This window comes from Paractinoplanes polyasparticus, from assembly GCF_019710575.1.
GTDB classification, from domain to species: Bacteria; Actinomycetota; Actinomycetes; order Mycobacteriales; family Micromonosporaceae; genus Actinoplanes; species Actinoplanes polyasparticus.
In genome coordinates, this window is sequence record NZ_JAHWFK010000009.1 from 1 (window position 1) to 56,376 (window position 56,376).

51 protein-coding genes, 1 tRNA gene, 1 other RNA gene and 3 pseudogenes (1 of these 56 only partly in view) are annotated in these 56,376 nt (G+C 70.0%); 25 read left to right on the forward strand and 31 right to left on the reverse strand.

The window, feature by feature from the left end:
- On the forward strand, nucleotides 1-667 hold a 667-nt coding region (locus tag KXC43_RS13115; RefSeq protein WP_221376316.1), incomplete at its 5' end, for a uridine kinase family protein.
- On the opposite strand, the gene KXC43_RS13120 is transcribed toward KXC43_RS13115, so the two are convergent.
- A complete protein-coding gene (locus tag KXC43_RS13120) occupies nucleotides 633-941 on the reverse strand; it encodes a hypothetical protein (RefSeq protein WP_221376317.1) in 309 nt (102 codons plus the stop codon). The genes KXC43_RS13115 and KXC43_RS13120 overlap by 35 nt on opposite strands.
- 47 nt (nucleotides 942-988) lie before the next feature.
- Complete coding sequence (locus KXC43_RS13125; protein ID WP_308129066.1) at nucleotides 989-1,360, reverse strand: contact-dependent growth inhibition system immunity protein; 372 nt, start codon at nucleotides 1,358-1,360, stop codon at nucleotides 989-991.
- Between the two features lie 62 nt (nucleotides 1,361-1,422).
- On the opposite strand from KXC43_RS13125, the gene KXC43_RS13130 reads away from it, so the two are divergent.
- Together KXC43_RS13130 and KXC43_RS50740 are read left to right on the forward strand one after the other, a co-directional pair.
- Nucleotides 1,423-1,875 (forward strand): GNAT family N-acetyltransferase, encoded by a 453-nt coding sequence (locus KXC43_RS13130; RefSeq protein ID WP_221376318.1) that lies wholly within the window; start codon nucleotides 1,423-1,425, stop codon nucleotides 1,873-1,875.
- Nucleotides 1,868-2,797 carry an NUDIX hydrolase gene (locus KXC43_RS50740; RefSeq protein WP_255644018.1) on the forward strand — a complete coding sequence of 310 codons (930 nt, stop codon included), beginning with the start codon at nucleotides 1,868-1,870 and terminating at the stop codon, nucleotides 2,795-2,797. Before KXC43_RS13130 ends, KXC43_RS50740 begins: the two co-directional genes overlap by 8 nt.
- Here KXC43_RS50740 and KXC43_RS13140 read toward each other — a convergent pair.
- Nucleotides 2,769-3,341, reverse strand: a complete 573-nt coding sequence (locus KXC43_RS13140) for a DEAD/DEAH box helicase family protein (RefSeq protein WP_221376319.1) — start codon at nucleotides 3,339-3,341, stop codon at nucleotides 2,769-2,771. The two genes, KXC43_RS50740 and KXC43_RS13140, sit on opposite strands and share 29 nt — an antisense overlap.
- Before the next feature lie 23 nt (nucleotides 3,342-3,364).
- The gene (locus KXC43_RS13145) at nucleotides 3,365-4,129 is read right to left on the reverse strand and encodes a sulfite exporter TauE/SafE family protein (RefSeq protein WP_221376320.1); all 765 of its coding nucleotides are present in this window, start codon (nucleotides 4,127-4,129) and stop codon (nucleotides 3,365-3,367) included.
- A 44-nt stretch (nucleotides 4,130-4,173) separates the two neighbouring features.
- Between KXC43_RS13145 and rnpB the strand changes: the two genes are divergently transcribed.
- An RNA gene (gene rnpB, locus KXC43_RS13150) (RNase P RNA component class A) lies at nucleotides 4,174-4,577 on the forward strand.
- A 26-nt stretch (nucleotides 4,578-4,603) separates the two neighbouring features.
- Nucleotides 4,604-5,479: pseudogene (locus KXC43_RS50745) on the forward strand (sulfotransferase family protein).
- A 542-nt stretch (nucleotides 5,480-6,021) separates the two neighbouring features.
- Here KXC43_RS50745 and KXC43_RS13165 read toward each other — a convergent pair.
- From KXC43_RS13165 to KXC43_RS52680, 6 genes are read right to left on the reverse strand one after another with little or no spacing between them, the layout of a single operon-like run.
- Nucleotides 6,022-6,459, reverse strand: coding sequence for an Atg14 domain-containing protein (locus KXC43_RS13165; RefSeq protein WP_221376323.1), 438 nt, complete (start codon nucleotides 6,457-6,459; stop codon nucleotides 6,022-6,024).
- A 32-nt stretch (nucleotides 6,460-6,491) separates the two neighbouring features.
- Nucleotides 6,492-7,316, reverse strand: a complete 825-nt coding sequence (locus KXC43_RS13170; RefSeq protein WP_221376324.1) for a carbohydrate ABC transporter permease — start codon at nucleotides 7,314-7,316, stop codon at nucleotides 6,492-6,494.
- A complete protein-coding gene (locus tag KXC43_RS13175) occupies nucleotides 7,306-8,238 on the reverse strand; it encodes a carbohydrate ABC transporter permease (protein ID WP_221376325.1) in 933 nt (310 codons plus the stop codon). Before KXC43_RS13175 ends, KXC43_RS13170 begins: the two co-directional genes overlap by 11 nt.
- Nucleotides 8,235-9,476 carry an ABC transporter substrate-binding protein gene (locus tag KXC43_RS13180; RefSeq protein WP_221376326.1) on the reverse strand — a complete coding sequence of 414 codons (1,242 nt, stop codon included), beginning with the start codon at nucleotides 9,474-9,476 and terminating at the stop codon, nucleotides 8,235-8,237. Before KXC43_RS13180 ends, KXC43_RS13175 begins: the two co-directional genes overlap by 4 nt.
- Nucleotides 9,477-9,492: 16 nt before the next feature.
- On the reverse strand, nucleotides 9,493-11,091 hold the full coding sequence (locus KXC43_RS13185; protein WP_221376327.1) for an FAD-dependent oxidoreductase: 1,599 nt from the start codon (nucleotides 11,089-11,091) through the stop codon (nucleotides 9,493-9,495).
- Nucleotides 11,084-12,103 carry a LacI family DNA-binding transcriptional regulator gene (locus tag KXC43_RS52680; RefSeq protein WP_308129067.1) on the reverse strand — a complete coding sequence of 340 codons (1,020 nt, stop codon included), beginning with the start codon at nucleotides 12,101-12,103 and terminating at the stop codon, nucleotides 11,084-11,086. Before KXC43_RS52680 ends, KXC43_RS13185 begins: the two co-directional genes overlap by 8 nt.
- A gap of 227 nt (nucleotides 12,104-12,330) precedes the next feature.
- On the opposite strand from KXC43_RS52680, the gene KXC43_RS13195 reads away from it, so the two are divergent.
- The 3 genes from KXC43_RS13195 to KXC43_RS13205 all read left to right on the forward strand — a co-directional run bounded on the left by KXC43_RS13195 (nucleotide 12,331) and on the right by KXC43_RS13205 (nucleotide 14,934).
- The gene (locus tag KXC43_RS13195) at nucleotides 12,331-13,284 is read left to right on the forward strand and encodes a twin-arginine translocation signal domain-containing protein (RefSeq protein WP_221376328.1); all 954 of its coding nucleotides are present in this window, start codon (nucleotides 12,331-12,333) and stop codon (nucleotides 13,282-13,284) included.
- A 554-nt stretch (nucleotides 13,285-13,838) separates the two neighbouring features.
- Entirely contained in the window at nucleotides 13,839-14,276 is a 438-nt protein-coding gene (locus KXC43_RS13200) for a cytidine deaminase (protein ID WP_221376329.1), read from the forward strand.
- 109 nt (nucleotides 14,277-14,385) lie between these two features.
- Complete coding sequence (locus tag KXC43_RS13205) at nucleotides 14,386-14,934, forward strand: hypothetical protein (RefSeq protein ID WP_221376330.1); 549 nt, start codon at nucleotides 14,386-14,388, stop codon at nucleotides 14,932-14,934.
- Nucleotides 14,935-14,957: 23 nt separating this feature from the next.
- On the opposite strand, the gene KXC43_RS13210 is transcribed toward KXC43_RS13205, so the two are convergent.
- Complete coding sequence (locus KXC43_RS13210) at nucleotides 14,958-16,103, reverse strand: MFS transporter (protein ID WP_221376331.1); 1,146 nt, start codon at nucleotides 16,101-16,103, stop codon at nucleotides 14,958-14,960.
- Nucleotides 16,104-16,188: 85 nt separating this feature from the next.
- Here KXC43_RS13210 and KXC43_RS13215 point away from each other — a divergent pair, with 85 nt between their 5' ends.
- Genes KXC43_RS13215 through KXC43_RS13225 form a run of 3 tightly spaced genes read left to right on the forward strand, consistent with a single transcriptional unit; the run spans nucleotide 16,189 to nucleotide 18,236 of the window.
- Nucleotides 16,189-17,115, forward strand: coding sequence for a GlxA family transcriptional regulator (locus tag KXC43_RS13215; protein ID WP_308129068.1), 927 nt, complete (start codon nucleotides 16,189-16,191; stop codon nucleotides 17,113-17,115).
- A gap of 19 nt (nucleotides 17,116-17,134) precedes the next feature.
- Nucleotides 17,135-17,776, forward strand: a complete 642-nt coding sequence (locus tag KXC43_RS13220) for a DJ-1/PfpI family protein (RefSeq protein ID WP_221376332.1) — start codon at nucleotides 17,135-17,137, stop codon at nucleotides 17,774-17,776.
- A gap of 37 nt (nucleotides 17,777-17,813) precedes the next feature.
- On the forward strand, nucleotides 17,814-18,236 hold the full coding sequence (locus KXC43_RS13225) for a VOC family protein (RefSeq protein ID WP_221376333.1): 423 nt from the start codon (nucleotides 17,814-17,816) through the stop codon (nucleotides 18,234-18,236).
- Here KXC43_RS13225 and KXC43_RS13230 read toward each other — a convergent pair.
- The 10 genes from KXC43_RS13230 to KXC43_RS13275 all read right to left on the reverse strand — a co-directional run bounded on the left by KXC43_RS13230 (nucleotide 18,219) and on the right by KXC43_RS13275 (nucleotide 27,869).
- The gene (locus KXC43_RS13230; RefSeq protein WP_221376334.1) at nucleotides 18,219-18,800 is read right to left on the reverse strand and encodes a class I SAM-dependent methyltransferase; all 582 of its coding nucleotides are present in this window, start codon (nucleotides 18,798-18,800) and stop codon (nucleotides 18,219-18,221) included. The genes KXC43_RS13225 and KXC43_RS13230 overlap by 18 nt on opposite strands.
- 78 nt (nucleotides 18,801-18,878) lie before the next feature.
- Entirely contained in the window at nucleotides 18,879-20,525 is a 1,647-nt protein-coding gene (gene mctP / locus KXC43_RS13235) for a monocarboxylate uptake permease MctP (RefSeq protein WP_221376335.1), read from the reverse strand.
- Between the two features lie 4 nt (nucleotides 20,526-20,529).
- Nucleotides 20,530-20,754, reverse strand: a complete 225-nt coding sequence (locus tag KXC43_RS13240) for a DUF3311 domain-containing protein (protein WP_221376336.1) — start codon at nucleotides 20,752-20,754, stop codon at nucleotides 20,530-20,532.
- Nucleotides 20,755-20,976: 222 nt separating this feature from the next.
- Complete coding sequence (locus KXC43_RS13245; RefSeq protein WP_221376337.1) at nucleotides 20,977-22,257, reverse strand: glycoside hydrolase family 18 protein; 1,281 nt, start codon at nucleotides 22,255-22,257, stop codon at nucleotides 20,977-20,979.
- 77 nt (nucleotides 22,258-22,334) lie between these two features.
- Nucleotides 22,335-23,432 (reverse strand): bifunctional RNase H/acid phosphatase, encoded by a 1,098-nt coding sequence (locus KXC43_RS13250; RefSeq protein WP_221376338.1) that lies wholly within the window; start codon nucleotides 23,430-23,432, stop codon nucleotides 22,335-22,337.
- The gene (locus tag KXC43_RS13255) at nucleotides 23,429-24,163 is read right to left on the reverse strand and encodes a zinc ribbon domain-containing protein (protein ID WP_221376339.1); all 735 of its coding nucleotides are present in this window, start codon (nucleotides 24,161-24,163) and stop codon (nucleotides 23,429-23,431) included. Before KXC43_RS13255 ends, KXC43_RS13250 begins: the two co-directional genes overlap by 4 nt.
- On the reverse strand, nucleotides 24,160-25,017 hold the full coding sequence (locus KXC43_RS13260) for a Nif3-like dinuclear metal center hexameric protein (RefSeq protein ID WP_221376340.1): 858 nt from the start codon (nucleotides 25,015-25,017) through the stop codon (nucleotides 24,160-24,162). The genes KXC43_RS13255 and KXC43_RS13260 overlap by 4 nt, the downstream gene beginning before the upstream one ends.
- A 47-nt stretch (nucleotides 25,018-25,064) precedes the next feature.
- Nucleotides 25,065-25,592 (reverse strand): flavoprotein, encoded by a 528-nt coding sequence (locus KXC43_RS13265; protein ID WP_498370562.1) that lies wholly within the window; start codon nucleotides 25,590-25,592, stop codon nucleotides 25,065-25,067.
- 69 nt (nucleotides 25,593-25,661) lie between these two features.
- Nucleotides 25,662-26,891, reverse strand: coding sequence for a helix-turn-helix domain-containing protein (locus tag KXC43_RS13270; protein WP_221376342.1), 1,230 nt, complete (start codon nucleotides 26,889-26,891; stop codon nucleotides 25,662-25,664).
- Nucleotides 26,892-27,278: 387 nt separating this feature from the next.
- Entirely contained in the window at nucleotides 27,279-27,869 is a 591-nt protein-coding gene (locus KXC43_RS13275) for a helix-turn-helix domain-containing protein (protein WP_221376343.1), read from the reverse strand.
- Between the two features lie 47 nt (nucleotides 27,870-27,916).
- On the opposite strand from KXC43_RS13275, the gene KXC43_RS13280 reads away from it, so the two are divergent.
- Nucleotides 27,917-28,753, forward strand: a complete 837-nt coding sequence (locus KXC43_RS13280) for an NAD(P)/FAD-dependent oxidoreductase (RefSeq protein ID WP_221376344.1) — start codon at nucleotides 27,917-27,919, stop codon at nucleotides 28,751-28,753.
- Here the strand turns inward: KXC43_RS13280 and KXC43_RS13285 are convergent.
- The gene (locus tag KXC43_RS13285; protein WP_221376345.1) at nucleotides 28,713-29,573 is read right to left on the reverse strand and encodes a hypothetical protein; all 861 of its coding nucleotides are present in this window, start codon (nucleotides 29,571-29,573) and stop codon (nucleotides 28,713-28,715) included. The genes KXC43_RS13280 and KXC43_RS13285 overlap by 41 nt on opposite strands.
- 223 nt (nucleotides 29,574-29,796) lie before the next feature.
- Between KXC43_RS13285 and KXC43_RS13290 the strand changes: the two genes are divergently transcribed.
- Genes KXC43_RS13290 through KXC43_RS13300 form a run of 3 tightly spaced genes read left to right on the forward strand, consistent with a single transcriptional unit; the run spans nucleotide 29,797 to nucleotide 31,534 of the window.
- Nucleotides 29,797-30,306: a ribonuclease FAU-1 family protein gene (locus KXC43_RS13290; protein ID WP_221376346.1), complete on the forward strand. Its 510-nt coding sequence runs from the start codon at nucleotides 29,797-29,799 to the stop codon at nucleotides 30,304-30,306.
- Nucleotides 30,303-30,935: a maleylpyruvate isomerase family mycothiol-dependent enzyme gene (locus KXC43_RS13295; protein ID WP_221376347.1), complete on the forward strand. Its 633-nt coding sequence runs from the start codon at nucleotides 30,303-30,305 to the stop codon at nucleotides 30,933-30,935. Before KXC43_RS13290 ends, KXC43_RS13295 begins: the two co-directional genes overlap by 4 nt.
- A gap of 56 nt (nucleotides 30,936-30,991) precedes the next feature.
- Nucleotides 30,992-31,534 carry a hypothetical protein gene (locus KXC43_RS13300; RefSeq protein ID WP_221376348.1) on the forward strand — a complete coding sequence of 181 codons (543 nt, stop codon included), beginning with the start codon at nucleotides 30,992-30,994 and terminating at the stop codon, nucleotides 31,532-31,534.
- Between the two features lie 163 nt (nucleotides 31,535-31,697).
- Here KXC43_RS13300 and KXC43_RS13305 read toward each other — a convergent pair whose 3' ends face one another.
- Nucleotides 31,698-32,666, reverse strand: a complete 969-nt coding sequence (locus KXC43_RS13305) for a zinc metalloprotease (protein ID WP_221376349.1) — start codon at nucleotides 32,664-32,666, stop codon at nucleotides 31,698-31,700.
- 19 nt (nucleotides 32,667-32,685) lie between these two features.
- The gene (locus KXC43_RS13310) at nucleotides 32,686-32,994 is read right to left on the reverse strand and encodes a hypothetical protein (protein WP_221376350.1); all 309 of its coding nucleotides are present in this window, start codon (nucleotides 32,992-32,994) and stop codon (nucleotides 32,686-32,688) included.
- Nucleotides 32,995-33,138: 144 nt separating this feature from the next.
- On the opposite strand from KXC43_RS13310, the gene KXC43_RS13315 reads away from it, so the two are divergent.
- Genes KXC43_RS13315 through KXC43_RS13330 form a run of 4 tightly spaced genes read left to right on the forward strand, consistent with a single transcriptional unit; the run spans nucleotide 33,139 to nucleotide 35,624 of the window.
- A complete protein-coding gene (locus KXC43_RS13315; RefSeq protein ID WP_221376351.1) occupies nucleotides 33,139-33,798 on the forward strand; it encodes a UCP032817 domain-containing protein in 660 nt (219 codons plus the stop codon).
- A gap of 41 nt (nucleotides 33,799-33,839) precedes the next feature.
- The gene (locus KXC43_RS13320; protein ID WP_221376352.1) at nucleotides 33,840-34,613 is read left to right on the forward strand and encodes a class I SAM-dependent methyltransferase; all 774 of its coding nucleotides are present in this window, start codon (nucleotides 33,840-33,842) and stop codon (nucleotides 34,611-34,613) included.
- Nucleotides 34,614-34,635: 22 nt separating this feature from the next.
- Complete coding sequence (locus tag KXC43_RS13325) at nucleotides 34,636-35,211, forward strand: RNA ligase 1 family protein (protein ID WP_221376353.1); 576 nt, start codon at nucleotides 34,636-34,638, stop codon at nucleotides 35,209-35,211.
- Entirely contained in the window at nucleotides 35,208-35,624 is a 417-nt protein-coding gene (locus KXC43_RS13330; protein WP_221376354.1) for a hypothetical protein, read from the forward strand. Before KXC43_RS13325 ends, KXC43_RS13330 begins: the two co-directional genes overlap by 4 nt.
- Before the next feature lie 192 nt (nucleotides 35,625-35,816).
- Here KXC43_RS13330 and KXC43_RS13335 read toward each other — a convergent pair whose 3' ends face one another.
- Nucleotides 35,817-36,560, reverse strand: coding sequence for a hypothetical protein (locus KXC43_RS13335; protein ID WP_221376355.1), 744 nt, complete (start codon nucleotides 36,558-36,560; stop codon nucleotides 35,817-35,819).
- A gap of 324 nt (nucleotides 36,561-36,884) precedes the next feature.
- Here KXC43_RS13335 and KXC43_RS13340 point away from each other — a divergent pair.
- Nucleotides 36,885-37,152 (forward strand): annotated as a pseudogene (locus KXC43_RS13340) (IS1380 family transposase); the annotation flags it as partial.
- A gap of 61 nt (nucleotides 37,153-37,213) precedes the next feature.
- Here KXC43_RS13340 and KXC43_RS13345 read toward each other — a convergent pair.
- Nucleotides 37,214-38,620, reverse strand: coding sequence for a pyridoxal phosphate-dependent decarboxylase family protein (locus KXC43_RS13345; RefSeq protein WP_221376356.1), 1,407 nt, complete (start codon nucleotides 38,618-38,620; stop codon nucleotides 37,214-37,216).
- 161 nt (nucleotides 38,621-38,781) lie between these two features.
- Here KXC43_RS13345 and KXC43_RS13350 point away from each other — a divergent pair.
- Nucleotides 38,782-40,183 (forward strand): annotated as a pseudogene (locus KXC43_RS13350) (IS1380 family transposase).
- Nucleotides 40,184-41,041: 858 nt separating this feature from the next.
- Here KXC43_RS13350 and KXC43_RS13355 read toward each other — a convergent pair.
- The 5 genes from KXC43_RS13355 to KXC43_RS13375 form a co-directional block, all read right to left on the reverse strand.
- Nucleotides 41,042-41,113 (reverse strand) — tRNA-Val (locus KXC43_RS13355).
- Between the two features lie 38 nt (nucleotides 41,114-41,151).
- Nucleotides 41,152-41,616, reverse strand: a complete 465-nt coding sequence (locus KXC43_RS13360; protein WP_221376357.1) for a peroxiredoxin — start codon at nucleotides 41,614-41,616, stop codon at nucleotides 41,152-41,154.
- A gap of 63 nt (nucleotides 41,617-41,679) precedes the next feature.
- Nucleotides 41,680-42,111 (reverse strand): DUF3052 domain-containing protein, encoded by a 432-nt coding sequence (locus KXC43_RS13365; protein ID WP_221376358.1) that lies wholly within the window; start codon nucleotides 42,109-42,111, stop codon nucleotides 41,680-41,682.
- Nucleotides 42,112-42,207: 96 nt separating this feature from the next.
- Complete coding sequence (locus tag KXC43_RS13370; protein WP_221376359.1) at nucleotides 42,208-44,478, reverse strand: thiamine pyrophosphate-dependent enzyme; 2,271 nt, start codon at nucleotides 44,476-44,478, stop codon at nucleotides 42,208-42,210.
- A 78-nt stretch (nucleotides 44,479-44,556) separates the two neighbouring features.
- Entirely contained in the window at nucleotides 44,557-50,700 is a 6,144-nt protein-coding gene (locus KXC43_RS13375; protein WP_221376360.1) for a fibronectin type III domain-containing protein, read from the reverse strand.
- Between the two features lie 254 nt (nucleotides 50,701-50,954).
- Here KXC43_RS13375 and KXC43_RS13380 point away from each other — a divergent pair, with 254 nt between their 5' ends.
- The 4 genes from KXC43_RS13380 to KXC43_RS50765 all read left to right on the forward strand — a co-directional run.
- Nucleotides 50,955-51,359, forward strand: coding sequence for a YjbQ family protein (locus tag KXC43_RS13380; RefSeq protein WP_221376361.1), 405 nt, complete (start codon nucleotides 50,955-50,957; stop codon nucleotides 51,357-51,359).
- 158 nt (nucleotides 51,360-51,517) lie between these two features.
- The gene (gene aceE / locus KXC43_RS13385) at nucleotides 51,518-54,256 is read left to right on the forward strand and encodes a pyruvate dehydrogenase (acetyl-transferring), homodimeric type (RefSeq protein ID WP_221376362.1); all 2,739 of its coding nucleotides are present in this window, start codon (nucleotides 51,518-51,520) and stop codon (nucleotides 54,254-54,256) included.
- A 92-nt stretch (nucleotides 54,257-54,348) separates the two neighbouring features.
- A complete protein-coding gene (locus tag KXC43_RS50760; RefSeq protein WP_308129069.1) occupies nucleotides 54,349-55,251 on the forward strand; it encodes a Cache 3/Cache 2 fusion domain-containing protein in 903 nt (300 codons plus the stop codon).
- A gap of 210 nt (nucleotides 55,252-55,461) precedes the next feature.
- On the forward strand, nucleotides 55,462-56,376 hold the 5' portion of the coding sequence (locus KXC43_RS50765) for a methyl-accepting chemotaxis protein (RefSeq protein ID WP_255644022.1). The gene runs 108 nt beyond the window's last position; 915 of the gene's 1,023 nt are visible here — the first part of the coding sequence; it begins with the start codon at nucleotides 55,462-55,464; the stop codon falls past the right edge of the window.

Consider the following 56,376-nt stretch of genomic DNA (forward strand, 5'->3'; position numbering starts at 1 on the left):
TGACCCCGGACCGGGCGAACCCGAGGCCGGCCCCTGGCGGGTCGAGCCGATCGAGGTCTTCGTCCGCTCGCTCCCTCTGCCGGCAGCGCCCGGCCGCCCCCGCATCATCGCCGTCGACGGCCGCGGCGGAAGCGGCAAGACAGCCCTGGCCAACCGCCTGCGCGAGGCCCTGCCCCCGGCGGCGGTCGTCCACTCCGACGACGTGGCGTGGCACCATTCCCGCTTCGGCTGGGACGACCTGATGATCGACGGCATCCTGCGCCCGCTGCACGCCGGTCAGCCGGTCCACTACCGCCTGCCCGCCTGGGACCGGCTGGGCCGCGACGGCCACATCGAGGTCGCCGCGTCGGCCACCACCGTGATCCTGGAAGGCGTCGGGGTCTCCCGCCGTTCACTGACCCCGTATCTCGACCTCGCCCTCTGGGTGCAGTCCGACTTCGACGAGGCGAGGGCCCGCGGCATCAGCCGCGACATCGCCCACGAGGGCCGGACCGAGGCCGGCGCCATCCAGAACTGGGACGAGTGGATGACCGAGGAAATCCCGTTCCTGCTCGACGACCGCCCCTGGCAACGCGCCGACGTCATCGTCTGCACCGCCTCATCGGTGGCCCACGACGCCCGCACCGAGGTGGTCAGCTCCAGACCCAGCCCGGAAACTCCGTCCTGAACAGGCTCAGGTAGCGGACCCAGCTCTCCTCACCGGTCCCGGCCGGCGGCACGATGGTGACCGGCAGTTCGTCGTACCCCCACGAGAACGACGCCAGCCGACGGATGGGTTCCACTCTCGACCGCAGCGGAACGGTCGTGAGAAAGGTGTCGGCCCGCCATCGCAGGGTCCGCGCGCCGTTGAGGTTCCGGCACGGCGCGTCGTAGATCGAGGCCGGATAACCCACGGCAAGGAACGGCATGCCGGTCCCGTCCCCGTCGGTAATCCGCTCCACCCGAACGACGACAACACCGTCACGACCGTGATGCCGGAACGGAATTCTCACGCGAGAAACGCCTCGATCGCCTGGCGGAGCCCCTTGTTCTCGGGCCGAGGAATCGCCCTCAGCACGTCAGCGAAGCGCTCGCGCTCTCCCGAACCCCAGGCCGTGTCGGGCAGCTGGACCACCGTGTTCAGCAGGTCTCCGGCGTAGAAGTCACCTTCGGCCAGCGGATCGTCGACCAGGACAGCGACAGCCATCGGCAGCAGCACCGGCACGGCGATCCGCTGACCGAGCAAGATCCGCAGATCCTCGACGCGAAACTCCGAGAGCGGCTTCCGCCGAAGCGCCAGGCAGCGCCGAACCAGCGGGGTGGCGTCCGGCCCCGGCTCGAGCTCGCGAACGCCCTCGATGTCTTCAATCGTGCGGTCCACGCCGGCAGTCTCCCCCAACTCCCAGGCCTTCGTCGTCTCGGCGCCGGTTCCAGACTCGGCGCGTGACGTGGTCCGTGCGGACGTATCAGCCCGCTGACGAGCGGTCCTGGCTGCGCTGCCGGGTTCTGGGGTTCCTCGACACCGCGTACTACGACGATGTGTGGACCTCGAAGCCGGCCACCACCGGCCCGGATCTGGTCGCGGTGACCGGCGACGGCACGGTTGCCGGGATCCTCGTGGCGACCGTGCGCGGGAAGGCAGCCACCATCGACACGGTGGTGGTACATCTTGACTTCCGGCGGCAGGGCATCGGCCAGGCGCTGCACGTCTACGCGGACCGATACACCGACGCGGGTGAACCGGGGCGGGCCGCCGTTGTGGCGCGGGCGGGGCTGACGTTGACGAGTGGCTTCCTGCACGGGCGAATGGTCGATGAGCAGTGGGCGCGCGCGAACTTCCGGCGGGTCCATGTCTGCCGGCGGTTCGCGCGACGACTAGTTTCGGAGCATGACTGATCCTCGCGTGCTGGTGATCGGGCTCGATCCCTACCGGGTGCCGGGGCCGTGGGATCCCGCGCCGATGGCCGAGCAGATCGAAGCCGGGATGGCGCGGTTCGCCGAGGCCGGGGTGGGCGCCGAGACCTGCCTGGTGGGGCTCGACGGCAGCGACGACATCGGGGCTGTTGTGGCTGCCGCGCTCGTACGGCGTAGCTGGGAAGTGGTTGTCGTCGGTGGGGGCATTCGCAAGAACGAGGAACAGGTCAAGCTGTTCGAGCTCGTGATCAATCTGGTGCGCAGGCATGCGGCGGGGGCAGCGATCGCGTTCAACAGCACGCCGTCGGGCACGTTCGAGGCGGCTGCGCGCTGGCTCGGACCTCGGAACTCGGCCGGGGTTGTGCGGGCGCTGGTGGCGGGGATCGAGCCGGGCGACGATGTCGAGGCCGCGCACCGTGAGCAGACGTTGGAGTGGCTCGGGCAGACCGAGGACGTCTTCCGGCGGGTCAAACCGGCCACCCCGGACCAGCATCTGGTGTCGTACGTGGTGCCGGTTGATCCCCGCGACGGGGCGATCCTGCTGGTTGACCACGTGAACGCGGGGCTGTGGTTGCCGCCGGGCGGGCACGTCGAACCGGACGAGGATCCGCGGCTGACGGCTCAGCGGGAGATCGCGGAGGAGCTCGGGCTCGACGGATCCGGAGTGTCCCGCGAGCCCGTGTTCCTGACCGTGACCCGCACGGTCGGGATGGATTCGGGGCACACCGACGTGAGCCTCTGGTACGTGCTGCCGTGCGACCGGGAACAGGCTCTCGTGGTCGACGAAGGCGAGTTCCACCAGGTGCGGTGGTGGTCGCGGGCCGAGCTGGCCGACGCCGATCCGGGCCGGTTCGATCCGCACTTCTTCCGCTTCCTCACGAAGGTCTCAACTGGAAGTGCCTGATCGTGAGGTCGGCCACCTCGTCCGGGGTCAGGGTGGTGTTGTCGACGCGTAGATGGTCGTCGCGGCCGTCGAACTCGGTGGTGGAGTTCAGCTTGTAGTCGAGGTCGGCCTTCAGCAGCAGCTCGCGGGAGCGGTCGAGGTCGCGCTTCGAGGGCTTCTCGGCCAGGCGGTCGGCGCCCGTGTTGCGGGCCAGGCGAGCGGTCTGGGTCGCCTCCAGCTCGAGGTAGCGGACCCGGGCGCCGCGCCGTCGGAAGGGTTCGGCGTAGCCGGCCACCGCCTGCGCGTCGCCGGGATGGTCGAAGGCCCAGACGTACGTGAAAACCAGCCCGGGCAGGTCGCTGCCGGCAACTTCTTCGAGCACGCCCGTACGGAAGCTCTCGACCAGCCGGTGGAAGGGCGGCGTGCCGAAGTCGAAGAAGCGCAGCACCGGCTCGATCGTCAGATGATTGTGGAAGACGCGGTAGCCGGTGCGCGCCGCGATGGCCCGACCGACAGTCATCTTGCCGACGGCCGGCGGCCCGATGACGAAGAGCAGGTCGGTCATGCGGTGCAGCGTAGCCAGGGCCGTCACACGAAGGCGCGGTAGAGAAGCAGCAGGCCGATGGCCGTGCCGAAGATGACGATGACAGCACGGAGCACGTGTGACGGCAGGCGGCGAGCCAGCTTCGCCCCCGCGTAGCCGCCGACGACCGTGGCGGGCGCGAGGATCAGCACGGCGGCCCAGTTGACCGGGGCGAAGATCGCGAAGATGAGCAACGTGACCAGGCCGACGGCCGCCGACAGCACGTTCTTGAGGGCGTTGATGCGGTTGAGCGGCTCGTCGAGGATCAGCGCGAGAGCTGCCACATACATGACGCCGAGCGCCGCGCCGAAATAGCCGCCGTAGATCGCCCCGACGAAGACGACGGCCTGCAACCAGACGGCGGCGCGCCGCGACGACATGTGTCGCGGGTGGCCGACCAGCCCGCGCAGCCGCTCCTGGAAGGCGAGCGTGGCGGCGGCGCCGAGCACCAGAAACGGCACGATCACCTCGAACGCGCGGGCCGGGGTGAGCAGCAGCAGGGCGCATCCGGCGGCGGAGCCCAGCACACAGGTGGGCAGGATCCGGGTGAGGCGGCCGCCCTGCCCGCTGAGGTCGGCCCGGCTGCCGGCCACGCTCGACACGTACCCGGGAAAAACGGAGATCGAATTCGTGACGTTGGCCGCCACCGAGGGCAACCCGGTCGCGATCAGGCTCGGGAAGGTGATCAGCGACCCGCCGCCGGCGATCGCGTTCATGCTGCCGGCGGCGAGGCCGGCCACCACCAGCAGGAGGACGTGTGCGAGATCCATGGTGAGGTCGAATCTACGGCCCCGTAGACTGTCGGTGCGACGGACGAGTCGGCCAGGCGGTCGCGTCGGCGCCCTCCGGGGCGTCGCCGAGGAACGTCCGGACTCCGCAGAGCAGGGTGGTTGTTAACGGCAACCCGGGGTGACCCGCGGGACAGTGCCACAGAGAACAGACCGCCGGCCCGCAAGGGCCGGTAAGGGTGAAACGGTGAGGTAAGAGCTCACCAGCACCCCGGGCGACCGGGGTGGCTAGGTAAACCCCACCCGGAGCAAGGCCAAGTAAGGCCACGGCCGCGAGGCGGTGGCCGGCGCAAGCGTTCGAGGGCTGCTCGCCCGAGCTTGCGGGTAGGCCGCAAGAGCCGAGCCGGCAACGGCCGGCCGAGATGGATGACCGCCCATGGCGGCCCTCGGGCCGCCGGGACAGAATCCGGCGTACCGGCCGACTCGTCCGTCGCCCACCTGCTCATGGCGCTGTTCATGGCTCTTGAGCTGGTCTTCGCGCGTCAGCACTGGTCGCCGTCGGTCAATGCTGGTCGACGTTTCACGGCGCGCGAGCGGGGCCGCCTCTACATAGTGGCTCAGCCGATCGCCGCTGGTGAGGATGCCCTGGTTTCGTTCCTCACTGGCCAAAGCCAACGAGACGGTGCGGTGGGCCGACCAGGAAATCACAGACCAGCTGGGGCCACCCGAACAGATGAACGGCTACGGGGTGTCCGGCTCGCTGGACCACCACCACACCCATCCCGTCGAACCCGTCCGGGTGCGGTGTGGGTGATCGGCGCGGGTTGGGGTCGAACGGGGACCACATCGTTGGCTAGGGCGTTGGAACGACTGGGTGCGGGACCGTGCCTGCAGATGCAGACACTCTGGGATCATCCCGAGCTTGCTGACCTGTGGAACGCACACTACGACGGCGTAGACATCGACTGGGTCAGCGCCCTGGCCGGCTGGGGCTCGATCGTGGACTGGCTGGGCAGCTGGCAGTGGGAGACCTACGCGCAGCTCTGGCCCGAGGCGCCGATCATCTTGTCGGTGCGTGACCCCAACGACTGATACAACAGCGTTCGTGCGTCCATCCACCAATGGACTGCTCCCGGCATGAACATCGCACCCCCGCCCGTGGCGCGGGTGCTGCAGCGCGTCTGGGACGTCGACTTCGGCGGCTGGGATCGCGTGCTCGACCCCGACCACGCGATCGCCTGCTTCCGCCGTCACAACCAGTACGTGATCGACACATGTCCGCCCCACCGTCTGACTATCTGGACAGCAGCCCAAGGCTGGGCTCCACTCTGCCGTGCACTCGACGTCGCCGAGCCGGACGAGCCGTTTCCTCATCTCAACCCACGGCCGTGAGGCGCGGCGAACAGGCCCCTAACAACGTGCACCCGGCCGACGCCAGCAGCACCCAAGGCAACCATCGGGGCTGCCGCTGCAACTCCTGTCGAATCCGATCCCGGAGCACACCATCCCGCCCATCGACAGCCGCCACTTCACCGCCCTCGATTGTGCACCACCCCCAACGCCGGCCCTCGGCACCAAACCAAGATCGAGCCCGGACGAACGCCAACCGCTCCTGAGCGACACTCATGGAAGCGGGAGTTCGGAACGGCCGGCCACGATCGAGCTGGAGTCCCGGCGGAGTCTCTCTCCCGCGATAGGCGGTCGAGGGCGACGATGATGGAGCACGCCGGTCGAGTCCGGGCCGGGTAGCCTCAGCCCAGGTCAGTCGCCGGCACTCAACCGGTCAGTCAGAAGCGTCAGTGCGTGCGTCTTCGCCGCCTTCATCACCTCAGCGAATCTGGCACCAGTTCCCGGCGCACCGACGACTCCGGAGAGGTGAGCGGACAGGACATTCCTCCAGCGTGAGCCGAGCAGTCCGTCGCCCGCCCAACCGGTCAGAAGCCCGGGGCGTGGTGGCGGCGGCTGTCAGCGACCTCGCGGTCGATGTCGGCCTGGTCGCGCTCGGCGCGACGACCGCTGTCGCGCAGCGTGGTCTCGCTTCTGTCGAGCCGGGCCCGCGACCGGTCGAGCGCCTCCCGCGCTCGCTCCATCGCTTCCAGGCTCGCGTGCACGTGTTCCTCGGTCCCGACCCGCATCTGGCGGCTCCGCCGGTCCAGGGCCTGTTCGCGGGCGTCGTGAAGCTGCTCGCGGCGGTCGGCTGCCGCCTCGCGTTCGTCCGCGATGCGCTCCCGCTCGTCGGCGAGCTCTTCGCGGCGTTCGGCCAGACGGTCGCGTTCGTCCGCCGTACGCTCGCGCTCATCGGCACGCTGTACACGCTCCGCGAGGTCGGCCGCGTCGCCGGGGCCGGGCGCTCCGTCCTCAACCTGCTCCATTCCCGCACAGTACGGCAGGATCACGGCACGGGTCAGCCTTTGAGGCCGGTGTGGGCCAGGCCCTCGATGAACTGGCGCTGGGCCAGCACGAAGACGATCAGGACGGGGATGGCGGTCATCGAGGCGGCCGACAGCTGCACGTTCCACAGTTGGCCCTGGTAGGCGTCGGTGAACTGGGTCAGTGCCTGGGGCAGCGTGTATTTGGTGCGGGACGAGATGTACACGACCGGTTCCAGGTAGAGGTTCCAGCTGTGCAGGAACGTGAAGATGGCTACCGCGCCCAGGGCGGGGCGGGCCAGGGGCAGCGCGATTCTGCGGAAGATGGCGGGGCGGCCGAGGCCGTCCATGCGCGCGGCCTCCTCCAATTCGCCGGGCAGGGTGATGAAGAACTGCCGCATGATGAATGTGGCCAGCACGCTCGACGGGCCCAGCATCGGCACCAGGATCAGGGGCCAGTGGGTGTCGACCAGGCCGAGGCTGTTTAAGATGCGGAACAGCGGGACGATCGTCACTTCGCTCGGAATGAGCAGGCCCGTGAGCACCAGCAGGAAAAGCACGTTCTGGCCGCGGAAACGGATGCGGGCGAACGCGTAGCCGGCCATCGACGCCACCACCAGCGTGCCCAGGGTGACGACCACAGCGATGTACGCGCTGTTGAAGTACTGCTGGGCGAACGGCTGCATCGTGAAGACCTGGCGCCAGGGTTCCAGGCTCCACGACGACGGCCACAGCGACGGCGAGAAGATCTCGGCGTTCGGCTTGAACGAGCTGGTGATCATCCACCAGGTGGGGAAGACGAACGGGACGCAGAGAACGAGCAGAACCCCGTACAGGAGAAGCCTGGTTCTAATGCTCATGGAAGACCCACCTCTTGCGCATCTGCCATTGCAGAACGGTCAGGGCCAGGACGATGAGGAACAACACGACAGACAGCGTGGCGCCGTAGCCGAAGGCGTGGAATTGGAACGCCTGCTGGTAGAGGTAATAGACGAGGACCGTGGTCGAGGTGCCGGGGCCGCCCTGGGTGAGCACGCTGATCTGCGCGAAGACCTGCAGCGAGCCGACCACCGTGATGATCGACGTGAGCAGGATCGTGGGGCTGATCAGCGGCAGGGTGATGCGGCGGAAAATGGTCCAAGGGCCGGCGCCGTCGGTGCGGGCGGCTTCGTAGAGCTCTTGCGGCACTCCCTGCAATGCCGCAAGGAAAAGCACCATGTTGAGGCCCACGTTCTTGAAGACCTGGACGACGACGACCGAAACCATCGCGGTGCCGCCGGAGCGCAACCAGTTGGGGCCGTCGATGCCGACGGTTTCGAGCAGGCCGTTGAGGCCGCCGTTGTCCTGCAGCAGGAAGCCCCACACGATCGTCCAGGCGAGCAACGAAACGACGACCGGCGAGAAGAACAGGACCCGGAAGAACGTGGTGCCGCGAAGTTTCTGATTGAGCAGCACGGCGAGCAGCAAGGCCAGGGCCAGGTTGAGCACGACCAGGCCGATGGAGAAGAACGCGGTGGCCCGCAGCACGGCCGGAAAATTCGGGTCGTCGGCCAGCTTGCGGTAGTTCTCCGCGCCCACGAAATTGAAGGTGTCGGCGAGCACGTTCCACTCGTGCAGGCTGTACCAGACGACGAGCACCAACGGCAGGAAGACGAAAGCCACGGCGCCCAGCAGGGCGGGTGTGATGAAGACGTAGGCCGTCAGTTGGTCACGTCGCCTGGTCGTCCAGAAAGAGGGAGCGGACCGGACCTCCGAAGAGGGCCGGTCCAGGACCACCGTCATTTGGCGAGCAGGGGATTGATGGCAGTGCACACGCCCTTCAGCACGCCCGTGACGTCGGCGCCCGGCTTCCACAGCGGGTCGAGACCCGACCGTACGGCCTGATTGATCTCGGCGCTTCCGGCGTGACTCGGCTTCACCACGCCCTTCTCGATGCCGTCGATCACGACGTTCTGCAATTGCTCGGGCTTGAGCAGCGGGTTGGCCTTGGCCAGCGTGTCCACGTTGAGCTGCGACTTGCGCGGCGGCGGGAAGAACTGGGCCAGCTTCTCGGAATTGGCGGGGCTCGTGAAGAACTTGACGAATTCCTGCGCCGCCGCCGCGTTCTTGCCCTTCTTCAGGACGCCGATCCCGCCCTGCCCGATCACAGCGTATGAACCCGACGGGCCGGCCGGCAGCGGCACGAGCGCCCAGCCGAACCCGTCCTCCTTCAGCAGCGACGCCCGCGAGATCTGCGCGATGGTCATGGCCGACTCACCGGCGAAGAAGTCCGCGGCCACGCCCGGGGCCGGCAGCGCCTTGTCGGTGAAGATCGCCTTGTGCAGGAACGTCATCGCGTCGACCATCGGCGGCTGGTCGAAGCCGCAGGTCTTGCCGTCGGCGCTCCAGGCCTCGGCGCCCCAGCCGCGGAAGACCGTGGCCAGGTTCGTCCAGTCCTTGTAGTCGAAGTCGCGGACGACAAGGCCCTGCTTGCCGGTCTTGGCCGCGGTCGCCGCGGCCACCTCGGTCGCTTTCTCCCAGGTCCACTTGTCGCCGGTCGGCAGCGTCTGCCCGGCTTTCTTCAGCAGATCGGTGTTGACGAAGACCCCGAACGGCGAGGTCGAGAACGGGTAGCCCATCAGCTTGCCGTCCTGCTTCCACAAGGCGGTGGCGGTGGGCGCGAGATCGGCGGCGCCCTCGATGCTGTCGTCGAGCGGGGTCAACGCGCCGGACGCCACGAAGTCGGGCGCCGCGCCCTCGAGGATCCAGGCGATGTCCGGCGCGTTGCCGCCGGCGATCTGCGTCGTCACGGTGGTCGTGTAGTTCTCGAACGGCAGCGCGTCGAACTTCACCGAGACGTCGGGGTGGGTCGCCTTGTACTCGGCGGCGATCGCGTCGAACAGCTTGACGTGGTCCGGGTTGGCCGACCAGGTCGTCATCCGCAGGGTGACCGGCCCGCCCGACTCCGCTTCGCCTCCCCCGCACGCGGTCAGGGCGCCGAGCAGGGCGACGGTGGCGGCTATGGAAACGGCTTTTCTCATATCGGAGGTTCCTCTCTCAGTAACCGCTGACGTCGGGCCAGCGCAGCTCGACACCGTCGGCGCTCAGGTGGTGCTGGAACTCGGAGAGCAGATCGGGGGTGTTGCGCACGGCCCGGGGCGACACCGACCGGTCGAGGCAGAAGGCGGCGAGCGCGCCGGCCACCTCGCCCGTGTTCCACTCGACGGGGTGCAGCCGGTACGAGCCGTTGGTGATGTGGGTGGTGCCGATGTTCTTGCCGGCGGGCAGCAGGTTCTCGACGCGCTGCGGGATCAGCGCCCCGAGCGGGATCTCGAACGGGCACGAGGCGACGTCGATGTAGTTGTCGCCGCCGGTCGACGGGTGCAGGTCGATGCGGTACATGCCGACGCCGACCGAGTCCGGGTACGCCACGGCGCCCTTGTCGCCGCGGACGACCAGCGACAGGTCCTGCTCGACGACGGTGTACTCGGCCCGCAGCCGTCGGCCTTCCCGCACGTACGGGGCCATCGCGAGCCCGTCCGAGCCGCCGGTCACGTCGCCACGCAGCCGCAGCCCGGGCCAGCCGGTGCCGCCGTCGGGGCGGGGCGCCTCGGTCTGCAGCCAGTAGAGCACCGAGCGGGACAGCTCCCGCGCGGCACGCTCGACCGTGGCCGGGTCGGGCCCGTCGACGTACGGCTCCTCGAAATAGTCGATCATCGGCCAGTTCACGAGGCAGATGTCGCTCGGGTAGAAGCCGTCGGTGAAGTTGCGCCGTGCCGCGATGCGCCGGAACGTCCACAGGTTGCCGTCGCCGGGGTTGACCCGCTGGTCGGCCTCGACGAGCCAGGGGTCGTCGTCCGGGTTGGGGGTGAAGGAGCGGGTCGAAGTTTCCAGCGTACGGGGGTTGGGCGTCTGCCAGGACAGCATGCGCGCGCCCCAGAACGGCGGCTGGTAGTCGCGCCAGAACCCGTACGCGTCGGGCTTGTCGATCGTGTGGTCGCCGTCGACATGGTCGATCGCGAAGCAGACCGACAGCGCCTGCATGTTGGCCGGGTCACGGGTGGCGGACGCGCTCGGCTCGCCGGTCTCGGCGCTCGACTCGGCCCCGGTCACGTACTCGGTGCCGGTCATCGGCAGCAGCGCGCCGGTTTCCGTGGCGTCCAGGATGTACGGGCCGGTGAGCGCGAGCTCCTCGCCCGCGTGCCGCACGGTCACGCTGGTGACGCGGTCGCCGTCGGTCTCGGCCGACACCGGTACGGCGGGTTGCAGCACCGTGAGGCGGCCGGACCCCCGGTAGGGGCCGAGCATCTGCTCGATCACGGCCACGGCGACCCGCGGCTCCGAGCAGAGGCGGCTCACGTGGCCGGCGCCCGGATTGAGGTCGCGGGTGCGGCGCGCACGGTCGGTGAGCGGGAAGTGCGACCGGTAGTAGTCACGGATCCCGTCCCGCAACGCGCGGTAGCTGCGGGTGACGCCGAACTGTTCGACCCAGCTGTGTTCGTCGGGCGGGACGGCCTGGCTGGTCAGCTGGCCGCCGAGCCACGCGTACTCCTCGGTCAGCAGCACCGACCGCCCGGCGCGCAACGCTGCCAGGGCCGCGGCAACTCCGCCGAGGCCGCCACCGATCACGACCACGTCCGCATGCAGCTCACGCACGGGCCACCGCCAGGGTCGCGCCGGCCACGGGCTCGCACGGCAGCAGCCGTTGTGTCGCGCCGCCCGTTCCGTCCAGAATCGCCGACAGCACCTCGACCGCCTGCCAGCCCATCTCACGACGCGGAATCCGGTAGCCGGTGAAGTCGAGGTCCGTGCTGGCCGGCCGGGTCGGGTCACCCAGAGCCACAAAAGACAGATCTTCCGGTACGCGCAATCCCCGCCGTCCGGCCTCGGCCGCGAGCAGGGCGCCGTCCGCGAACTCCTCCACGAAGACGGCCGTGCAGCCCTGCGCCCGCAGATCACCGAGGACACCGTCGGTGTAGCGCAGCCGGACGCCGGTGACCCCGGCCTCGGCCGCGGCGGTCGTGAAGCCCCGGTACCGGTCGGCGTGCGACTCCGGCCCGGACCCCTCCCCCACGTACGCGATCCTGCGATGCCCCAGCTCGGCGGCCCGGCGCACCTGGGCCGCGGTGGCCGTCGGATAGTCGGCGCCGACGTACGGCACCGGCCCGCCCGCGTCGTCGCGGCGGCCCACGCTGACGAACGCCTGGCCCTCGGCGATCAACCGGGCCAGTTCCTGCGGGTCGAGCCAGCGCCCGAGCAGGATGCAGCCGTCGGCCAGCCGCAGCCGGTTGTCCTGCGAGAAGATGCGCCGGCGGCCGTCGATCACCGGGGCGCTGGTGAACAGCAGCAGGTCGCAGCCGATGCTCTCGGCGCACTCCTCGATGCCGACCAGGAACGGGTGGTAGAAGTCGCCCAGCCCGGCCGGGAACACGGGCTCGTAGGTGAAGACGCCGAGGAAGCGGTTGCGCTGGGCGGCCAGACGGCGGGCGATCGGGTCGGCCACGTAGCCGGTGCGGCGGATCGCCTGCAGCACCCGCTCCCGGGTTTCCGGCGCGATGCGGACGGCGGCGTCGTCGCGCTCGTTGAGCACGATCGACACGGTCGTCTGGCTGACGCCGGTCATCCGGGCGATGTCCTGCTGCGTCACCCGCCTGTTGCTGGATGGCACGTCGGAGTCTCCTCTGTTACGCCGCTAATACGCATTAACAAACGTGAACCGATCGTCGGGCACCGGCTCGGCGGCCGTCAAGGAATCTCCAGCACTAATAGGTATTAGCACCTTGACCACGGTTGTTAACGGTGGCGAAACTTCGATGCGTCGGCAGCGCTCCCCGCGCTACCCACATCCCCCGGCGTCGCCCGCTTCCGGTGGCGCCCCGCCATGGAGGTCGTTTCATGGATCGACGTTCTCTGCTCCGCGGCGCCGCCGTCGTCGGTGCGGCCGGAGTGACCGGCCTCGCCGTGCCCGGCGCCGCCCACGCCGCCGGACCGGCCGGCATGCCCACGTACAGGTACCTGCGGGACGCGCTCACCCTGCCGCTGCGCTACAACCCGACCGGGGAGTTCATCTTCCCGTGCATCCGCGGCGTCTACGACAAGATCAGCGGAGCCCGCGGCCGCTACCACCTCTACTACGCCCCGCACGAGAAGCCCGGCGGCATCTGCGTGGCCTGGGCCAACTCGCTCAACGGCCCGTTCACCGAGCACACCGGCAACCCGATCATCGACAACGTGCTGCCCGGCGGCGGCACCGTCTCGCACGTGTCGTCACCGCACGTCACCTGGGACGCGGCGACCCGCCAGTTCTTCCTCTACTGGCACGGCGAGAACACGACGACCCGCGTGGCCCGCTCGTCCGACGGCATCAACTTCCGCGACGAGACGCCCATTCTGAGCACCAGGCTCGTGCCGGGGCTGACCGAGACCTCGTACGCCCGGGTCTTCGCCCACAACGGCCGCTACGTGATGGTCTACATGGGCGTGCTGGCCGGGAAGCGGCGCATCTACCACGGCTGGTCGCCGAACGGCTGGGACCAGTGGCAGTTCGCGCAGACGCCGCTGGTCAACCCGGAACCCGACGGCCTGACCGACATCTCCGGCCCGTCGCTGGTGTTCCGCAACAACACCACGTACGTCGCCTACCACGGCAACGACGGCAGGATGCGGCTCACCGAGGTCGGCAACGCCCTCGACCGCGAGAACCACCTGGGCGTCTTCCACTCCCCCGCGGCCACCGACAACGGCCGGGCGGCGGCCCCGTCGTTCGGCACGGACGGCGGCGTCGAGTACATGTTCTACGAAGCCGGCCCACGCTTGAACGCCCGCATCTGCATCGCCCGCGCAATTTGACGCCGGCCGGACAGCGCAACCATCGAGCCTGAACGCCCAGCCAACTGCGTCTCAACTGGCTGGCTGGTACAAGCCCACCCGCGACCCCGATCCGCGCTGAGACTGATGGGCCCACCTCGCCGTGCCGCCCACGTTCCGCCGCAATCGCTCGCGGCGGCCCAACGGCGGCGGCCACGGCACGCCGGCGAAACGGCTGTTGCCGAAGCGCACACGGGCGACCCCCGGACGCGACCGTCGCCTCAGCCCCGCGCGGGATTTTCGTCGCTCGGCGAGACATCCGAGCGGTGGTCCCTGGTAAGTCATCAACAGCTCCTCACGGTTACGGGTTCGCCGGTGATTCTGCGCGGGAAGGGCCAGGCGGGGCGTGCCGAACAGGCAGTCCTGTGGACAACTGGGCACCCTGTGGACAGCGCTGCCAACGCCTGCGAACTGTGCTTCGGCCGGGGAGTGCGCTTGATGGCGCGTACTGAAGAAAGGACGACACGACAAAGCGCTGGACAGGATGCGGCCGGCGGCCTGATGGGGCCTCGGCGAAGCGCGCTAACTTACCGGCTATGCAGCTTGATCAGCGTCTCGTGGACGCGGCCGTCGACCAGATGAACCGGCGCTGGCCGGCCGACCAGTACGGTGGGGCGGCCGCCGTCTACCTGGAGGACGGTCAGATCCTGACCAGCGTCTGCCTCGACAACATCAACGCCGGCGTCACGCTGTGCCACGAGACCGGGGCGATCTGCCAGGCGTACACGCTCGACAAGCGGGTGACCGCTTCCGTGTGCGTCGGCCGGGAGGCGGACAGCACCGAGATCTTCGTGCTGGCGCCGTGCGGCATCTGCCAGGAACGGCTCGCCCTGTGGGGTCCCGAGGTGCAGGTGGCCGTGGGCGATCCCGCGGGGTGGGCCGCACGCACGCTGCTCGAGGTCAATCCGTACTACTGGGCGTCCCGCTTCGCCCAGGGAAGCGGCTGGCCGTCCGAAGCTGAGCACCTCGCCTGAGCACGTCATGCCCGGGTGCTCACTGCGTACAACGACCGCAAGGCCGATGCCGAACAGGTCGACAGCGGCTGTGACCAACGCGGTTGCTCGTGCGGGCTACGGTCGGTGCATGGCTTCCTCCTCCTACTCGCGCGCCGTCACCGTGGCCGCCATGCAGGCAGTGTTCAACAGCGCCTGGATCGCCGCCCGAGAGCTGTCACCCGCCAAGCGCAGGCTGGCCCGGGTGGGCATCATCGCGATCGGCGCGGCCGGCTACGCCACCGCCACGCCCGACACCCGGCGGGCGATCCGCGAAGTGCGCTCCGAGGTGGAATCCCTGCGCGACAAGGCGGAGGCGCCCGGCGACGAGCTGAAGTCTCTGCGCGACAAGGCCGAGCCCGGCGATCATGAAGAGCCCGGCCCCGACGAGTCTTCGGCGACACCGGACCTCCCGTTCGACAAGCGCCGGGCCGTCGCGATCGTGGGCGCCCTCGGCCTCTCGATCGCGGTCACGCTCGGCCGGCGCCGGCTCGAGAAGCGATGGCTGGCCCGCCTCGCCCGGGACGGCCACGCGCACCCCACCCGGGCGCTGGCGCTCCGCATGGCGCCGGTGGCGTTCGCGGCCGAGCTGGCCATCCAGATCATCGACATGCACACCCTGCCCGACAAGACGGATTGATTCAGACCGGGGCGCAGCTCGCGCTAACGCCGCAGCACCGAGGCGCCCAGGGTCATGATGACCATCAGGCCGACGATCACCCCGAACGACACCGTGAGCGACGACAGGTGCGCGATGCCGCCGATGACTCCGGGGGCGATCAGACCACTTCCGTACGCGATGCCGGCCACCCCGGCGATGCTGCGCCCCGGGTGTTCGCTGCTGCGCCCGGCCGCCGCGAAGACGAGCGGCACGACGACCGCGATGCCGACGCCGAGCAGCCCGAACCCGGCGATCACCAGTGCCACCGGCTCGAGCAGGACGATCATCAGCGCACCCACGGTGGCGCACACCCCGCTGATCCGGACCGTCGTGACCGGGCCGAGCCTGCGCACCACCCAGTCGCCGCCGAAGCGGGCCACGGCCATGCAGACCGAGAAGATGGAGACCGTGGCGGCTGCGGTCGCGGCCGGACTGTTCAACAGATCCCGTACGTAAACCGCCGCCCAGTCCAGGCTGGCGCCCTCGGCGAAGACCGCGCACAGGCCGATCAACCCGATCGGCAGCACCGCCTTCGACGGCAACGCGAACGCCGGCGGCTTCGCCAGCGACGGCTCGGGCCGATGCGGCACGATCCCGAGCGACGCCACGAGCACCACCACGGCCAGCACCACCACCGTGAAGGCGAAGTGTGCCGGCGCCCCGAGCCCCTCCCGCGCGGCGAACGCAGCGATCGCCGACCCCGCCAGCCCGCCCACGCTCCACCACCCGTGGAAACTGGACATGACCGACCGGCCGTACCTCTCCTCGACCAGCACGGCATGCGCGTTCATCGCGACGTCGGCCAGCCCGGCCGTCGCCCCGTACACGATCAGCGTCAGACAGAGCAGCCACAGCGAAGCCGGCAGCGCGGGCAACAGCAGTGCCCCCACCCAGCAGAGCATCAGCACCCGCACCAGGGACCGCAGATCGAACCGGTGCACGAGCCGCCCCGACAGCGGCATGGCCACCAGAGCCCCGACCCCCGGCATCAGCAGCGCGATCCCCAGCCCACCCGGCCCGACGCCGACGTGATCCGCGATCCACGGCACCCGGGCCGCGAACGTTCCCGTCACTGCTCCGTGGGCGGCGAAGATCGCCGACGTCGCCACCCGGGCCCGCCGCAGGTGCAAGAGTTCGGTGCTGATCATGTTCCGACCGTAGGCGAAACCCGATGGCAGCAATGGTGGGGTCCACGTCATTGCTGTCGCGGCCGGCGCCCCGCAAGCTGAGTTCGTGGCCGGCCGCGACATATTGATCATCGTTTTCGAGGGCGTGCAGAGCCTCGATGTGACAGGTCCACTGGAAGTGTTCACCGGCGCCGGGGCCTACCGGATCACCACGGCCGGCCCCGGCGGGACACCCGTGCGTACGTCCAGCGGCCTGGCTCTGCTTCCCGACCTCGATCTGTCCACGGCGCCCCGGCCGGACACAGTGGTCGTCCCCGGCGGCGAGGGCACCCGCAGCAACGACCCCGCCGTGGTGGAATGGTTGCGGCAGCACGCGTCGCGAGCGCGGCGGGTGGCCTCGGTGTGCAGCGGGGCTTTCCTGCTGGCCGAGGCGGGGCTGCTCGCCGGTCGACGGGCCACCACCCATTGGCGGGTGTGCGACAGCCTGGCCCGGCGGTACCCGGACGTCGAGGTCGACCCGGAGCCGATCTTCGTGCGGGACGGGCCGATCGCCACCTCGGCCGGCGTCACGGCCGGCATCGACCTGGCGTTGGCTCTGGTCGAGGAGGATCTCGGCCGCGAGATCGCGTCGGAGATCGCCCGGCACCTGGTCATGTTCCTGCGCCGGCCGGGCAATCAGGCGCAGTTCAGCGCCCAGTTGTCGGCACAGCTCGCGGTGCGGCCGGGGCTGCGCGAGGTGCAGCGGTGGATCGCCGACAACCCGCACGCGGACCTCAGCGTGCCGGCCCTGGCCGAGCGGGCGAGCCTGTCGCCGCGCCAGTTCGCGCGAGCCTTCGCCGGTGAGGTCGGCCAGACACCGGGCCGCTACGTCGACAACGTCCGGCTGGAGGCAGCACGCCGCCTGCTGCACGACGGCGACGACGGGCTGGAGCGCATCGCCGCCCGCTGCGGATACGGCACGGCCGAGACGATGCGCCGCGCGTTCGTCCGAGCTCTGGGCGTCGCACCCGGCGAATACCGGCGCCGATTCTGAGGAGACAACGGAGGTTCCCATGCAGATTGCCGTCCTGCTCTTCGACCGGTTCACCGCCCTGGACGCGGTCGGTCCGTACGAGGTCCTCGCCCACCTGCCCGGAGCGCACGTCGTGTTCGTCGGTGAACGCCCCGGACCGGTGCGTACCGAGGTCGGCAGCCTGGCCCTGACCGCCGACGCCGCGCTGTCCGAGGTGGACAGCCCCGACGTGGTGGTGGTCCCCGGCGGGCCCGGGCAACGCCACCACATGGGCGAAGGCCCGATCCGCGACTGGCTGCGCGCCGTGGACATCACCAGCACCTGGACGGCCTCGGTCTGCACCGGCTCGCTCCTGCTCGCCGCCGCCGGACTGCTCACCGGCCGGCGCGCCACCACTCACTGGCTGGCCCATGACCAACTCGCCCCGCTCGGCGCCGCGCCGGTGCCGCAGCGAGTGGTGACGGACGGCAAGTACCTCACCGCCGCCGGGGTGTCCGCCGGCATCGACATGGCCTTCACGCTGGCCGGCCGCATCGCCGGAGACGCGGTCGCCCAGGCCATCCAGCTCGCTCACGAGTACGACCCGCAGCCGCCCTACCAGGCCGGCTCACCCGAGCGGGCACCACGCGAGGTGCTCGCCGCCGTACGCAGCCGCAAAGATGGCATCCTGGCCCGAGGCTGACGACGAATGGGTGTTGCGGCTGGAGAAGGGAGCGTCGATGCCGTTACGCAGGCGTAAGCAGTGGTGGGGTGTGACGCTGGACGCGCCGGACGGGCCCGAGCTGGGGCGGTTCTACGCGCGGCTGCTCGACTGGCACCTCTTTCCGGCGGACAACGGGCTCGAGGCGACCGTGGCGCCTTCGGCCGATGCCGGCTACAACCTCGGGTTCCAGACCGAGCCGAACTATCTTCGGCCGGTGTGGCCGGTCGAGCCGGGGCAGCCGCAGATGTCGATGCACCTGGAGATCGAGGTGGACGACCTCGACGAGGCGGTGGCGCATGCGGTCGCCGCCGGGGCGACGCTTGCGGGCTTCCAGCCCCAGGACACCGTGCCGGTCATGATCGACCCGGCCGGGCACCCGTTCTGCCTCTATCTGGACGAGTCAGACGAATATCTGGACGAGTCAGACGAAGGTGAATAGGCGGACGCCCGATAGGTACGGGTCGGGGTCGCGGCTCAGCCGGTGCGCGCCGACGCGGAAGCGGGCGTCCGGCGGGGCGGTGAAACCCAGCTCGGTGAATCCGTTGCCGGCGAAGAGGTCGCGCACCGCCTCGGCCTCGGCGCCTCCGCGCGTCCAGATCACCGTGCCGCCCGGCGCGAGCAGGCTGGGCAGCGACGCGATCGTCGTCTGCGTGTCCTCGTACGAGATGTTGCCGAAGACGCCGCAGGCGAGCACCACGTCGGCGGGCGCGATCGACGCGTACGGGGTGGTCGTGCCGGCGTCGTCGGTGAGCACGGTGACGCCGGCGCCGGCGTCCTCGCGAGCGCGCGCGGCCAGCACCGGATCCCATTCGACCAGCACCGCCTGGGAGCCCGCCGGGAGCAGCGGCAGCACGTCGCGGCCGTCGCCCGCGCACATGCTGATGACGCGGCGGGGGCGGTCGAGCAGCGGGCGCAGGTAGCCGCGCACCACTTCGCGGCGCCGGGCCAGCGGCGAGCCGGGAGTCCCGTACTCGTCATGCCATTCGACCCAGTCGCGTGTCACGGGGCCATTCAACAACAGAGAACGCCGCGCCCTTGGCGGAGGGCGCGGCGTCTCCTTGACCCGGGAGCGGGTCAGGTCTCAGGTCGAGGACGGGCGATCGACCGTGGCCACGACGTCCTTGTCGATGCGCGGATCGCCCTCGTCGGCGAAGTAGTCGTCCTGGGTCGTGCCGTCCACGCCCTCGGGGGTCTTGGCGGCCCGCAGGATCAGCGTCACGATGACCGCCACCAGCAGGTTCACGATGACGGTGACAAAACCGACGAAGATCGTGCGCTTGGTATCGAAGCCGAAGTCGGACAGCGGGAACGCCGAGCCACCGAAGTGGGCCTTGCCGTTGGCCGGGTTCGGGATCTGCCACAACATCCACATCGACAGGCCCATGCCGACCACCCAGCCCGCGATCAGCCCGCCGCGGTGCAGCCAGCGGGTGAACAGGCCCAGCGCCACCGCCGGAGCCGTCTGCAGAATGATGATGCCGCCGATGAGCTGCAGGTCGATGGAGAACTGCGGGTCGAGGAAGACGATGCAGGCGACCGCACCGACCTTCACCACCAGCGACGTGATCTTCGAGACGCGCGCCTCCTGGGCGTGGGTGGCGTCCCGCTTCAGATATTCCTTGTAGATGTTGCGGGTGAACAGGTTGGCCGCGGCGATCGACATGATCGCGGCCGGAACCAGCGCGCCGATCCCGATCGCGGCGAAGGCCACGCCCGCGAACCAGGCCGGGAACTGCATGTCGAACAGCAGCGGCACGACCGTGTTGCTGTCCACTTTGCCGGTCGCCGGGTCGGCCAGCGGTTTGACGCCGGACGCGATGGCGGCGTACCCGAGCAGCGCGAGCAGGCCGAGCAGGAAGCTGTAGGCCGGCAGAGCCGACATGTTCCGCTTGATCACGTTGCGGTTCTTGCTGGCCAGCACGCCGGTGATGCTGTGCGGGTAGAGGAACAGGGCGAGCGCCGAGCCGAGCGCCAGCGTGATGTATTGCAACTGGTTGTTGGCGTTCAGCGTGATGCCGTCGTTGGGATTGGGTGAGGCGGTGAACTTCGCCTCGGCCGCGTCGAAGATGCTGCCCCAGCCACCGAGCTTGTAGGGCAGGTAGATGACCGCCACCAGGATCACGATGTAGATCAGCGTGTCCTTGACGAAGGCGATCAGGGCGGGCGCCCGCAGGCCCGACTGATACGTGTACGCCGCGAGGATCGCGAACGCGATGATGATCGGCGCGTGCCGGGCCAGCAGGCTGTCGCCGGTCACGCCCATCGTCTTGAGCACCGCTTCGATGCCGATCAACTGCAGGGCGATGTACGGCATGGTGGCGACGATGCCGGTGACAGCGACCAGCAGCGCGAGCGTCGGCGAATCGAACCGGGTGCGCACGAAGTCGGCCGGCGTGACGAAGCCGTGCCGGTGCGACACCGACCAGAGCCGGATCAGGATCAGGAAGAACAGCGGATAGATGACGATGGTGTACGGAACGGCGAAGAACCCGGCCGCGCCGGCGCCGAAGATCAGGGCCGGTACCGCGACGAACGTGTACGCCGTGTAGAGGTCGCCGCCGACCAGGAACCAGGTGATCCACCCGCCGAAGCTGCGGCCGCCCAGCCCCCACTCGTCGAGGTGTTCCATGTTCTTCGGGGCCCGCCACCGCGCGGCGACGAAGCCCATGCCGCTGACCAGCAGGAACAGCAGCGTGAAGACGACGATCTCGGTCACGTGGTCGCGCATGCCGTCACTTCCTCGTCATTCGGAAGACGATCGTCGTGGTGACCACGCCGACGAGGATGAACGAGAACTGGAGCCAGTAGAACGCGGGGAAGCCCCACAACCGGGGCGAGTCGTGGTTGAACAGTGGGGTCAGAACCGGCAGCACGATGGGGATGAGGAGCAGCCAGTTCCACGGGCTGCGATCACTGCGCGCTGCGGGCACCGCTTTCGGCGTATCGGGATCCGCCATCAGCCGTACCTCCTGGTAACTGTGGAGACGGTCACAGTCACGCTAACGAGACGACGTTGTTACAGGCGATCATCCTGCGCCGAGCGGCAGGCCGGGTGCGCCGAACGGCGTACGCCGATGACGGGGTTGTCCGAAGCGACGACCGAACGTGAGGCGTTTACGCAGCTCACCGAGGGTCCGGGCCCGGCGGTAGCGGATCGGGATCCGCTACCGCCGGTTCGATCACGGAGTCCAGAGACCCGTCGCGATGGCCTTGGTCAGGGAGGCGTTGGCGTCGTCACCGTCGAGCGACCACATCATGGCGCCGCCGAGGCCCTTGGAGCGGATCCACAGCGACTTCTGCAGCAGCACTGCCGGGTCGTCGTAGGTCCAGAACGTGGTGCCGTCGTAGAGCCAGGCGTGGCCCGACTTGAGGTCACGGTGGACCTTGAAGCCGGGGAGTGTCCTGACCGTCTTGTAGTCCTCGGTGCCGGCGGCGAACTTGCCGGGGGCCGGTCCCGTGGCCGGGGCGAACAAGCCGTTCCTGCTGCCGGTCACGCCGGTCCAGCCTTGGCTGTAGTACGGCACGCCGAGGACGAGCTTCTGACGCGGGGCGCCCAGCGACAGCCACTTGTCGATGGCCACCTCGGACGAGAAGTCGGGGTTGTCGGGAGCGCCCGCCGGCACGCGCAGGGCCGACTGCTGGTTGGTCCGCGCCTCCCACGAGCCGTGGAAGTCGTAGCCCTGAACCGTGGCGAAGTCGAGGTACTTGAAGATCTTGCCTTCGAAGCCGGCGTCGACCTTCACCGGCGCGGCCGGCAGGAAGGCCGTGAGGTCGTAGCGCTTCTTCGTGGTCCTGCTCAAGGCGGACAGCTGCGCCCGGAACTCCTCGGTCAGCAGCGTGAAGTTCTGCTTGTCCTCGGGGCGGATGACGTTGCCGACCTCGCCCGCGGAGCCGGGCCATTCCCAGTCGAGGTCGATGCCGTCGAGGACCCCGGCCGCCACCCCGGCCGGCAGGCCGGGCAGGTTGCCCTTGATCCACAGGTCCACGCAGGACGACACGAGCTTCTTGCGGGACGCGTCGGTGAGGGCCGCGTCCGAGAAGTACTTCGAGCCGGTCCAGCCGCCCAGCGAGATCAGCACCCGCAGCTTCGGGTTCTTCTTCTTCAGCTCGGCGATCTGGTTGAGGTTGCCGCTGATGGGCTGACCGGCGACGTCAGCGACGCCGTCGACGCTGTTCTCGGCCGGGAACGGGGTCTGCCAGTCGGCCCAGGGGTCGGCCGAGACGCAGAGGCCGTCCGCGGTGACCGGGCCGAACGCGTAGTTGATGTGGGTGAGGCGGGACGCGGCGCCGGATTGCTGCACATCGGCGAGCTGGAAATCGCGGCCGTAAATGCCCCACTGGGTGAAGTATCCGACCTTGACATATGATTTTGCGCTTGCTTGCACGGGTGTCGCTACGGCCGTCGATGCCACCGCGGCGACGGCCGCCGCGGCGATGAGACGGCGGGTCAGAACACGCATGAGCCCTCCGGGGCGAAACGTTGAACAAAGTTTCCTAATTGAGGAAGCTAAACGTCTCGGCCCCGGGAGGCAATGGGTCAGCGCAGATGCGCCGTTTCGTTCACCGAGCGCACCGCGATGTTGCCGTCCGGCCAGGCATCCATCGTGGACACCCCGGCCGTGTCGAGGTACAGCCGGTGCAAAAAGGCGTCCGACGCCGCCAGCGCGTCCCGCAGGATCAGCTTGATCGGCGAGACGTGCGAAACCACCACGACAACCCCACCGGCGTACGTCTGAAGGACCGTCGCCATCGCGCCGCGCACCCGCTTCGAGACCGCCTGGAACGACTCGCCACCCGGCGGCGCCACACTCGTCGAGCCGAGCCACGCCTCCATCTCGCGCGGCCACTGCTCCTGCGCCTCGGCGAAGGTCAGCCCCTCCCAGACCCCGAAGTCGACCTCGATCAGGTCGTCGACGACCGTGACGGGCACCCCGCCCACCTCGGCCGAGATCAGTTCCGCCGTACGCACGCAGCGGCTCAACGGCGAGCTGACAATCGCCGTGACGTCGCGGGCGAGGCCCGCCACCCGGCCGCCGGCCGCCATCGCCTGCGCCTCGCCCTGTTCGGAGAGCGGCACATCACCCCGGCCCGAGTAGCGGCCCTGGCTGGTCAGCGTGCTCTCGCCGTGACGCACCAGGATCAGCCGGGTCGCGTCGTGGAGCGACGGCGGCGCCCAGGACTTCGGAGCGGCCAGCGTGATCACCTCGGGAACGACGCGGTCGGCCACCGGCTTGCCCGCGGCCTCGTCCATGGCCCGGTTGGCCAGCGCGTCGGCCGCCTTGTTGCGCTCGCGCGGGATCCACTCGAACGTGACCTTGCCGATCCGCGCCACCAGCTGGGCCGCCTCGGCCGCGAGGGGACGCAGACCGGCGTTCTTGATCTGCCAGCGTCCGGACATCTGCTCGACCACGAGCTTGGAGTCCATCCGCACGTTGACCTCGGTGGCGCCCAGTTCGAGGGCCGCCTTGAGCCCCTCGATCAGGCCCGTGTACTCGGCCACGTTGTTGGTGGTGACGCCGAGCGACCCCTGCCGCTCGAGCAGCACCTGACCGTCCGTGTCGAGCACGACCGAGCCGTACCCGGCCGGCCCCGGATTCCCCCGGGAGCCGCCGTCCGCCTCGACCAGAACCCTCATAGTCCCGATTCCTTGGTGCGGACCATGATGCGGCGGCACTCCTCGCAGCGGACGACGTCGTCGGGCTCGGCCGCCTTCACCCGGGCCAGGTCGGCGCCGTAGAGCTCGATGCGGCAGCCACCGCAGCGGCCGGACTGGAACAGCGCGGCGCCCAGGCCCGACTCGAGCCGGATCTTGTCGTACAGCCCGACCAGGTCGGCCGGCAGGTCGGCGGCCAGCGGGCCGCGCGACGACGTCTTGAACTCCTGCTCCTTGGTGATGTCGGCCAGCGCCTCGTCCCGCCGCCGCTCGGCCGCCTGGCGCCGCTCGTTCGCCGCGTTCAGCCGGCCCTGCACCTCGGACAGCGCCGCGTCGGCGGTCTCCCGCTGCTCCATCAGCTCGAGCTCGGCGTCCTCGAGTTCGCCCTGCCGGCGGTTGAGCGTGGCCAGCTCGTGCTGCAAGCCCTCGATCTCGCGCAGCGCGCCGCCGGCGTCGAGCCGCTTCTGGTCGCGGTCCTTGCGGGCCCGCACCTGCTCGATGTCCTTCTCGAAGCGGCTGATGTCGCGGTCGAGGTCGTCCACCGTGACCTGGGCCCGCACCCGCTCGTCCTCGAGCGCGGCGAGCTCCCGCTGCACGGCTTCGATCTCGGCCAGCTCGGGCAGCGACTTGCGGCGGTGGGCGAGCTGAGCGAGGGCGGTGTCGACCGCTTGCAGGTCGAGCAAGCGGCGCTGGGCATCCGGCGAGGCCTTCACAGCAGGGGCTCCTTCTTTTCGGGAATGTCCCTGGCGTGCACGGTCCAGGGGTCGGTGTCCACATCAGACACGATGATCTCGGCGCCGGACTCCGCGCGCAGCCAGGCCGCGACGTCGTCGAGCCACGGGCGCTCGGTGGCCCAGTGTGCGACGTCGAGCAGCGCGGGCCCGTCCTCGGCGAGGTGCTCGCTGGCGGGGTGGTGGCGAAGATCGGCGCAGAGGTACGCGTCGACGCCGGCCCGAGCCGCGTCGGCCAGGAACGAGTCGCCCGCGCCCCCGCAGACGGCGACCGTGTGCAGCACGCGCGACGGGTCGCCGGCGGCCCGGATCCCGCCCGCAGTGGTGGGCAGCCGCATCGCCGCGAACCCGGTGAACTCGGCCAGGTCCATCGGCTCGGACAGGTCGCCGATGCGCCCGATGCCGCGGCCCTCACCGGCGGCGGCGCCCGTGGCCGGCACCAGGGGGCGCAGGTCACGCAGGCCGAGCCGGGCCGCGAGCGCGTCGGACACGCCCGGCCGGGCCACGTCGGCGTTGGTGTGCGCGCAGTAGAGCGCGACGTCCTGGCGGATCAGCCGGTGGATGATCCGGCCCTTGTACGTGTCGGGCGCGATCGACGAGACCGGCTTCAGCAGCAAAGGGTGGTGGGCGACGATCAGGTCGGCCCGCTCGGACAGCGCCTGATCGACCGTCTCGGGCACACAGTCGACGACGCACAGGATCCGCCGGACGGGATGCTCGAAGTCGCCGAGCACCAGTCCGACCCTGTCCCACGACTCGGCCCAGTCACGGGGATAGCGCCGGTCGAGGGCGCTGACCACGTCGAGGACGGTGGGGGCGGCGGCGGTGTCGGTCACGGCCGCCAACTCTATCGGGCCGCTCCGGCGGAATCGGCAGGACAGTCCTACGCCGGTTCGGCCCGGCTGCTGCTGCTCATGCTCACCGGGCTGCTGACCGCTTGGAGGGCACGCCGCCAGGGGAACTGGCCCCGGAAACGCTCGGTTTGCCCCGGTCCGCCGAGCCGGCAGACGTCCTCGCCGTACAGAACGTGCACGCCCCAGTCGCGCAGCCGGGCCAGGCTCTCGTGCAGCGCCGGGTGCAGGGCCATGACCTTGTTCGTGTACGGGACCACGGCCGTGGGCACGCCGTAGCCGTAGCCCTCGATCAGCAGGCCGAGCACCAGGGTGTCGGTGATCCCGGCGGCCCATTTGTTGACGGTGTTGACCGTGGCGGGCGCGACGATCATCGCGTCGGCCGGCGGCAGCACGTCGGGGTCACCGGGGCTCTTGTAGTAGGTGCGTACCGGATGACCGGTCTGTGCCTGAAGTGCCGCCACGTCGACGAACTTGCGCCCGTCGGGAGTCGTGATCACGCACACCTCCCAGCCTTCCTGCTGGGCCAGGCCGACCAGTATGCCGACGTCGCGGGCCATGGGCGAACCGCAGACCAGGACGTACAGCACACCACCGGGCGCGGCGTTACCGATCGTCACGAACCCACCTCATACACCGACTCCCATCTGCTCGGCCAGCTCCGCTATCGGAGCCGGCGGAGTGCCCCGCGTCCGGCGGAGCACGTCGGAAAGCACCTCGTGCGCGAGCGGGCGGCAGCGGATCTCGGACGGGGCGAGCCGGTCGCCCTCGAGCAGCATCTCGCTGGCCTTCTCGATGTTGCCGATCTGCGTGTAGCCGCGGGCGATGTCCAGGAAGTGGTGCGCCCGGCGTTCCGGCAGCAACGCGTTGAAGCCGACGACATCGATCTTCTCGTGCGTGTCGACCGCGGCCCGGCCGTCGCCCAGTTCGACCGCGGCCGCGCAGCGGTGCAGCTGGACGTTGGTGGGACCGAAGCTGGTCCAATAGTGGTTGAAGTCGCCACCCAGTTCGAGCGACGCCTGCTCGGCGCCGCAGAGCAGGTCGCGCACGGTCGCGCTGTCGCCGATGCGTGCCGCCGCCATCGCGCCGTTGAGCAGCAACATGCCGTACACCGACAGGCGCTCCCCCTTGTGCGCCGGCTCGTACGCGGGCGCCAGCCGGTTCGCGATGTTGACGTTGACCTCGAGCGCGGGACGGACCCGGCCGAGCGCCAGCAGCGCGCTGCCGACCCGGAAGCTGGCCAGACCGGCCAGCAACTGGTCGCCGGCCCGCTGCGAGACGGCGATCGAGCGGTCGGCCGCCAGCCACGACAGCTCGTGCTCGCCGACCTTGCGCAGCGCGGACGACGCGATCTGGTAAACCTGGCCCAGCAGGTGGGCCGCGTCCTTGGCCTCGGCGCCGGTCGCGTACGCGCTGTCGGCCGCCTGGGCGTCCCGCAGCAGCTTGGGCAGCATGCGGGCCAGCACCCCGTACTTGGCGTGCTGATAGGTCAGCCAGGCGTGGCTGACCGCCTTGTGCATCTCGGCCAGCGGCGGCGAATGTGGCACCGCTCGGAAAAACGCGCTCATCTGGTCATAACGCTCCAGAGCGGCGCGAATCTCCTCAACTTCGACCTGGTCGATGCAGTTCTGGGTCTCCGGCCGGCGTTCCACATCCTTGCCCAGCAACAGCTGGACATCGACCTGAAGCACGTCGGCGATCTCGTAGACGACTGAGAACTTGTCGAGCCGGCGGACTCCCCGCTCCACCTTGTCGACCCAGCTCTTGGACTTTCCCAGCCGGTCCGCGAAGACCTGCTGGGACATCTTGCGTCGGCCGCGCCAATAGGCGACGCGGCGGCCGATCGGCAGCTCGTCCACGGTGCCTCCCCCGACTCGCCGGCGACCCCCGCCGGCAAGCCCTTGTGTCAACTCGCAGTCTGAACCCGCCACGTGTGCGAACGTCGCACAGCGTGTGTGATCGCCTGCTAACCGATGCTCTTAGTTTTCCCCGCAACTTGCAAAGGGTGGATCTGCCGAAATCAACGAGGTGTGTCGCGCTTGGATACGGCGTCTCCGGCTGATATGGCGGCGGACCACCTGGATCGGGATTCATCGAGCCGTGCAGTGGACAGCGCATCGACCGTTCGTACCGCCGGCGATGATTGATCGTCGGCGTCCGCGCCGGGGCGGATGACATAGTCGCCGCATAGTAGATCCGCATGTCGAGTGACACCGTAATGTGCCGGAGGGTGACGGTCGAGTCACTCAGACGGATGAATCCCGCTTGGGCCGGGCCCGGACGTGGATGCGGGCGCCCTGACTGTCGAAGATCGACAGGAACTCGACCGCCTTGCCCTCGGCGCTGCCGAACCAGTGCGGCACCCGGGTGTCGAACTCGGCCGCCTCGCCCGCCGGCAGCACCAGGTCGTGCTGGCCGAGGACCAGGCGCAGGCGGCCGCTCATCACGTAGAGCCACTCGTAGCCCTCGTGCGACTTGGGATCGGGCTCCTGCCGCTGCCCGGCCTCGATGATGTGCTTGAACGCCTGCGGACCGCCCGGATTGCGGGTCAGCGGCAGGATCGTCTGGCCGAACCGCTGGATCGGACGGGCGTACACGCGGGGGTCGCCGGTCGGTGGCGCGCCGACCAGCTCGTCGAGCGGCACCCGATAGGCCCGGGCCAGCGGCAGCAGCAGTTCGAGGGTGGCCTTGCGCTGCCCCGACTCGAGCCGTGACAGCGTGCTCACCGAGATGCCGGTGGTGTCGGCCAGCGCCGTCAGCGTGATGCCGGCGTCGCGTCGCAGGGCTCGCAGCCTCGGCCCGACCTCCCGCAGAACATCCTCGTTATTTGCCGTCATGGCAAAGAAGTTTCCCGTATCCGGGAAAGTCTGGCCACCATGGGGACATGACCTACGACGTGATTGTTATCGGGGGCGGACCGGCCGGGCTCAGCGGCGCGGTGGCCCTGGGACGAGCGTTGCGCTCGGTGCTGGTGATCGACTCCGGCCAGGGCCGGAACGCCCCGGCCGAGGGCATCCACAACTTCCTGACCCGCGACGGGATGAGCCCGGCGGAGTTCCGCGCGGCCGGCCGGGCCGAGGTGGAGAAGTACGGCGGACGGGTGATCGACGGGGAGGTGGTCTCGGCCGTGCCCGGCTTCGAGGTCGCCCTGGCCGACGGCTCGGTCCACCGGGCGCGGCGGCTGCTCGTGACGGCCGGAGTCGTCGACCTGCTCCCGGACGTGCCCGGACTGGCCGAGGGCTGGGGCTCGACCGTGCTGCACTGCCCCTACTGCCACGGCTACGAGGTGCGCGGCAAGGCGATCGGCGTGATCGGGACGCCGGGCGAGGAGCAGACCGACCACAAGATGCGGCTGTGGAGCCAGTGGAGCCCGGACGTGCGCCTGCTGGAACTGGACAGGATCGCCGCGGTCGAGCCCGGCGGCGTCCGGATGACCGACGGCAGCCTGGTGGCGCGGGACTACCTGGTGGTCACCACCCGGATCGAGGCCCGCGCCGGGTTTCTCGGCACGCTCGGGCTCGAGGCGGTCGAACACCCGATGGGCATCGGCACCTACGTGCCCGCGACCGACCCGACCGGACGCACCGCGGTCGACGGCGTCTGGGTGGCCGGCAACGTCGCCGATCCGATGGCCCAGGTGATCAGCGCGGCCGCCGCCGGACTGACCGCGGGCGCGATGATCAATGCTGACCTGTTGCCGCCAGCTCCCGATAAGCCGTGATCACCGCGGCCGTGCGGTCGGCCAGCTCCGGTCCGGCCCCGTCCACCGGCGCCGGGTGCTGGTCGGCCAGGCCGGACAGCACCAGCTCGGCCTGCCGGGCGGTCTCGCCGATCTCGCGCTCGCGCAGGAAGGCCTCGCCGGCCAGCGCCGTCCGGTCGAGGCTGCGCAGGATGCGGTTGGCCTGCCCGCCGGTCTCGCGCCACAGCTGGTCGGCGCGCTCCCGCTGGGCGGCCAGGGCCAAGACGGCCGGGCTGTCGGCGGGGACGTCCTGATCCCGTACGCCGGCGATCTCCGCCCGCAGCCGGCGGAGCTCCTGCCGGCGTACGAGCAGACCGCCCAGCTCGTCGAGGGCGCCGGTCAGGGAGCGGTCGGCCAGCTCGGGATCGATCATGCCGGGCAGGCCGGGCCAGGTGCGGCGGATGCGGCGGGAGACGCCGACGGCCCGGCGGAAGACGGCCCGCTCCTGCTCGGCCCGCAGGACGTGGACGCCCTCGCCGGCCGGGATCTCGAACGAGGCCGCGTGCGCGGCGCGGTACTGGCGCTGCCAGACCGCGGCGACGGCGGCCAGCGAGGCGGCCAAGGGCAGCCACCAGGGCACGCCCACGGCGTAGAGAACAGCGGAAACGGAGATCAGCGCGAGGCTCAGGCGGGACGCGGAGGCCACCCGGGCCGCCCGGTCGGCGCCGCTCGGGTCGAGGGGGACGACCTCGGTCATCGAACCGGCGCTGTGCCGGACGGCACGACCGGTGCGCAGCCTCAGGGCGTACGGGGAAATGACGGTCTTCTCGGCATCCATGCCGATGTGCAGTTCCGCCGGCATGCGCCCTCCGCCTTCCGAGATTGCTGTGGTCGCAGGGCGGGCCCGATCGCCGGGGGGATGCCGACCGGGGCCCGCCCACCGGCGGGACATCCCGCCGGCACTCTCAGCAATCGGTGATCGGGCGGGCTGGTTGAGAATCCGCTCGGGTGCGAACCGGGTGCCCGTTCCGCGGCGCCGGCTGCCCGGGCCGGTCCGCCGATGGAAGTCGGGGTAGCCTCGCGGCGTGGATGCGGTCGACCTGGTGCTGCGCAAGTTCGACGGGCGGCCGCACCGCCAGGTGACGGGCCGCCTGCTCGGCGAGGACGCGTACGGCACCTGGCTGGGCACTCCGCGCGGCACCGTCGTGACCTATCACTACGGCGCCCGCCCCGTCGGGCGCACCAAGGTCTCGGCCGTGCGGCTGCTGCCCGCCGAGAAGTGGTGGATGGCGATGTTCCTGGCCGAACCGGCCAAGCGGGAGATCTACTGCGACGTGATCACCCCGCTCCGGTGGACCGGCCCGGCCGAGATCACCGTGGTCGACCTCGACATCGACCTCGTGCGCTACCGCGATCACCGGGTCGAGGTGGAGGACGAGGACGAGTTCGAGCAACACCGCCTCGAGATGGGCTACCCGCCCGAGATCGTCGAGGGGTCGCTGAGCGGCGCGGCCGCGTTGCGCGAGGCACTCGTCCGCGACGACGAGCCGTTCGCCTCGCACTACCGCAGCTGGCTGACCCGGGTGGACGGGTGACGGACCCCGTACGGGCGGCGATCGCCGAGGAGCGGCGCCGGATGGCCGACCTGGTCGACTCGCTGAGCCCGGCCCAGCTCGAGACGCCCAGCCTGTGCGGCGCCTGGACCGTCCGGCAGGTCGCCGGGCACCTGGTGGCCGCGGTCGAGACGCCCCGCGGGGCGATGTTCTCGGCGATGCTCCGCAGCGGATTCCGGCTGCACCGGGCCAACGCACTGCTCGCCGTCGAGGTGGCCGCGCAGCCGCCGGCCGTGCTGGCCGACACTCTGCGCCGCCGGGCGCACGACGACTTCCGGCCGCCGATCGTGGGCTATCCGGGCCAGCTCACCGACCTGCAGGTGCACGGGCAGGACATGCGCCGGCCGCTCGGGCTGCCGCACGGACTCACGCTCGACCACGTCCGGATGTCGCTGGACTTCCTGACCGGCGGGCGGGCAACCGGTTTCACCCCGCGCCGCCGACCGGCCGGGCTGCGCCTCGAGGCCACCGACCTGGACTGGGCGTACGGGGCGGGCGCGCTGGTCAGCGGGCCGGCCGAGGCCCTCATGATGGCGCTCACGGGACGCGCCCAGGTGCTCGGCGAGATCGACGGTCCGGGCGTCCGCGTGCTGGCCGCCCGGATCACCTGAGGCCGCCCGCCCGCCACCGCCGAAAACTGTCGGAGGGTAGCCCTAATGTCACCGCCATGAATGACACCGCCCTCCAGTCATCCCCCATCACCCTCGACCGGCGGCTCGTGCTCGGCGAGCTCGACTATCAGGTCACCGCCTTCCCCACCGACGACCACCGCATCGACCTCTGCATCGTGAGCAGCGACGGCGACGGTCACGTGGTCAGCGAGATCAGCGGCGGCATCTCCCCGGCCGACCTGCCCACGCTCACCGACGTCCTCACCTCGACCCTGGCCGGCCTGATCGCGATGACCCAGCCGCCACCGTCGCCGGTCCCCTCGGGCCCCCCGCCCGACCGGCGCGACCGCCACCCCAACCAGGGCGCCCGCTGGACCACGGCCGACGACGAACGCCTGATCGCCCGCCATCGGGCGGGCGCCCGCCCGCGCGAGCTGATGGCCGAGTTCGGGCGCAGCGACGGCGGCATCCGGGCCCGGCTGGAAATCCTCGGCGAGCTGCCACCCAGCGGTCGCCGGCGGTTCGCCGGCGAATCCCCCGCCGGTGGCCCGCCCGCCGGTGCGGGCTCCGCCGCCGCCTCAACCGAGTCCGCCGGCTGACAGTCGGTGGGGCCGGGCCCGGCGCACGGGCCCGGCCCCACCGATGCCACCACCTCCGGGGCTGCCGCCGGCCAACGGCCGTCCCCCGCTGGTGACGCGCCGGCGCGGTCGGCCGGTCCCGGGCGGGCGTGTGCCCGCGACCGGCCGCCGCTCCGGCGCCGTCCTATTCGCCGCCGGCCGGTTCGCTGCCGACCGGCACGCCGGCCACCGGCGCGACCAGGTTCCGGCGCGGGCCGGCCAGGCACGCCTCGACCCGGAGGATCTGCCCGTGGGTGAACATGAACATCGCCACGTCGTCGGTGTAGTCCATGTAGTTCATGAACATGTCGCCGTCCGGCGCGTTGTTGCAGGTGATCGACGGAAAGGTGGGTGTGCCGAAGTTCTGGCCGGACTGGTTGGGCGTGTCCGCCACGAAGTCGGTGCCGCTGCACCCCGTGCCGTCGTCGCCACCGATGTGGAAGAGGTTGAGCCAGTGGCCGATCTCGTGGGTGGTGGTCCGCCCCAGGTTGAAGGGCGCGGCCGCCGTCCCGGTCGTGCCGAAGCCGGTGTGGGTGATCACCACGCCGTCGGTGGCCGGCGGCCCGCCGGGGAACTGGGCGTAGCCGAGCAGGCCGCCGCCGAGCTGGCAGACCCAGACGTTGAGGTAGCGGTCGGCCGGCCACGCGTCGGCGCCACCGCGGGCGGTGAACTTGACCGCGTCGTTGTCCGAGAAGGAACGCACGTCGGTGCGCCGCCGGGTGACGCCCGTGGTGGGGTTGCCCTCCGGGTCGACGCTCGCCCGCCGGAACTCGAGGCGCGCGTCGGCGACCAGGCCCTGCCACACCTTCGGCACGCCCTTGAGGTCGGCGTTGGCGGCCCGGAAGTCCTCGTTGAGCACGGCGATCTGGGTGTCGATCTGCTCCTCCGAGAGGTTCTGCTCGTCGGTGTTGTGCACGACGTGCACAACCACCGGGATCGTCACGACCTCGGCCCGGCTGGGCTGCTCCTCACCGGTCGCGAAGGCGAAGGCGAGGTTCTCGATGGCGGCCCGGTTGAGCCGGTAGTTCAGGCTTTCGTTCAGCAGGCGGCGGTGCACGTCCTCGCTGCCGCAGCGGCGCCGCGCCGGGGTCTCGACGATGTCGGCGGTGTCCATCGGGCCTCATCTCCTCGCGCTATTTGCGGATCCTCAGCACCTGCTCGTCGTGCGCGACGATGTGCAGCACGCGGCTCCCCGCGCCGGCCCGCACCCGGAGGGCGCCGCCCTCCCCCGGTTCCCAGCTGCCCCGGCTCGCGGCGGCCCGGTCGGCCGGCCCGGCGGCATACTCCAGATAGCCGCCGCCCGGCCGGAACTCGACGCTCGGCCGCGGCGCCCGGCTGGGCGGGAAGGCAAACTCGGCCGGCCGGTAGACAGCCTGATCGTCGGTGTCCTCCTCGAAGGAGCGGTACCACCGCCGGTAAAGATCGGGCGAGATCTCTGGCATGTTCCGCAACCCTTCGAACGGTGCCTTCGGTGGTGGCCAGGGTGACAGCATCACCGCTGGTGGGCCCGCCTGCGTCCGTGATCCGACACCGTTTCGGACGAACGACCGATGACCCTTGCCGAGGGCTGCGCGCACCGTCGAGCGATGAGCTGGAAACCGCGCACCGCGCACCGCGTGGCCGCGATAGACGCCTACCGCTTCCCGGCGGCCGTGCGCCAGCGCCTCGCGTCCGAACACGACAGCCTGAACCAGGCGGGCCTCGACCAGGTCGAGTCGGCCACCCGCCAGTGGTTCCGCCTGGCCGCCCGCCATCCGCGGGCCAAGCTGACCATGCCTTCGCTGATCGCCGCCGCACTGTGGACCGAGTTCTCCCGCCAGACCACCGAATACGCCGCCTTCTGCACCGAGGCTTTCGGCCGCGCGCCGCTCGACAGACCTTCCTCACCCGGGCCGACAGCACCGGCTTCCTCATCCGGGCCGACAGCACCGGCTTCCTCATCCGGGCCGGCCGCGCTCGCCGAGACGTTCCGGTTCGCCCGGCAGGACGAGAACTGCGGTCCGGCCGCGCTTCCACTGCTCTTCCGGATCGACCAGCAGCTGTCGATCCGCGGCGGCTACCGCTACCTGGCCGACTGCGGCGGCCGAGGCACCTGCTACGACGTGCCCGGCGCCGTCTGCCTGCAACACCTCAAAGGCCCCGGCCGACTGCTCCGCGGCCGCAACCGGTTCGGCCCGCCCCCACCCGGCAACTCCGGCCCCGTCGGGGAAGGCATGGCCTGTGGAGGCGGTTGCGGCTCGTCGTAATGCGTTGCGGTCACGGCCGATGAGCGGCCAGGCTGCGGGGCGTGACGGAATCCGTGATCGAGATTTTCGACCGTGTCGCCGAGCGCTACGACGACGTCCTGCCGTTCTTCTCGGAGTTCGGGCGGCTCACCGCTCGGCGGTTGCCCGAGCCGCAGCCCGGCGGTCGCCTGCTCGACATAGGAACGGGAAGAGGCGCGATCGCCGTCCCGGCGCGGGACCGCGGATACGAGGTCACAGCGACCGACGCGGCGCCCGGCATGGTCGCGCGGCTGCGACAGGAACAACCGGGCCTGGACGCGAGGCTGATGGACGCGGCCCGGCTCGAGTTCCCCGACGAGTCGTTCGACGTGGTGACCGCCGGCCTGGTCATGCACCTCGTGGACGACGCGGCAGCGGTCACGCGCGAGGTGCGGCGCGTGCTACGCCCGGGTGGGCTGTTCGCATTCACGACGCCGGGCCGGGTGCCCGAGGGTTTCGAGTTCGCCGACGGGGCCAACGCGCTGTTCGGCGAGTTCGCCCGGCACCTGCCGCCGCAGGGCAGCATGGGTGCCCCGTTCGACGAGGTCGAGACGCTGACCGAAGCCGGGTTCGTGCCCCGGCGGCAGACGGATCTGAGGCTGGAGCTGCCCGTTCCCGACGCCGAGACCCTCTGGCAGTGGTTCCAGACGCACGGCACGCGCAAATACTTCGACGATCTGCCGCCCGAGCGCCGCGACGAGTTCCGCCGCCGGCTGATCGACGACCTCGAGGGTCGCCGCCGCCCGCTGCTCCTGCGCCGGTACGCGTGGCTGCACGAGGCCCGGAAAAGCGATTGATCACGATGCGACGATCAAGCGCATGAAGAAGATTCCCACGCTGTTCCTGCGGGACCCCGACAACCGGAAGCGCCTGCTGCCCGAGGTGCACCCCGGCTGCGGCTGGGTGCTGGCCGGAGAGGGAGTCGCAACCCGCAAGTACGACGGCACCTGCGTCCTGCTCGACGAGGCCGGCGTGTGGTGGGCCCGGCGCGAGGTCCGCCCCGGCCGCACCCGCCCGCCCGGCTACCGCGCGGTGATGACCGACGAGGTCACCGGCAAGACGGTGGGCTGGGAACCGATCGCGCAGTCGTCCTACGCCCGCTACCACGCCGAGGCCCTCGAGTCGCATCCCCGCGCCTTCAAGCCCGGCACCCACGAGCTGATCGGCGAGAAAATCAACGGCAACCCCGAGTCCGTACCCGGCCACGCCCTGGTGGCCCACGCCGAAGCCGACCGCCTAGAAGTCCCCACAGACTTCGCCACCCTGCGCGACTGGCTACTGGCTCACCCCCACTACGAGGGCATCGTCTGGCACCACCCCGACGGCCGCCGAGCCAAGCTCAAGCACCGCGACTTCGCCCTGGCCTCGACAGACTCCCCAATACTCGTCATGTGAATCTTCGCGCCCGCCCCGGCTTCGCCCGCACCTTCCTGGCCGCCTACATCGGCGGCTCCCTCCTGACGGACGGAGTCGCCGACGTGTCCCAGGGCGACCATTGGGGCTGGCCTTGGATCACCGTCGGCGCGGCCGCCCTCTGGCTGCTGGTGCAACACCTGCGCGAACAGGCCCTACGAGGCCTCGACCGCCCCGACACCACCTGGGCCCGCGTCGACACCGCCAACGCGGCCATCCTGGCCGTACTCATCACGCTGATGGTCATAGACGCCACGGTCGACCCCGACAGCCCCGCCGCCGGAGCCGCCACCTACGCCCTGGCCGCCGTCTACGCAGCCCTACTTCTCGACTTCGTCATCCAGCGCCGCCAGACAGTGCGAGCCTCGACCACCCATACCGCACCTACCGCCTGATCAACCGGCGTTCAGGTCGCTTCCCGGGGCGCACTGCCGTTCCCCGGTGATGACCGGTCGATCAGGCGCTCATCTGCACGCGGCCGTTCGGTCGGCTCAGTGACGGCTCGTGATCCGGCGGCTATCCGTGCCGCAAATCCGCGCAACTCCTAGACCGCCATCGCCATGACAGGAACGTCCCGCCCGGGGTTGTCAGTCAGTTGATCCGTCTGTGCCAGCCTCTTGTCCTCCTGCTACGGGTCGACGGTCCGCCACTGTCTCCAGCGCGTCCGGGTTGACCGGTTCGGCGGGTTCCGTGCGCTCTTCTCCAGGCGTACTAACAGCGGTGGTGCTGTCCGAATCGATCGACCCTGCTGCGTTCGTTGCACCGGGGGCCTCTGCGCCGATCGCCATCAGCAGCGCTGTAAGCAAGGTCGCCATTGACGCGGCAGTCAAGACGAAGTTCTCCTGACTCCTGAAGTCTTCGAACGCCGAGCCACCCAGCGCCATGCCTTCCCCGACCACACAGGCCAGGATCACCCAACCCAAATCTGAAGTGTTCAGCCTCTTGGACCAATTCACATCTATTGTCAACGCGAGCAGGAAGACCGGTATGACCTGAGCTGAGGTCGAGAAGAACTCGGTTCCAATTTCGGGAATGTTGCGATAGTTGGAGGCGTACCACCAGAAATAGAAAATTGCAACGAGGCCCACCACAGGAGGAAGCCAGCTGAAGGTTCGTGCACATTGTCGCGCCAACTCTATCTTTGGGGTCAGCGCTATATATGCCGCCAACGTGGGAAAGATTGCGTAGACGGCGCCGATGACGAGCCAATCTCCGTTGTCGCCGTCAGGGTCCACAAATCGGAGCAAACCCAAGACCGATAGATACGAGACAAAATAGATTGCAGGAAGCAGGCGCTTTTGGGTCCGGGCAGTGGGACGACGCCAGCTCAAGGTTGACTCCTCGGGGCGAAGCGCTCAAGGCGGCCGAAAGGCATCGCCATCATGCACTGTATGTGGTCGCTGCGACCGTGAGATTCCGGCGGAGTGAGCACTCGGCATGCGCTGATCCGACCTCAATCTGGACAGCGGCACATGGGAGAAAGCCCGCCTCCCGACCGACTCAGCCGGTCACCACTGGCGATTGTCACCCCGTTAGCCTGGGCCCTTCGTTAAGGGTTGTCCAAGGGCTGGGCTGAAATAGAAAAGTGCCTTCCGATCAGGGGAAATAGGGCTTATCGAGAGTCCTGTTGTCCCGCCACGGAAGGCACTTGCAGGGTGAAGATTACCGCAACACGTCCGAAGATCACGGCGGCCGGGGACGGTCCGGGCGTGGTCGGTCACGCTTTGGCCGGGTTGCGGCAGCGGCGGCGGCGGCCACGATCCGGGCCGGATCACGGTCGATGTGGCGGTGATGCTCGCCGATGGTGGTGAGGCCATCGCCGATCTGGCGGTGCGGCGTAACGAGGCCGGCCTGTTCGGGTCGGTCGCCTCGGACCCCACGGCGTGGCGACTGCTGTCGCTGAGCCAGGTCCTCTCGCTCGCCACGCCGGCCGGCGCGCTGGAGATGATCAGCGCTGGGAGATGACGCTCGGGGCGTCGTGTCATCAGCCTGTGCGCAGCGCCGTTGCGGCGTCTCGCAGTGCGTTAGCGAGTCGATCGACGTCATCGTCTGTGGTGGCCCAGTTCGAGAAGGACACCCGCACCGCTGCTCGACCGTGCCATACGGTTCCGGCGACCCAGGCCTCGCCGCTGTGGCGTACGTGCTCGCACACCTGCCAGGTGGTCTCGTCGTCGTCGACCCGGACGAGGACCTGGTTGAGCACGACGTCGTTGCAGACGATGAAGCCGGCGTCATCGCGGACGGCGTCAGCCAGCCGGCGGGCGTGATCACAGCAGCGTTCGATCAGGGCCTGGACGCCGGGGCGGCCCAACGACGCCAGTGCCGCGTACACGGGCACGGCGCGAGATCGGCGGGACATCTCGGGGACGAGGACGCCGGGTTCACGGGCGGTGCTGGTGGGCAGGTAGCTGGTGGTTGCGCCGAGCGCGGCGCGAGCGGCGTTGGGGTGATTCACGATGGACAGGCCGCAGTCGTATGGGACGTTGAGCCATTTGTGGGCATCGGTCGACCAGGAATCGGCTCGCTCGACCCCGGCGACGAGTTCCGACAGGCGTGGTGATGTCTGTGCCCACAGTCCGAATGCGCCGTCGACGTGGACCCATCCGCCGTGTTCGCGGGTCAGGTCGACGATCTGTGCCATGGGGTCGCAGGCGCCGGAGTTCACGTTGCCGACTTGTGCGCACACGATGGCGGGAGTTGGGTCGGCGGCGAGGGTGTCGGCGAGCGCGTCGGCGAGCATCGCTCCTTGGTCATCGACGGCGACGCGTTCGACGAGGCGCGCTCCCAGGCCGATCATCTGGATTGCCTGCAGCACCGACGGGTGGACCTCGTCGCCGGCGATCACGCGGACGCGGGGGGCCTGAGTGAGCCCATCGGCCTCAACGTCCCAGCCCTGCCGTTGCAGTAGGACGTGGCGTGCGGCGAGCAGACCGACGGTGTTGCCGGCCGTGGCGCCGGTGACGAACCCGACCGTCGCTTCAGTCGGCAGACCTAGCACCTGCAGGATCCACTGTTCAGTGACGGCATCGACCGCGGCACCTGCCGGCGAGGACATCCGGCTGTAGGCGGTCTGGTCCCAGGTGGACACCAACCAGTCGGCAGCCAGCGCGGCGGGAAGGGACCCGCCGACGACGAGCCCGAAGTAGCGGGGACCGGCGCTGGCGATGGTGGCTGGGCCGAGGATCGCGGCCAGCCGTTGGACCACTGCCACTGCATCCGTGGCGTGCTCCGGGACCGGGCCGCTGAGAAGGTCCAGGACCTCGTCGTAGCCGGTAATCGCGTCCACATGTCGGTCCGGCAGATCCCGCAGGTACTCCATCGCCAATTCCGCTGCCCGCCGAAGAACGATATGTGCCCCATCAAAGGAATCAGAGGCGGTGCTGTGATCCATCTACTTCTCCTTCACCCGAACTCGACCGTGCAGGACTAGCCTCAGCCCTTCGTTAAGGGCTGTCCACGGGTTGGGCTGGAAACGCAGAAGTGCCTTCTGATCTGGGAAAAATAGGGCTTGTCGAGAGTCCTGTTCATCCCGTCACGGAAGGCACTTGCAGGGTGAAAGCTACCCCAACACGTCCGAAGATCGTGGTCACAGGCGGCGGGCGGGGCGTGGTCAGTCACGCCGGTGCCTGACTGCTCGCCGATCTCGCCGACGCGACCGGTCTGACCAGCACGTTCAACCAAGCTCTCGCCGGGCTGCGGCAGCGGCAGCGTGGTCACGACCCCGGCCGGATCGCGGTGGACCTGGCGGTGATGCTCGCCGACGGCGGCGAAGCCATCGCGGATCTCGCCGTGCTGCGCGACCAGGCCGCACTGTTCGGGCCGGTCGCCTCGGACCCGACCGCGTGGCGGCTGCTCGCCGACCTCGACGAACCGATGCTGGCCGAGCTGCGCGCGGCCCGGGCGGCGGCCCGCGAGGTCGCCTGGGCCCAGCACACCGAGACCCGCGGCGAGCTACCCGCACCAACAGTGGCCGATCAGCAGGTGCCGGGCCTGGTCCTGGACGTCGACGCCTCCATCGTGCTCTGCCACTCCGACAAGGAATCAGCGACCCGGACCTGGAAGAAACCTTCGGCTTCCACCCGTTGTTCTGTTTCCTGGACAACACCGGCGAGGCCCTGTCGGGTCTGCTGCGGGAAGGCCGGGCCGGGTCGAACACGACCGCTGACCACATCACCGTCCTCGACCACGCCCTCGCCCAGATCCCCGATGCGCATCGGCACGGCACCCCGATCCTGCTGCGCTCCGATTCGGCCGGCTCCAGCCACGGCTTCCTCGCCCACATCCGTGTCCTACGCGACCAGCACATCGATATCCGCTTCTCCGTCGGCCTGGCGATCACCAAACCGATCCGGGAAGCCATCCGGCCGGTCGCCGACTGGATCCCCGCCGTCGACGTCGACGGCGACCTTCGTGAACACGCCGAAATCTGCGAGATCACTGGCCGATTCCCCGCCGACGGTTTCCCCGAAGGCACCCGATTCATCGTCCGCCGCGAACGACCCCACCCCGGCGCCCAACTGACCTTGTTCGACACCCTCGAAGGCTGGCGGCACCAAGTGATTGCCACCGACACCCCACCCCACCCGGCGGCGGATCGATCCAGTACCTGGAAGCCCGCCACCGGGCTCACGCCAGAGTGGAAGATCGCATCCGAACGGGAAAGGACACCGGCTTCGGCCGGTTCCCGTCCCGCGTCTTCGCGATCAACCAGGCCGGGCTACAACTCGCCCTGACCGGCATCGACCTGCTCGCCTGGACCCAAACCCTGCTGCTGGACGGCGACCTCGCCAAAGCCGAGCCGAAGAAGCTGCGCTACCGGCTGCTGCACGTCGCCGCCCGGATCACCCGCACCGCCCGCCGGACCCACCTGGCCATCGCCGAGCACTGGCCCTGGACCGACGCGCTGGTCACCGCGTTCACCCGGCTCGCCGCGCTACCCCGACCAGCCGGCTGACCCGCCCCCGCATCCCGACGAACACCCCGGAGGAACCCGGCTCCGCGCCGGGCCCACACCATGCCCGAGACCACGCACCACCAGCCGAACACCAACAAAATCGATCAGCAGCGATGAATCACGGGCTTAACGAAAGAGGGAGGTTAGTGATCCAGACATCGGCCGGGGCGGCGACTCACCCCACCGCGACCGCCCCCGGCGACGATCGAGCTCGTCCTAGGCCTACGGAAGAAACTTGACGAGTCCGGACTGGACGCCGGCGCCGACACTATCGGCTGGCATCGGCAACACCACCACAGCACCGTCCTGTCGCGGGCCACGATCAATCGGATCCTGACAGCTAGTCCCCGAGCCGGCGAAACGGCCGAAGAGTTCCCACATCCGGTTCCAAGCCGAGCAGCCCACGGAGACGTGGCAGTCCGACTTCACCCACCACCGCCGCACCCGTCTCGACGGCAGACCCGGCCCCGGCGTCGAGATCATCACCTGGCTCGATGACCATTCCCCCTACGCCTGCGCATCAGCGCGCATCCCCGGATCACCGCAGCCATCGCGCACGCCACCTTCCGACGCGCCGCCGGCCTGCACGGATATCCCGCATCCACGCTCACCGGCAACGGCATCGTCTACACCTCCGGTTCAGCGGCGGCCGAACCACACCAGAGACCGAACCACGCCGACTAGGCATCGTGCGTCATCAACGCCGCCACCGGCGAACTCCCCCGCGAACTCACCATCGACCCCCGCCGCGACTGCCGGCCCACCGGCCGGCCACCCGACCCCACACCCACACAGCAAAAACCCGAACCTACAAAACGTAGGCTCGGGCTATTCCGATGTCTTGAGACATCACAAAGGTGGGCGCGGTAGGTTTCGAACCTACGACCCCCCGCTTGTAAGGCGGGTGCTCTCCCACTGAGCTACGCGCCCGGCACGGCATGCGGCCGGAGTGGTCATCGTACCTGGGGTCAGGCCGGCAGGTCGGCCAGGGCCGCGCGCCAGGCTTTCTGGTCTCGGGGGTCGCCGGGGCCCAGCATCTCGGCGAAGCGGATCGTGCCGTCCCGGTCGATGAGGAACGTGCCGCGGTTGGCCATGCCGCCGCCGTCGTGGAAGACGTTGTAGGTCTGGGCTACCTCGCCGTGCGGCCAGAAGTCGGCCAGCAGCGGGAAGTCGAAGCCCTCCTGGGCGGCCCAGACCTTGTGGGCGTAGACCGAGTCGACGCTCACGGCCAGGACCTGCACCTGGTCGTTCTGGTAGGCGGGCAGGTTGTCCCTGATCTCCGTCAGCTCGCCCTGGCAGGTGCCGGTGAACGTGAAGGGGTAGAACACCAGCAGGACGGCCTTGCGTTCGCGGAACTGTGAAAGGCGTACGGGCTGGTTGTTCTGGTCCTTCAGGGAGAATTCCGGCGCGGTGGCGCCGACGGGCAGCGGCATGGGGACAAGCCTAACCGGGTCGGCGCCCCAGGGGCGCCGACCGGTCTGACTCAGGGCAGCGAGCTACTTCTTCTTGTTGCCCCTGGGGGTGACCAGCCGGGCGCCGGTCCAGTCCTTGCCCGCGTTGACCGTCGAGGTCTGCTGCAGACCGGCCGTGGGGGCCGATTCGCTGATCTCGCTCGGTTCGACGTGGTTGTCCCGCCCGGCCTTGGGGGTCAGCAGCCACACCACGCCGTTGTCGGCGAGGGGGCCCAGGGCGTCGGTGAGAATTTCGAAAAGGTCACCGTCACCGTCGCGGTACCACAACAGCACCGCGTCGACGACCTCGTCGGTGTCTTCGTCGACCAACTCGCCGACACGTTCGGTCAGGGCGTCACGGAGGTCTTCGTCGACATCGTCGTCGTAGCCCATCTCCATGACCACCATGTTCGGCTCGAAGCCGAACCGGTCCGCCAGGCTGCGTACGCCGTCGGCCTGACCAGCGGTCGCGCTCACTGTCTAAGTCCTCCTAGCTGTCAATTCTGTAAACCTGTTGGGTAGTCCACACACTCCCGGGCCCCAGCGCAAGTGGCGCACCGAGTGTGAGGCAATTTACCGTGCCAACAGGGCGTGGGCACCCTGTGTGATCGCATCCTCCCCCACCAGCACATGTTGCGCTGCCGGACCCAGGGGAATCAGTGAATCAGCCGATGCGATACGGCGGGCCGCTCCGACGAAACCGCCATCTACCAGGGCCGCTAGAACTCCCTCGCCGACGCCGCCGGAACGACGGGTCTCGTCGACTATCAGCACCCGGCCGGTGGCGGCGGCCTCGCGGACCAGATCGTTGACCGGCAACGGATTCAACCAGCGGAGGTCCACCACTCGGGATCCGTAGCCCTGTTCGGCCAGCTTCGCGGCGACGCGGAGCGACATGCGCAGCCCGTTGCCGTACGTGATGATGGTCAGATCGGTGGCGCTGCCGACCGGGTACGTGCGGGCGCGGCCGATCGGCACGTGCTCGGTGGCCCAGGCGCCCGGGCCCGCGTACGGGGCCAGCCATTCGTTGTCGCCCTGCTGGTGCAGGTCGCGGGTGTGGTAGAGCGCGATCGGCTCGAGGAAGACGCAGACCGTGCCGTCGGCGGCGGCCGAGGCCAGGCAGGAGCGCAGCATCGGCGCGGCGTCGCTGGGCCGGCTGGGCACGGCGAGCACCAGGCCGGGGATGTCGCGGAGCACGGCCACCGAGTTGTCGTTGTGGAAGTGCCCGCCGAAGGCCTGCTGGTAGGCGAGCCCGGCGACCCGCACGACCATCGGGTTGCGGTAGGCCCCGGACGAGAAGAACGACATCGTGGCCGCCTCGCCGCGCAACTGGTCCTCGGCGTTGTGCAGGTAGGCCAGGTACTGAATTTCGGGTACGGGGAGCTGCCCGTCCAGCCCCGCGCCGAGGGCCAGCCCGAGGATCGTCGTCTCGTCGAGCAGGGTGTCGAACACCCTTTCCTCGCCGAACCGCTCCTGCAGGTGCTTCGTGACCCCGTACACGCCGCCCTTGCGCCCCACATCCTCACCGAAGACCTGGACGCCCGGGTGGTAGGCCAGGGCGTCGGTGAGCGTGGCGTTGATGGTCTGGGCGAGCGTGAGCGGCCCGGACTGCTCGGGCAGCTTGCCGCCGAAGGCGCGGGAGCGGGCGGCCGCCCCCGGGCCGAGGGCGCGTGAGGCGACCTCGGTGATCTCGTGGGCGGCGCGCAGCGGGCGGCGCGGGGCGAGCGGGGCGACGATCTCGGCCACGTTGGCCAGCTTGGGCTCGCCGAGCACCTCCTCGGCCACCTTGCGCACCTGCCAGCCGACCTCGTCGTAGCGGGTGACCACCTCTTCCAGGGTGACCAGGCCGGCCTCGACCAGCAGCCGGGCCGTGCCGATGAGGGGGTCCCGGGCCAGGTCGGCGTTGATCTCGTCGGTGGTGCGGTAGGCGACCTCGGCGTCGGCGCCGGCGTGGCCCATGAGCCGTACGGCCGAGAGATGCAGCACAGCGGGCCGGCGTTCCCGGCGCACGTAGCCCGCGGCCTCGCTCGCCGCGTCGTAGGTGGCCGCCAGGTCGCAGCCGTCGGCCGCCGAGTAGCGCAGCCCGGGACGCGATCCGAGCATGGCCGCCAGCCAGCCGTCGGGGGTGGGCACGCTGATCCCGAGCCCGTTGTCCTCGCAGATCAGGAGCAACGGCAGGCGTACGCCGGAGTGCTCGAACCAACCGGCCGAGTTCAGCGCCGCGGTCGCCGTGGCGTGGTTGGCCGAGGCGTCGCCGAAGGACGCCACCGCGATCGCGTCGCGCACCCACCGGCTGTCCGAGCGCGACCGGGACAGCGCGTGGGCCAGCCCGACCGCCCGCGGCAGGTGCGACGCCACCGTGGAGGTGGTCGGGATGATGTTGAGGTCGGCGCTGCCGAAGACCTTGTGGCGGCCGCCGGCGATCGGTTCGCGGGCCGAGGCGACGACGCCGCGCAGCACGTCGCGGGCGGCGTCGGGCAGGCTTTTGGCGCGGGCGCAGAAGAACGCGGCCGACCGGTAGTGCAGCAGGGCCGGGTCGGTGGGCAGCAGGGCCGCGGCGACCGCGGCGTTGCCCTCGTGGCCGGACGATCCGATGGTGTAGAAGCCCTCGTTGAAGCTGCGCAGCCAGCGGGCCGCGAGGTCGAGGTGACGGCTGGCGAGCTGGGCGTCGAAGAGTTCGAGGGCGCGGGCGCCGGTGAGGCCGGAGCCGTCGCGGACGGGGTCACCAGGGGCTCGGCGGTCGCCTGGCGGGGCGAGCGCCGACACAGCGTCCCTGAAACGCTCGTCCAGGTTCTGCGGGGTGGTCACCGGACCAGCATTACCGACCGGGGCGAGCCCCGCCATGCCGGAAGTCGGTAGACACAGGTGGCGGGCCGGAAGGAAATTTCCCTCCCGGCCCGCCGTGGTGTGTCGCGCCGCCGGTCAGCTCGCCGTGACGGTGATGGCCGCCTTCGCGTACCGCAGGGTGGTGCCGGTAGGCGGCAGTCCGGCCGCGACCAGCGTCCGAGCGCCGATCGTGACAGCGGCCGGGATGGTGATGTCCTGCGAGAACGCCCCGGTCCCGTCCGTCGTGACGACGGTGGTCACCCGGGTCAGACCCGTGGCGGTGGTGTAGACCCCGAACGACATCGACGTGTACGGGGCAAACCCGTCCCCGCTGACCGCTACGGTGCCGCCCGGCTTGGGCGTACCGGTGACCGACAACACATTGGTCGTGGTCGGCAGTGAGCCCAGTGTCGGGGCCGCCGCCAGCAGCACGGTCGTGGTGACCGGCGCGCTGGCCGCGGACCGGAGGCCCGATGTCGTGCTGTTGGCCACGACCGACACCGAGTAGGGGCCGGGCGTCACGGTGCTGATGGAGCAGCTGGTCGCCGCGGCCGTGCCCGAGCAGGTGTACGGCGTTCCACCGCCGGTCGGCGTCGCGGTCGCGGTGAATCCGGCCAGCCCGTCCCCGGCTCCACCCGAGGCCCAGCGCACCGTCATCGCCTTGACGCCCCCGGTGGCCGAGACGGTCACCGGCGTGCCCGGAGGCTGCTTCGCGACCACCGTGACCGGCGCGCTGGGCGCCGAGTAGCCACTCGCCGCCCGCCCGACGGCGACCACGGTCACCGTGTAGGTCTGGCCGTTGGTCAGACCCTCGACGACGCAGCGGAGCGTGGTGCCGTTCGGCGTCAGACAGGTGTGGGTGTCCCCTTCCCGCGCGGCCGTGACCACATAGCGGCTGATGCCGTCGCCGGTGACCGCGGGCGCGGGCGCGGCCCAGGTAACAGTGGTGCTGCCGTTGCCGACCGTGGCCTGAACACCGGTCGGGCTGCCGGGCACTCCGGCGTTCGGCCGGACCGCCCGCGAGGGCTCGCTGGCCGGCGAGTTGCCGTCGCCGCCGGTGGCGACCACCGTGACGCGATAGGACGTCAGGTTGGTCAGGCCGGTGATCAGGCACTCGGTGTCCGAGACGGACCCTGTCTCACAGTGGAACCCACCCGGGCTGGTCTCGGCCCGGTAACCGGTCACCCGCGTCGACGGGCCCTCCGGCTGGGTCCACGCCACCGAGATCTGGCGGTTGCCCGCGGTCACCACAACGTCGGTGGGCGCCGCCGGCGCACCGGGCGTGATCGCCGTGGACGCCGCGCTGTACGCGGAGTTGCCGGCCCCTGCCGCGCCGATCGCGCGGACCCGGAAGGTGTAGCTGTCACCCGGCTCGAGACCCTCGACCAGACAGGTGGTGTTGCCGGTCGTGCAGCCGTAGCCGCCCGTCGTGGACTCCACCTCGTAGCCGGTGATCTCACCTCCGTCGCCGGCAGGCGCGGTCCACGTGACCCGCACCTGCCCGGCGTCGGCGGTCGGCGCGACCGTCGGCCGGCCGGGAACTGCCGGCGGGCCGGCGATGACGCTGCTGGAGGCCACGCTCTCCGCCGAGCGATCCGCCGAGCCGTGCGCCAACACCGTGAAGGTGTACGCCGTGCCGCTGACCAGCCGGTCGAAGACACAGGTGAAGGTCTTCACGTTCGTGCACCGGGCGGGCGCACTGAGCGAAGGATTCGACTCGACCGAGTAACCCGTCACCGGACCACCCTCGGTCGGGGCCGTCCAGGTGACCCGGACCGCGCCCGGCCCGGCGAGCGCGACGTCCGGCTGATCCGGCGTACCGGGGCCGGCCGTCGTGACCGCCGCGCTGCGTTCGCTCGCCGCGTCCCCGCCGGGCCCGGTCGCCGTCACCGCGAAGGTGTACGACTCCGATTCGAGCAGCCCGTCGAAGTCGCACGTACGGGCAGCAGCATCCAGGCCGGTACAGGCCGTCGCAGTGATGGCCACGTCCGGATCGCTGACCTTGTAGGCGTTGACCTGGTAGCCCATGACCTGGCCGCCCGTCACCGGGGCAGTCCAGGTCACCCGGACCGTGCCCCCGTCGAGGACTGTCGCGGTCGGCGCCGCGGTGGCGTTCGGCCGGTTGGGCACGATCGCTGCGGTGGTAGGCGCGTCGGCGCCGCCGGCCTCGTTGATCGCCCGCACCGTGAAGGTGTACGACGCGGTCGTCGTGAGGCCGCTGAACACACAGGACCGATTCGAGGGAATCCGGTCGCAGACCGCCGGAACAACCCCGCCGTCGGGCGAGGCAACCGTCACCCGGTAGCTGTTCACCGTGGCTCCGGTCGTAGCCGCATCCCAGCTCACGGTGGCCGTGCCCGGCGTGGCGGACAGCGTGACCGTCACCCCGGCCGGAGCGTCCGGCACGTTGGGGATGAAGGTCTCGGCCGCCGGGGTGACCGAATCGCCGGCCAGGTTGATCGCCTGGACGGTGAACGAGTACTCCGTGGTCTCGTCGAGACCGGTCAGCGTGCAGGTCTTCGGATCGGCCGCGACCTTCGTGCAGGTGGTGGCCGCCCCGCCGTCGGCCGGAGTGGCGGTGACGAGGTAGCTGTCCACCGCACCGAGGTCAGTCGGCTCGACCCAGGTGACCACGGCCTTGCCGACCGCGTCCCCCCGCTCAGCGGTCACGCTGGTCGGCGCGCCCGGCTTGTTCGGCTTGACCGCCGCCGTCGCGGCCGCGTCCGTGCCGCCGGACGGGTTCTCGGCCCGGACGGTGAACGTGTAGGGCGCGGTCACGGTAAGGCCGTCGAACTCGCAGGACTTCGGGTCGTCGGACGTCCTCGTACAGGCCGACGGGATGACAGCCGTGACATCCGTCGAAGCGGGCGTCACCGTGTACGTCAGCGCCGGTCCGCGGTCGGTATCCGTCGGCGCGGCCCAGGTGACGGTCGCCTTGCCCGGCGTGCCCAGGGCCACTGCGACGTCGGTGGGCGCACCGGCCAGATTAGGCACGATGGCCGGCGTGGTGGCGTCGGTGCCGCCGGAGGCGTTCGTCGCCCGCACCTTGAAGGTGTATGCAGCAGTGGACGTCATACCGGTGAGCGTGCAGGTCAGCGAACCCGCCGGGGAAACGTTGGTGCAGGGCGTCGGAGTTGCCGAGCCGTTCGCGGCCGACGAGGCCGAAGCGGTGTAGCCGGCCACCGCCGCGCCTCCGGCGACCGGCGGCTCCCAGGTCAGGGTCGCCTCACCGGGCGTGCCGGTGGCCAGGGTCACCACGAGATTCGTCGGTTCGCCGGGAACGCTCGGCACGATCGACGAGACCGTGACCGGGTCCGAGTCGCCGGCGTTGTTTCCCGCCGTGACCGTGAACGAGTAAGTCGCAGTCTGAGTGAGGCCGGCGAAGGTGCACTCCCTGGTATCGCCGGAGGCCTTGGTGCAGACCGGCGGAACAAACGCGCCAGTGGTCGCCGATTCCGCTGTCACGGTGTACTCCGTGAGCACACCACCGTCGGCCGGGACACCCCAGGTCACATCGACCGAGCCGGGCGTGGCCGCGGTCAGGGCGACGTCAACTGTGGTGGGCACACCGGGCACGTCCGGCACCAGTGCCGGTGTGGTCGGAGCCGAGTCCGTGCCGGCCGGGTCCACCGTGTTCTTCGCGTTCACTGTGAACGCGTAGGACTCGGCGGGGTCCAGTCCTTCGATGTCGCACGACGTCGACGGAGCATTGGCCGTGCAGCCGGGTTCGGCTGCCGCCGGGGTCGCGGTGTCAGAGGACACGGTGTACGTCGTTGCCGCCGCACCCTCCGGCGCGTCCCAGCTCACCGTCACCTTGCCCGGCGCGTCGCCGAGAACCGCTTCCACATTTTGCGGTGCTCCGGGCGCACCCGGCACCACCTCGTCGGTCAGAGCCGCGTCCGTGCCGTCGATGTCGTTCTCAGCGCGAACCGTGAACTGGTACGCCTTGTCCGGCTCCATTCCGGTGAAAGCGCACGAGAGCGGCGCAGGCGGGTCGGTTGCGACCACACAGGGGCTCTCGCTCGGAAGGTTCCCATTGTCCGGCGAAGTCGCTGTGACCTCGTAGGTCTCGACCGGACCGCCGGTCGCCGGGGCCGCCCAAGCCACCGTGGCTTGACCGGACGCGGTGACCGTCACGGTCACGTCGTCCGGAGCGCCCGGCTTGTCGGGCACGATCGGGTCGGTCGCCGCCGCGCTCGTCCCGCCCAGCAGGTTCTGGGCGCGGACCGTGAACTGGTACGGCTTGTCGGGCGTCAGTCCGGAAATCGGGCAGGTAAGGGCGGCCGCGGCGTCCACGCAGGGACTGGGGGGCAGCGAAGCGCCCGTGTCCGAGGACGTGGCCTCGACCAGGTAGCGCTCGGCATCTCCCTGAGCCGGCGCCGTCCAGGTCACGACCACACTGCCGGGCGAACCGCCTACCGCCGCCAGCGGCGTCACCGGTGCGCTGGGAATGTCCGGCACCGTGGCAGTGGCCGGAGCGGTAGCGTCTCCGGCCGCGTTGGTGGCCTCGACGCTGAAGGTGTGAGTCTTGGTCGCATCGAGACCGGTGAAAGTGCAGTCCGTCGCGGTCGAAGCGAGATCCTCGCAATCGCCTGTGATCGCGGATCCGCCGGCCGGTGTCGCGGTCACGGTGTAGGTCTCAACCTCGCCACCGTCGGCCGGCGCAGCCCAGCTGACCTCTGCCTCACCCGGGGTGCCGGTCAGGGTGACGGCCGCCGAGGTGGGCGCGCCGGGCTGGTCCGGCACGATCGCTGCAGACTCGGCCGATTCGACCGAACCCAGGTCTCCGACCGCGGTCACCTTGAACTTGTACGACGTGGTCGTGGTCAGGCCGGTGATCACACATGTCGGTGTGGCCAGGTTGAAACCGCAGCCGGGAGCCTTCACGCCCTCGTTCGTGCCGTCCGTCGGAACAGCCGTCACCGAATAGAAGACGACCGGGCCGCCGCTGGACGCGGCCGGCCAGTCGAGCAGCACCTTGCCCGGCTCGTCACCGAGCTCGACCTGCGGTGTGCCGGGCGTCGCCGGCAGTTCCGACACGACCTCATCGCTCCAGGCCGAGGTCTCGGCGCCGGCCGCGTTCGTCGCTGTCACCCTGAAGCGGTACTTCATGCCGTCCTGGAGCCCGCTGAACTGGCAACTGGTGGCAGTCGCGGCGAGACCGGTGCAGCCCGTCAACGGCGAGCCGCCGTCGGTCGGCTCCGAGGTCACTGTGTAGCTGGTCGGTGCGCCGCTCGTCGAGAGGTCCGGAGCGTCCCAGACCACCACCACCTCGCCGGCCCGGGCGCCGAGCTCGACCGTCGGCGTGGCCGGCACGGCCGGCAGACCGGTGATGATCGGGTCGGAGGCCGCGCTCTCCGGGGAGACACCAGCAGCGGTGTTCTCGCCGCCGGCGATGACCTTGAAGGTGTAGGACTTGGTCGGATCGAGCCCCGTGACCAGGCAATCGGTCTCGTTCGGCTGCGCGGTGCAACCCGCCGGCGCCGCGCCCGACGCGGTGCCGCTCACGGTGTAACCGGCGAGAGCCTGGCCGCCCGCGGGCTTCGCGAACGACACCCTCACCGCGGTGTCGGATTCACGAGCCACGGTGGGCTTGGCCGGCTGGTGCGGCGGACCCGCGACCTTGGGGGCCGAGGCCGCACCGGCGGGCGAGGTACCAGTGGTGATCGAGCCGTTCGTGACGCCGATGGCGGTCACGCGGAACGTGTACGACGCGTCGTCCGCCAAGCCGGTGAAGTCACAGGTGTTGGTCCCGAACGGCACCAGTGCCGCACAGCTGCCGGTCAGCCCGGGGTCCGACGACGTGATCCGGTACGACGCGATGCCCGCTCCCGGCTCGGGAGTCGCCCAGCTCAGCTGTACGGTGTTCGGGTCGCCTTGGAAGACCACGGTCGGTGCGGCCGGGGCCGCCGGTGGGCCGGCGGTCACCGCCGAAGCGGCAGTGCGTGGCGCCGAGCAGTCGGTGACGTCGCTGGTGCTCACATTCGGGCAGGCGACGACGCTCACGGTGTACGGCGTGTTCGCCGCGAGGTCGCTGATCGTGCAGGTGAGCGTGCCCGGAAACGACGGGCCGATCAGATCGCAGGACTTGTCGCCCGCACTGGCGCGGTAACGGGCGGCCGGCGGGGACTGATTCGCCGCCGGAGTCCACGTCACCGCGATGGCCCGCCGCCCGGCGACCGCCGTGACACTGGCCGGTGGGTCGATCGCTGCGGCCAGAGCCGGTGCGGGGTTCACCACGACCGTGCCTGCGGAGAGCAGGACGGCGGAGGCCGCCCAAGCCCATCTGGAGATACTTCGCCGTTGTCGCGGCGCCACTACCTGCACTGCTTCCACCCCCGTGCTACGCCCCGAGCAGCACTCGGCCTCGGGCTCGACTGACAACCAAAAGGTAGCCATTTCAGGGGTAAATTGGTTCGAAACGGTCTAATAGGGTTGGTGACTACCCAAGGGCCTGGTAAAGGCGGCGGGTCACGAGTGGCAGACTTCGGGCCATGCGTACCGAAGTGATCACGGTTCGGACCGGGTCGCGTCCCGTGGTGCGGGACATCACCCGGGAGGCCGAGCGGTTCGTGGAGTCCGAAGGGGACGGGCTGCTGCACGTCTTCGTGCCGCACGCCACGGCCGGCCTGGCCGTCATCGAGACCGGCGCCGGCTCGGACGACGACCTGCTGGCCGCGATCGACCAGCTGCTGCCCGCCGAGGACAGGTGGCGCCACCGCCACGGCTCGAAGGGACACGGGCGTGATCACGTGCTGCCGGCCTGGATCCCGCCGTACGCGTCGCTGCCCGTGATCGGCGGCCGGATAGCCCTCGGCACCTGGCAGTCGATCTGCCTCGTGGACACCAACGGGGACAACCAGGAGCGCCAAGTAAGGTTCAGCTTCCTGCCCGGCTGAGTCACGAAGGTGAAGTTACTGGTCAGTACGTGTGTTGCGAATCGCGTACCCGGACGGTAGGCGTGACGATGCGCACGGCGAAGGGGCAGGATGGAGTTACACCCGCGCGACTCACACAATGGGACGCCCGGTCCGACACCCGACCAAGAGGAATGCCTGTGGCCACGGAGCGCAAGCGCCCGGTGATCAGCGACGGCCTGCCGAGCCAGCTTCCGGACATCGACCCCGAAGAAACCAATGAGTGGGTCGAGTCGCTCGACGGAGTCATCGACGAACGCGGCGCCAAGAGAGCCCGTTACGTTATGTTGCGCCTGCTCGAGCGGGCCCGGGAGCGACAGGTCGGCGTCCCGCCCCTGACCTCCACGGACTACATCAACACGATCCCGCCCGAGCAGGAACCCTGGTTCCCCGGCGACGAGTTCGTGGAGCGCCGGATCCGGGCCTACATCCGCTGGAACGCCGCGATGCTGGTGCACCGCGCCCAGCGCCCCGAGATCGGCGTGGGTGGTCACATCTCGACGTACGCGTCGAGTGCCAGCCTCTACGAGGTCGGCATGAACCACTTCTTTCGCGGCAAGGACCACCCCGGCGGCGGCGATCACATCTTCTACCAGGGTCACGCTTCCCCCGGCATGTACGCCCGGGCGTACCTCGAGGGCCGGCTCAGCACCGACCAGCTCGACGGCTTCCGGCAGGAGCTGTCGCACCCCGGCGGCGGCCTGCCGTCGTATCCGCACCCGCGGCTGATGCCCAACTTCTGGGAGTTCCCGACGGTCAGCATGGGCCTCGGCCCGCTGAACGCGATCTACCAGGCGCGCTACAACCGCTACCTGCAGAACCGCGGCATCAAGGACACCAGCCAGCAGCACGTCTGGGCCTTCCTGGGCGACGGCGAGATGGACGAGGTCGAGTCGCTCGGCGCGATCGGCCTGGCCGCCCGTGAGGAGCTCGACAACCTCACCTTCGTGATCAACTGCAACCTGCAGCGGCTCGACGGCCCGGTACGCGGCAACGGCAAGGTCATCCAGGAGCTCGAGTCGTTCTTCCGCGGCGCCGGCTGGAACGTCATCAAGGTCGTCTGGGGCCGCGAGTGGGACCCGCTGCTCGCCGCGGACACCGACGGCGCGCTGGTCAACCTCATGAACGTCACGCCCGACGGCGACTACCAGACCTACAAGGGCGAGTCCGGGGCGTACGTACGCGAGAACTTCTTCGGCCGCGACCCGCGCACCCGCAAGCTGGTCGAGGGCATGACCGACGACGAGGTCTGGAACCTCAAGCGCGGCGGTCACGACTACAAGAAGCTGTACGCGGCCTACAAGTCGGCGACCGAGCACACCGGCCAGCCCACGGTGATCCTGGCCAAGACGATCAAGGGCTGGACGCTGGGCTCGCACTTCGAGGCGCGCAACGCGACGCACCAGATGAAGAAGCTGACGCTCGACGACCTCAAGGGCTTCCGCGACCGCCTCTACCTCGACATCAGCGACAAGCAGCTCGAGGACAACCCGTACCTCCCGCCGTACTTCCACCCGGGCGAGAAGTCCGACGAGATGCAGTACATGCTCGAGCGCCGGCGCGAGCTGGGCGGCTCGATCCCGTCGCGGCGCACCAAGGGCAAGGTGCTGCAGATCCCCGACTCGAAGGCGTTCGGGGACGTCAAGCGGGGCAGCGGCAAGCAGAAGATCGCCACCACCATGGCGTTCGTGCGCCTGCTGAAAGACCTCATGAAGGACAAGGACTTCGGCGCCCGGTGGGTGCCGATCATCCCGGACGAGGCGCGTACGTTCGGCATGGACTCGCTCTTCCCGACCAAGAAGATCTACTCGCCGCACGGCCAGACCTACACGTCGGTCGACCGCGAGCTCTTCCTGTCGTACAAGGAGGCGACCAACGGCCAGATCCTGCACGAGGGGATCAACGAGGCCGGGTCGACCGCGAGCTTCATCGCCGCCGGCACGTCGTACGCCACGCACGACGAGCCGATGATCCCGCTCTACATCTTCTATTCGATGTTCGGGTTCCAGCGCACGGCCGACGAGCTGTGGGCGGCGGCCGACCAGATGACCCGCGGCTTCCTGCTCGGAGCCACCGCCGGGCGCACCACGCTCAACGGTGAGGGCCTGCAGCACGAGGACGGCCACTCGCTGCTGATCGCGGCGACGAACCCGGCCGTGGTGGCCTACGACCCGGCGTTCGCGTTCGAGATCGCGCACATCGTCGAGGACGGCCTGCACCGCATGTACGGCGAGAAGCAGGAGAACATCTTCTACTACCTCACCGTCTACAACGAGCCTGCCGTGCAGCCCGCCGAGCCGGCCGGGGTCGACGTCGAGGGCCTGCTCAAGGGCATCTACCGGTACTCCCCGGCGCCCGAGGCGAACGGCCCGAAGGCGCAGCTGCTGGCCTCCGGCACCGGCATGGCGTGGGCGCTCAAGGCCCAGACCCTGCTCGCCCAGGACTGGGGCGTCGGCGCCGACGTCTGGTCGGTCACCTCGTGGACCGAGCTGCGCCGCGACGCGGTCGAGGCCGAGGAGCACAACCTGCTGCACGTGGGCGACGATCCCCGCAAGCCGTACATCCAGCAGAAGCTCGAGGGCACCGAGGGCCCGGTCATCGCGGTCAGCGACTTCATGCGCGCGGTGCCCGACCTGATCTCGCGCTGGGTGCCGAACGACTACACCTCGCTGGGCACCGACGGCTTCGGCATGAGCGACACCCGGCACGCGCTGCGGCGGCACTTCAACGTCGACGCCGAGTCGGTGGTCGTGGCCACGCTGCGCCAGCTGGCGCTGCGCGGCAAGGTGCCCTCGCACGTGCCGGCCGAGGCGGCCAAGAAGTACGCGATCGACGACGTCAACGCCGCGCCGGTCGGCGAGACCGGCGGGGACAGCTGACGCAGAAGCGCCCAGGACGCCGGGTTCGACCGAAGGGTCGGATCCGGCGTCCCGCGTCTCAGCCGTCGTCGGAACGCGTCGATAAGACCTGAGTGAGACAGAGCCGTCGCGGCGCCAAGATCAGCCACAAACTTGTCGCTCTGGGGCTCGGCGGAGTAATCGCCACGGCCGCCGTCCTGGTGGCCGTGGGCGCGGTGGTGAGCGGTGACTTCGCCGCCGGCACCGAGCGCGAGGTGGTCGGGCAGAACGCCGCCCACCTGAACCGCCGGACGACCGACGTGACGACACTGGTGGAGTCGGTCGGCAACGAGGTGCAGCACAGCGTCGATGTGAGCATGCACGCCGCCTCCGATCTGCTGGCCCAGCGCGGCGGGGTGAGCTTCCTCGACCGCACCACCACGTGGACCGCCACCAACCAGACGACCAAGGCCAAGAAGTCGGTGACCCTGCCCCGGATGGCGGTCGGCGGCACCTGGCTCGGCCGTAACACCGATCTCGGCGTGACCACACCCTTCGTCGACGACGCGGCGTCGCTGTCCAGCTCGACGATCACCGTGTTCCAGCGGATGAACGAGGCCGGGGACCTGTTGCGGGTCGGCACGACCGTGAAGAGCGCCACCGGCGCGCGGGCGGTCGGCACCTACATCCCGGCGACCGGGGCGGACGGCAAGCCGAACGCGGTCGCCGCCGCGATCAGGTCGGGGAAGCCCTACCGCGGTGTAGCGCTGGTGGTCGACACCTGGTTCATCTCGGTGTACGACCCCATCAAGAACGCGGCCGGCGAGGTGATCGGCGCGCTCTACGCCGGCGTGCCGCAGTCCCAGGCGCTGGAGAACCTGACCGCCGCCGTCAGCGCGGGCGAAGTCGGGGCGAACGGCTGGATCACACTCTTCAGCACGGCCACGGCGGACGCAGGCCGGGTCATCGCGTCCAGCATCGACGACGCGGCCGGCCGGTTGGACATCTCGTCGACCGACGCCGACGGCACCAGGTAGGTCGAGGAGATCGTCACACAGGCGCGGACGCTGTCCGACGGCGGCACGTGGTCGAAGACCTACCAGCTGCCCGGGTCGGCGGGCGCGCCGGCCGGGCCGACCAGCACGACGGTCGCCTTCTACCCTCCGTACTCGTGGGCTGTAGCAGTCGGCGGCTACGACGCGGACACAGCGGGCGCGATCGAAACGGTTCGCGACGGCCGGCGCGAGATGCTGGTCACGTTCGTCGTGGTCGGGCTGCTGCTGGCCCTGATCGGCGGCACGATCGCCGTCGTACTCGCCCGGCGGATCTCGCGTCGCCTGGCCGGGCTGACCGGTGGCCTGTCGCGGCTCGCCAAGCGCGACCTCACCGTGGCCGTACCGGTCAGCGGCTCCGACGAGATCGCGGTGGCCGGCGCCGAGCTGAACTCCGCGGTGGCCGAGTTGCGCGCCGTGATGGCCGACGTCACCGCTGCCTCGCACGACGTGGCCGGCACCGCCCAACGGGTCGCCTCGACCGGCGGCGAGCTGGCCGGATCGGCCGAGACCGCCGCGTCGCAGGCCGGGACGGTCAACATCGCTGCCGAGGGCGTCTCGCAGGTGGTGCAGACGGTGGCGGCGGGCGCCGAGGAGATGGGCGCCTCCATCTCCGAGATCTCGAGCAACGCGCAGGACGCGGCCCGGGCCGGCCGGGACGGCGTGGGGCTGGCCGCGGCGGCCGCCGAGGTGATCGGCGAGCTGCGGATCTCGACCACCAAGATCGCCGACGTGGTGCGGCTGATCGCCGGCATCGCCGAGCAGACCAACCTGCTGGCCCTGAACGCGACGATCGAGGCGGCCCGGGCCGGCGAGACCGGCAAGGGCTTCGCCGTGGTGGCCACCGAGGTCAAGGAGCTGGCTCAGGAGACGGCGCGGGCCACCGAGGACGTCACCGAACGGGTGGCCGCGATCGAAGGCGACACCAGCCGGGCGGTCACCGCGATCGAGGCCATCACGGCCCGGATCGCGCAGGTCAACGACTACCAGACGGCGATCGCGGCGGCGGTCGAGGAGCAGGCCGCGACGACCGCCGAGATGGCCCGCAACATCAGCGAGGTCGCCTCGGGCAGCCAGGACATCGCCACCGGCATCGGCGCGGTCAGCGGG

Excerpts from the sequence above, each read along its gene's own strand:
- KXC43_RS50740 (WP_255644018.1), top strand. The coding sequence starts at position 1,868 with ATGACTGATCCTCGCGTGCTGGTGATCGGGCTCGATCCCTACCGGGTG.
- KXC43_RS13275 (WP_221376343.1), bottom strand. The coding sequence starts at position 27,869 with ATGACGGCAAATAACGAGGATGTTCTGCGGGAGGTCGGGCCGAGGCTG.
- KXC43_RS13370 (WP_221376359.1), bottom strand. The coding sequence starts at position 44,478 with ATGGCGGGGCTCGCCCCGGTCGGTAATGCTGGTCCGGTGACCACCCCG.
- KXC43_RS13300 (WP_221376348.1), top strand. The coding sequence starts at position 30,992 with ATGAATGACACCGCCCTCCAGTCATCCCCCATCACCCTCGACCGGCGG.
- KXC43_RS13200 (WP_221376329.1), top strand. The coding sequence starts at position 13,839 with ATGCAGCTTGATCAGCGTCTCGTGGACGCGGCCGTCGACCAGATGAAC.
- KXC43_RS13285 (WP_221376345.1), bottom strand. The coding sequence starts at position 29,573 with ATGCCGGCGGAACTGCACATCGGCATGGATGCCGAGAAGACCGTCATT.
- KXC43_RS13180 (WP_221376326.1), bottom strand. The coding sequence starts at position 9,476 with ATGAGAAAAGCCGTTTCCATAGCCGCCACCGTCGCCCTGCTCGGCGCC.
- KXC43_RS13380 (WP_221376361.1), top strand. The coding sequence starts at position 50,955 with ATGCGTACCGAAGTGATCACGGTTCGGACCGGGTCGCGTCCCGTGGTG.
- KXC43_RS13240 (WP_221376336.1), bottom strand. The coding sequence starts at position 20,754 with ATGGCGGATCCCGATACGCCGAAAGCGGTGCCCGCAGCGCGCAGTGAT.
- KXC43_RS13145 (WP_221376320.1), bottom strand. The coding sequence starts at position 4,129 with ATGGATCTCGCACACGTCCTCCTGCTGGTGGTGGCCGGCCTCGCCGCC.
- KXC43_RS13210 (WP_221376331.1), bottom strand. The coding sequence starts at position 16,103 with ATGATCAGCACCGAACTCTTGCACCTGCGGCGGGCCCGGGTGGCGACG.
- KXC43_RS13170 (WP_221376324.1), bottom strand. The coding sequence starts at position 7,316 with ATGAGCATTAGAACCAGGCTTCTCCTGTACGGGGTTCTGCTCGTTCTC.
- KXC43_RS13140 (WP_221376319.1), bottom strand. The coding sequence starts at position 3,341 with ATGACCGACCTGCTCTTCGTCATCGGGCCGCCGGCCGTCGGCAAGATG.
- KXC43_RS13265 (WP_498370562.1), bottom strand. The coding sequence starts at position 25,592 with ATGGCCCGCGACGTCGGCATACTGGTCGGCCTGGCCCAGCAGGAAGGC.
- KXC43_RS13360 (WP_221376357.1), bottom strand. The coding sequence starts at position 41,616 with ATGCCGCTGCCCGTCGGCGCCACCGCGCCGGAATTCTCCCTGAAGGAC.
- KXC43_RS13245 (WP_221376337.1), bottom strand. The coding sequence starts at position 22,257 with ATGCGTGTTCTGACCCGCCGTCTCATCGCCGCGGCGGCCGTCGCCGCG.
- KXC43_RS13345 (WP_221376356.1), bottom strand. The coding sequence starts at position 38,620 with ATGGATCACAGCACCGCCTCTGATTCCTTTGATGGGGCACATATCGTT.
- KXC43_RS13310 (WP_221376350.1), bottom strand. The coding sequence starts at position 32,994 with ATGCCAGAGATCTCGCCCGATCTTTACCGGCGGTGGTACCGCTCCTTC.
- KXC43_RS13280 (WP_221376344.1), top strand. The coding sequence starts at position 27,917 with ATGACCTACGACGTGATTGTTATCGGGGGCGGACCGGCCGGGCTCAGC.
- KXC43_RS13225 (WP_221376333.1), top strand. The coding sequence starts at position 17,814 with ATGCCGTTACGCAGGCGTAAGCAGTGGTGGGGTGTGACGCTGGACGCG.
- KXC43_RS13195 (WP_221376328.1), top strand. The coding sequence starts at position 12,331 with ATGGATCGACGTTCTCTGCTCCGCGGCGCCGCCGTCGTCGGTGCGGCC.
- KXC43_RS13250 (WP_221376338.1), bottom strand. The coding sequence starts at position 23,432 with ATGAGGGTTCTGGTCGAGGCGGACGGCGGCTCCCGGGGGAATCCGGGG.
- mctP (WP_221376335.1), bottom strand. The coding sequence starts at position 20,525 with ATGCGCGACCACGTGACCGAGATCGTCGTCTTCACGCTGCTGTTCCTG.
- KXC43_RS13165 (WP_221376323.1), bottom strand. The coding sequence starts at position 6,459 with ATGGAGCAGGTTGAGGACGGAGCGCCCGGCCCCGGCGACGCGGCCGAC.
- KXC43_RS13220 (WP_221376332.1), top strand. The coding sequence starts at position 17,135 with ATGCAGATTGCCGTCCTGCTCTTCGACCGGTTCACCGCCCTGGACGCG.
- KXC43_RS13205 (WP_221376330.1), top strand. The coding sequence starts at position 14,386 with ATGGCTTCCTCCTCCTACTCGCGCGCCGTCACCGTGGCCGCCATGCAG.
- KXC43_RS13315 (WP_221376351.1), top strand. The coding sequence starts at position 33,139 with ATGAGCTGGAAACCGCGCACCGCGCACCGCGTGGCCGCGATAGACGCC.
- KXC43_RS13325 (WP_221376353.1), top strand. The coding sequence starts at position 34,636 with ATGAAGAAGATTCCCACGCTGTTCCTGCGGGACCCCGACAACCGGAAG.
- KXC43_RS13175 (WP_221376325.1), bottom strand. The coding sequence starts at position 8,238 with ATGACGGTGGTCCTGGACCGGCCCTCTTCGGAGGTCCGGTCCGCTCCC.
- KXC43_RS13305 (WP_221376349.1), bottom strand. The coding sequence starts at position 32,666 with ATGGACACCGCCGACATCGTCGAGACCCCGGCGCGGCGCCGCTGCGGC.